The organism is Achromobacter sp. ESBL13, assembly GCF_036668755.1.
In the GTDB taxonomy this organism is placed as follows: Bacteria; Pseudomonadota; Gammaproteobacteria; order Burkholderiales; family Burkholderiaceae_B; genus Achromobacter.
The window spans coordinates 512,488-567,190 of sequence record NZ_JAZEVT010000001.1 but is presented as its reverse complement, the minus strand read 5'-3'; the positions used below and the strand labels follow the sequence as shown (position 1 = coordinate 567,190).

The 54,703-nt window shown below is 62.7% G+C and carries 55 protein-coding genes and 2 pseudogenes (2 of these 57 running past the window's edge); 33 read left to right on the top strand and 24 right to left on the bottom strand.

Going from position 1 to position 54,703, the window contains the following annotated elements:
* Positions 1-271, bottom strand: partial view of a TetR/AcrR family transcriptional regulator gene (locus tag V6F88_RS02635; RefSeq protein ID WP_332607787.1) — the 5' portion only. The gene continues 347 nt to the left of window position 1, outside the view; 271 of the gene's 618 nt are visible here — the first part of the coding sequence; its start codon is at positions 269-271; its stop codon lies beyond the left edge, outside the window.
* A gap of 236 nt (positions 272-507) precedes the next feature.
* On the opposite strand from V6F88_RS02635, the gene V6F88_RS02630 reads away from it, so the two are divergent.
* Positions 508-1,536 carry an MBL fold metallo-hydrolase gene (locus V6F88_RS02630; protein ID WP_332608924.1) on the top strand — a complete coding sequence of 343 codons (1,029 nt, stop codon included), beginning with the start codon at positions 508-510 and terminating at the stop codon, positions 1,534-1,536.
* A gap of 19 nt (positions 1,537-1,555) precedes the next feature.
* On the opposite strand, the gene V6F88_RS02625 is transcribed toward V6F88_RS02630, so the two are convergent.
* Positions 1,556-4,771 (bottom strand): DEAD/DEAH box helicase, encoded by a 3,216-nt coding sequence (locus V6F88_RS02625; RefSeq protein ID WP_332607786.1) that lies wholly within the window; start codon positions 4,769-4,771, stop codon positions 1,556-1,558.
* A gap of 242 nt (positions 4,772-5,013) precedes the next feature.
* On the opposite strand from V6F88_RS02625, the gene V6F88_RS02620 reads away from it, so the two are divergent.
* Complete coding sequence (locus V6F88_RS02620; RefSeq protein WP_332607785.1) at positions 5,014-6,627, top strand: NAD(P)/FAD-dependent oxidoreductase; 1,614 nt, start codon at positions 5,014-5,016, stop codon at positions 6,625-6,627.
* A 275-nt stretch (positions 6,628-6,902) separates the two neighbouring features.
* On the opposite strand, the gene V6F88_RS02615 is transcribed toward V6F88_RS02620, so the two are convergent.
* Entirely contained in the window at positions 6,903-7,139 is a 237-nt protein-coding gene (locus tag V6F88_RS02615; protein WP_332607784.1) for a tautomerase family protein, read from the bottom strand.
* 98 nt (positions 7,140-7,237) lie between these two features.
* On the bottom strand, positions 7,238-7,972 hold the full coding sequence (locus tag V6F88_RS02610) for an SDR family NAD(P)-dependent oxidoreductase (protein ID WP_332607783.1): 735 nt from the start codon (positions 7,970-7,972) through the stop codon (positions 7,238-7,240).
* 81 nt (positions 7,973-8,053) lie between these two features.
* Between V6F88_RS02610 and V6F88_RS02605 the strand changes: the two genes are divergently transcribed.
* The 4 genes from V6F88_RS02605 to V6F88_RS02590 all read left to right on the top strand — a co-directional run bounded on the left by V6F88_RS02605 (position 8,054) and on the right by V6F88_RS02590 (position 10,378).
* On the top strand, positions 8,054-8,941 hold the full coding sequence (locus V6F88_RS02605) for a LysR family transcriptional regulator (RefSeq protein ID WP_332607782.1): 888 nt from the start codon (positions 8,054-8,056) through the stop codon (positions 8,939-8,941).
* Positions 8,942-9,156: 215 nt separating this feature from the next.
* Positions 9,157-9,597 carry an Hsp20/alpha crystallin family protein gene (locus V6F88_RS02600; RefSeq protein WP_332607781.1) on the top strand — a complete coding sequence of 147 codons (441 nt, stop codon included), beginning with the start codon at positions 9,157-9,159 and terminating at the stop codon, positions 9,595-9,597.
* 29 nt (positions 9,598-9,626) lie between these two features.
* Positions 9,627-10,031 carry an Hsp20/alpha crystallin family protein gene (locus tag V6F88_RS02595; protein ID WP_332607780.1) on the top strand — a complete coding sequence of 135 codons (405 nt, stop codon included), beginning with the start codon at positions 9,627-9,629 and terminating at the stop codon, positions 10,029-10,031.
* 74 nt (positions 10,032-10,105) lie between these two features.
* Positions 10,106-10,378 (top strand): hypothetical protein, encoded by a 273-nt coding sequence (locus tag V6F88_RS02590; protein ID WP_332607779.1) that lies wholly within the window; start codon positions 10,106-10,108, stop codon positions 10,376-10,378.
* Positions 10,379-10,466: 88 nt separating this feature from the next.
* Here V6F88_RS02590 and V6F88_RS02585 read toward each other — a convergent pair whose 3' ends face one another.
* On the bottom strand, positions 10,467-11,249 hold the full coding sequence (locus tag V6F88_RS02585; RefSeq protein ID WP_332607778.1) for an SDR family NAD(P)-dependent oxidoreductase: 783 nt from the start codon (positions 11,247-11,249) through the stop codon (positions 10,467-10,469).
* A 61-nt stretch (positions 11,250-11,310) separates the two neighbouring features.
* A complete protein-coding gene (locus V6F88_RS02580) occupies positions 11,311-12,399 on the bottom strand; it encodes an alkene reductase (RefSeq protein WP_332607777.1) in 1,089 nt (362 codons plus the stop codon).
* A gap of 286 nt (positions 12,400-12,685) precedes the next feature.
* Between V6F88_RS02580 and V6F88_RS02575 the strand changes: the two genes are divergently transcribed.
* On the top strand, positions 12,686-13,363 hold the full coding sequence (locus tag V6F88_RS02575; protein ID WP_332607776.1) for a TetR family transcriptional regulator: 678 nt from the start codon (positions 12,686-12,688) through the stop codon (positions 13,361-13,363).
* Positions 13,364-13,410: 47 nt separating this feature from the next.
* Positions 13,411-13,863, top strand: coding sequence for a MaoC family dehydratase (locus tag V6F88_RS02570; RefSeq protein ID WP_046805872.1), 453 nt, complete (start codon positions 13,411-13,413; stop codon positions 13,861-13,863).
* A 45-nt stretch (positions 13,864-13,908) separates the two neighbouring features.
* Here V6F88_RS02570 and V6F88_RS02565 read toward each other — a convergent pair whose 3' ends face one another.
* Positions 13,909-14,901, bottom strand: coding sequence for a PAS domain-containing protein (locus V6F88_RS02565; protein ID WP_332607775.1), 993 nt, complete (start codon positions 14,899-14,901; stop codon positions 13,909-13,911).
* A gap of 208 nt (positions 14,902-15,109) precedes the next feature.
* Between V6F88_RS02565 and V6F88_RS02560 the strand changes: the two genes are divergently transcribed.
* The 3 genes from V6F88_RS02560 (at position 15,110) to V6F88_RS02550 (ending at position 18,959) form a co-directional block, all read left to right on the top strand.
* A complete protein-coding gene (locus tag V6F88_RS02560) occupies positions 15,110-16,678 on the top strand; it encodes a BCCT family transporter (RefSeq protein WP_332607774.1) in 1,569 nt (522 codons plus the stop codon).
* Complete coding sequence (locus tag V6F88_RS02555; protein WP_332607773.1) at positions 16,675-17,847, top strand: aromatic ring-hydroxylating oxygenase subunit alpha; 1,173 nt, start codon at positions 16,675-16,677, stop codon at positions 17,845-17,847. Before V6F88_RS02560 ends, V6F88_RS02555 begins: the two co-directional genes overlap by 4 nt.
* A 173-nt stretch (positions 17,848-18,020) precedes the next feature.
* Positions 18,021-18,959, top strand: coding sequence for a PDR/VanB family oxidoreductase (locus V6F88_RS02550; RefSeq protein ID WP_332607772.1), 939 nt, complete (start codon positions 18,021-18,023; stop codon positions 18,957-18,959).
* Between the two features lie 81 nt (positions 18,960-19,040).
* On the opposite strand, the gene V6F88_RS02545 is transcribed toward V6F88_RS02550, so the two are convergent.
* The gene (locus V6F88_RS02545; RefSeq protein WP_332607770.1) at positions 19,041-20,045 is read right to left on the bottom strand and encodes a GlxA family transcriptional regulator; all 1,005 of its coding nucleotides are present in this window, start codon (positions 20,043-20,045) and stop codon (positions 19,041-19,043) included.
* A 106-nt stretch (positions 20,046-20,151) separates the two neighbouring features.
* Between V6F88_RS02545 and V6F88_RS02540 the strand changes: the two genes are divergently transcribed.
* Positions 20,152-20,790 carry an HD domain-containing protein gene (locus V6F88_RS02540; protein ID WP_332607769.1) on the top strand — a complete coding sequence of 213 codons (639 nt, stop codon included), beginning with the start codon at positions 20,152-20,154 and terminating at the stop codon, positions 20,788-20,790.
* 27 nt (positions 20,791-20,817) lie between these two features.
* Here V6F88_RS02540 and V6F88_RS02535 read toward each other — a convergent pair whose 3' ends face one another.
* The 4 genes from V6F88_RS02535 to V6F88_RS02520 form a co-directional block, all read right to left on the bottom strand.
* The gene (locus V6F88_RS02535; protein WP_332607768.1) at positions 20,818-21,417 is read right to left on the bottom strand and encodes a TetR/AcrR family transcriptional regulator; all 600 of its coding nucleotides are present in this window, start codon (positions 21,415-21,417) and stop codon (positions 20,818-20,820) included.
* An 89-nt stretch (positions 21,418-21,506) separates the two neighbouring features.
* The gene (locus V6F88_RS02530; protein WP_332607767.1) at positions 21,507-22,214 is read right to left on the bottom strand and encodes a glutathione S-transferase family protein; all 708 of its coding nucleotides are present in this window, start codon (positions 22,212-22,214) and stop codon (positions 21,507-21,509) included.
* Positions 22,211-23,263: a DMT family transporter gene (locus V6F88_RS02525; protein ID WP_332607766.1), complete on the bottom strand. Its 1,053-nt coding sequence runs from the start codon at positions 23,261-23,263 to the stop codon at positions 22,211-22,213. Before V6F88_RS02525 ends, V6F88_RS02530 begins: the two co-directional genes overlap by 4 nt.
* Positions 23,264-23,333: 70 nt before the next feature.
* The gene (locus tag V6F88_RS02520; RefSeq protein WP_332608923.1) at positions 23,334-24,239 is read right to left on the bottom strand and encodes an alpha/beta fold hydrolase; all 906 of its coding nucleotides are present in this window, start codon (positions 24,237-24,239) and stop codon (positions 23,334-23,336) included.
* Between the two features lie 87 nt (positions 24,240-24,326).
* On the opposite strand from V6F88_RS02520, the gene V6F88_RS02515 reads away from it, so the two are divergent.
* From V6F88_RS02515 to V6F88_RS02505, 3 genes are all read left to right on the top strand, one after another.
* A complete protein-coding gene (locus tag V6F88_RS02515) occupies positions 24,327-24,698 on the top strand; it encodes a MerR family transcriptional regulator (protein WP_332607765.1) in 372 nt (123 codons plus the stop codon).
* A gap of 91 nt (positions 24,699-24,789) precedes the next feature.
* Complete coding sequence (locus tag V6F88_RS02510) at positions 24,790-25,257, top strand: helix-turn-helix domain-containing protein (protein ID WP_332607764.1); 468 nt, start codon at positions 24,790-24,792, stop codon at positions 25,255-25,257.
* Positions 25,254-25,643 (top strand): hypothetical protein, encoded by a 390-nt coding sequence (locus tag V6F88_RS02505; RefSeq protein ID WP_332607763.1) that lies wholly within the window; start codon positions 25,254-25,256, stop codon positions 25,641-25,643. Before V6F88_RS02510 ends, V6F88_RS02505 begins: the two co-directional genes overlap by 4 nt.
* A 181-nt stretch (positions 25,644-25,824) precedes the next feature.
* On the opposite strand, the gene V6F88_RS02500 is transcribed toward V6F88_RS02505, so the two are convergent.
* Positions 25,825-26,748 carry a LysR family transcriptional regulator gene (locus V6F88_RS02500; RefSeq protein WP_332607761.1) on the bottom strand — a complete coding sequence of 308 codons (924 nt, stop codon included), beginning with the start codon at positions 26,746-26,748 and terminating at the stop codon, positions 25,825-25,827.
* A 143-nt stretch (positions 26,749-26,891) separates the two neighbouring features.
* Here V6F88_RS02500 and msuE point away from each other — a divergent pair, with 143 nt between their 5' ends.
* The 3 genes from msuE (at position 26,892) to V6F88_RS02485 (ending at position 29,620) form a co-directional block, all read left to right on the top strand.
* A complete protein-coding gene (gene msuE / locus V6F88_RS02495) occupies positions 26,892-27,473 on the top strand; it encodes an FMN reductase (protein WP_332607760.1) in 582 nt (193 codons plus the stop codon).
* Positions 27,474-27,576: 103 nt separating this feature from the next.
* Positions 27,577-28,560: a DUF1852 domain-containing protein gene (locus V6F88_RS02490; protein ID WP_332607759.1), complete on the top strand. Its 984-nt coding sequence runs from the start codon at positions 27,577-27,579 to the stop codon at positions 28,558-28,560.
* Positions 28,561-28,591: 31 nt separating this feature from the next.
* Positions 28,592-29,620, top strand: a complete 1,029-nt coding sequence (locus V6F88_RS02485; protein WP_046805863.1) for a methionine synthase — start codon at positions 28,592-28,594, stop codon at positions 29,618-29,620.
* Positions 29,621-29,814: 194 nt separating this feature from the next.
* Here V6F88_RS02485 and V6F88_RS02480 read toward each other — a convergent pair whose 3' ends face one another.
* The 3 genes and pseudogenes from V6F88_RS02480 to V6F88_RS27875 all read right to left on the bottom strand — a co-directional run.
* On the bottom strand, positions 29,815-30,798 hold the full coding sequence (locus V6F88_RS02480; protein WP_332607758.1) for a Bug family tripartite tricarboxylate transporter substrate binding protein: 984 nt from the start codon (positions 30,796-30,798) through the stop codon (positions 29,815-29,817).
* Positions 30,799-31,615: 817 nt separating this feature from the next.
* Positions 31,616-32,734 carry a protein adenylyltransferase Fic gene (fic, locus tag V6F88_RS02475; protein ID WP_332607757.1) on the bottom strand — a complete coding sequence of 373 codons (1,119 nt, stop codon included), beginning with the start codon at positions 32,732-32,734 and terminating at the stop codon, positions 31,616-31,618.
* 169 nt (positions 32,735-32,903) lie between these two features.
* A pseudogene (locus V6F88_RS27875) lies at positions 32,904-33,035 on the bottom strand (tyrosine-type recombinase/integrase); the annotation flags it as partial.
* Between V6F88_RS27875 and V6F88_RS02470 the strand changes: the two are divergent.
* A pseudogene (locus V6F88_RS02470) lies at positions 33,022-33,520 on the top strand (DUF932 domain-containing protein); the annotation flags it as partial. The pseudogenes V6F88_RS27875 and V6F88_RS02470 sit on opposite strands and share 14 nt — an antisense overlap.
* A 407-nt stretch (positions 33,521-33,927) precedes the next feature.
* On the opposite strand, the gene guaA reads toward V6F88_RS02470, so the two are convergent.
* Both guaA and guaB read right to left on the bottom strand, forming a co-directional pair.
* Complete coding sequence (gene guaA / locus V6F88_RS02465) at positions 33,928-35,520, bottom strand: glutamine-hydrolyzing GMP synthase (RefSeq protein ID WP_120155167.1); 1,593 nt, start codon at positions 35,518-35,520, stop codon at positions 33,928-33,930.
* 97 nt (positions 35,521-35,617) lie between these two features.
* The gene (gene guaB, locus V6F88_RS02460; RefSeq protein ID WP_046805860.1) at positions 35,618-37,078 is read right to left on the bottom strand and encodes an IMP dehydrogenase; all 1,461 of its coding nucleotides are present in this window, start codon (positions 37,076-37,078) and stop codon (positions 35,618-35,620) included.
* 296 nt (positions 37,079-37,374) lie between these two features.
* Here guaB and V6F88_RS02455 point away from each other — a divergent pair, with 296 nt between their 5' ends.
* The 3 genes from V6F88_RS02455 to V6F88_RS02445 all read left to right on the top strand — a co-directional run bounded on the left by V6F88_RS02455 (position 37,375) and on the right by V6F88_RS02445 (position 40,022).
* Entirely contained in the window at positions 37,375-38,040 is a 666-nt protein-coding gene (locus V6F88_RS02455; RefSeq protein ID WP_332607756.1) for a DUF2239 family protein, read from the top strand.
* Positions 38,041-38,136: 96 nt separating this feature from the next.
* Positions 38,137-39,558: an HdeD family acid-resistance protein gene (locus V6F88_RS02450; protein WP_332607755.1), complete on the top strand. Its 1,422-nt coding sequence runs from the start codon at positions 38,137-38,139 to the stop codon at positions 39,556-39,558.
* Positions 39,559-39,641: 83 nt separating this feature from the next.
* Entirely contained in the window at positions 39,642-40,022 is a 381-nt protein-coding gene (locus tag V6F88_RS02445) for a DCC1-like thiol-disulfide oxidoreductase family protein (RefSeq protein ID WP_332607754.1), read from the top strand.
* 10 nt (positions 40,023-40,032) lie between these two features.
* On the opposite strand, the gene V6F88_RS02440 is transcribed toward V6F88_RS02445, so the two are convergent.
* Positions 40,033-40,941: a LysR family transcriptional regulator gene (locus V6F88_RS02440; RefSeq protein ID WP_332607753.1), complete on the bottom strand. Its 909-nt coding sequence runs from the start codon at positions 40,939-40,941 to the stop codon at positions 40,033-40,035.
* Positions 40,942-41,118: 177 nt separating this feature from the next.
* Between V6F88_RS02440 and V6F88_RS02435 the strand changes: the two genes are divergently transcribed.
* Both V6F88_RS02435 and V6F88_RS02430 read left to right on the top strand, forming a co-directional pair.
* On the top strand, positions 41,119-42,114 hold the full coding sequence (locus V6F88_RS02435; RefSeq protein WP_332607752.1) for a Bug family tripartite tricarboxylate transporter substrate binding protein: 996 nt from the start codon (positions 41,119-41,121) through the stop codon (positions 42,112-42,114).
* A 211-nt stretch (positions 42,115-42,325) separates the two neighbouring features.
* Entirely contained in the window at positions 42,326-43,291 is a 966-nt protein-coding gene (locus V6F88_RS02430) for a 2-hydroxyacid dehydrogenase (protein WP_332607751.1), read from the top strand.
* 8 nt (positions 43,292-43,299) lie between these two features.
* Here the strand turns inward: V6F88_RS02430 and V6F88_RS02425 are convergent, their stop codons facing one another.
* Complete coding sequence (locus V6F88_RS02425; RefSeq protein ID WP_332607750.1) at positions 43,300-43,701, bottom strand: Imm1 family immunity protein; 402 nt, start codon at positions 43,699-43,701, stop codon at positions 43,300-43,302.
* A gap of 151 nt (positions 43,702-43,852) precedes the next feature.
* On the opposite strand from V6F88_RS02425, the gene V6F88_RS02420 reads away from it, so the two are divergent.
* Positions 43,853-44,386: a hypothetical protein gene (locus tag V6F88_RS02420; protein ID WP_332607749.1), complete on the top strand. Its 534-nt coding sequence runs from the start codon at positions 43,853-43,855 to the stop codon at positions 44,384-44,386.
* A gap of 107 nt (positions 44,387-44,493) precedes the next feature.
* Here V6F88_RS02420 and V6F88_RS02415 read toward each other — a convergent pair whose 3' ends face one another.
* Both V6F88_RS02415 and fdx read right to left on the bottom strand, forming a co-directional pair.
* Positions 44,494-44,700 carry a hypothetical protein gene (locus tag V6F88_RS02415; RefSeq protein ID WP_046805853.1) on the bottom strand — a complete coding sequence of 69 codons (207 nt, stop codon included), beginning with the start codon at positions 44,698-44,700 and terminating at the stop codon, positions 44,494-44,496.
* Between the two features lie 222 nt (positions 44,701-44,922).
* Complete coding sequence (gene fdx, locus V6F88_RS02410) at positions 44,923-45,261, bottom strand: ISC system 2Fe-2S type ferredoxin (protein ID WP_332607748.1); 339 nt, start codon at positions 45,259-45,261, stop codon at positions 44,923-44,925.
* 198 nt (positions 45,262-45,459) lie between these two features.
* On the opposite strand from fdx, the gene V6F88_RS02405 reads away from it, so the two are divergent.
* On the top strand, positions 45,460-46,185 hold the full coding sequence (locus V6F88_RS02405) for a carbonic anhydrase (RefSeq protein ID WP_332607747.1): 726 nt from the start codon (positions 45,460-45,462) through the stop codon (positions 46,183-46,185).
* Positions 46,186-46,349: 164 nt separating this feature from the next.
* Here V6F88_RS02405 and V6F88_RS02400 read toward each other — a convergent pair whose 3' ends face one another.
* Positions 46,350-47,525, bottom strand: a complete 1,176-nt coding sequence (locus tag V6F88_RS02400) for an extracellular catalytic domain type 1 short-chain-length polyhydroxyalkanoate depolymerase (protein ID WP_332607746.1) — start codon at positions 47,523-47,525, stop codon at positions 46,350-46,352.
* Positions 47,526-47,554: 29 nt separating this feature from the next.
* Positions 47,555-47,977, bottom strand: coding sequence for a CopG family transcriptional regulator (locus V6F88_RS02395; protein WP_332607745.1), 423 nt, complete (start codon positions 47,975-47,977; stop codon positions 47,555-47,557).
* A gap of 227 nt (positions 47,978-48,204) precedes the next feature.
* Here V6F88_RS02395 and V6F88_RS02390 point away from each other — a divergent pair, with 227 nt between their 5' ends.
* The 7 genes from V6F88_RS02390 to V6F88_RS02360 form a co-directional block, all read left to right on the top strand.
* A complete protein-coding gene (locus V6F88_RS02390) occupies positions 48,205-49,194 on the top strand; it encodes a LysR family transcriptional regulator (RefSeq protein WP_332607744.1) in 990 nt (329 codons plus the stop codon).
* On the top strand, positions 49,191-50,678 hold the full coding sequence (locus V6F88_RS02385; protein WP_332607743.1) for an NAD(P)/FAD-dependent oxidoreductase: 1,488 nt from the start codon (positions 49,191-49,193) through the stop codon (positions 50,676-50,678). The genes V6F88_RS02390 and V6F88_RS02385 overlap by 4 nt, the downstream gene beginning before the upstream one ends.
* A complete protein-coding gene (locus tag V6F88_RS02380; protein WP_120155148.1) occupies positions 50,675-51,649 on the top strand; it encodes an ABC transporter permease in 975 nt (324 codons plus the stop codon). Before V6F88_RS02385 ends, V6F88_RS02380 begins: the two co-directional genes overlap by 4 nt.
* Positions 51,646-52,563 carry an ABC transporter permease gene (locus V6F88_RS02375; protein WP_050449686.1) on the top strand — a complete coding sequence of 306 codons (918 nt, stop codon included), beginning with the start codon at positions 51,646-51,648 and terminating at the stop codon, positions 52,561-52,563. Before V6F88_RS02380 ends, V6F88_RS02375 begins: the two co-directional genes overlap by 4 nt.
* A complete protein-coding gene (locus V6F88_RS02370) occupies positions 52,560-53,573 on the top strand; it encodes an ABC transporter ATP-binding protein (protein ID WP_332607742.1) in 1,014 nt (337 codons plus the stop codon). Before V6F88_RS02375 ends, V6F88_RS02370 begins: the two co-directional genes overlap by 4 nt.
* Entirely contained in the window at positions 53,570-54,586 is a 1,017-nt protein-coding gene (locus V6F88_RS02365) for an ABC transporter ATP-binding protein (protein ID WP_332607741.1), read from the top strand. The genes V6F88_RS02370 and V6F88_RS02365 overlap by 4 nt, the downstream gene beginning before the upstream one ends.
* 110 nt (positions 54,587-54,696) lie before the next feature.
* Positions 54,697-54,703, top strand: the start of a protein-coding gene (locus V6F88_RS02360) for an ABC transporter substrate-binding protein (RefSeq protein WP_332607740.1). Its footprint extends 1,577 nt past the window's final position; only the first 7 of its 1,584 coding nucleotides appear in the window; its start codon is at positions 54,697-54,699; its stop codon lies beyond the right edge, outside the window.

Sequence of the window (54,703 nt, the reverse complement as noted above, 5' to 3'; positions counted from 1 at the left end):
ACTGCCGCAACTGCTGGTCCAGCGCCTCGTCGGCCCGATACGCCAGCGCAACACTGGCCGCGCTGCTGGCCCATAGCTCTTCAAGAATCAACGAGAACAGCGTTTCCTTGCTGGGGAAATGGTTGTAGACCGTCCGCTTGGAGACCCCCGCCGCGGCGGCGATGCGGTCCATGCTAGTGGCATCAAATCCGGCTGACCGAAACTCTTCCACCGCCGCGCGCACGATGGCCTGGCGTTTGCGGTCGGTCAGGCGGAGCGGGGGATTGGGCATGAAGCGGGCTCGTTGTCAGGTGGGTGGCGCACGCGGGCGAGCGGTGCGCGTCGATGTGCGCGGCTGAAGTATGTGGCCGAAATACGCCCCATTGGCGACGCGAAATTTTACACCGCCCAGTGTACTTTTCAGAAAATTAAAACTACACTGCGCAGTGTAATTTTTGCGCGGTGCATGTTGTATCAGCCGCAACGCCCTTGCCCCTTCCCCTGCCTGGAACTCTAGCCGTGACCGCCATCACCTCCTGCCCGTCCGCCCAGCCCAGCTATCCGCAGTCGCCCCAACACCATGCAGGCCGTTTCCACAATCCACTGCCGCGCCCCTCGCTGGGCTTCTGGCAAGGCGTGAAACTGATGTGGACGTTCTTCTTCGCCAAGCCCCGTGGCACGGTCCCCGAGCAAACGATTCCCGTGCGCACCCTCACCCTGGCCGACCTGCAAGCCGCGCCCGACCGCAGCCTGTATCGCCTGGGTCACTCCACCATCCTCTTGAAACTGCGCGGCCGCTTCTGGCTGACCGACCCGGTATTTTCCAAGCGCGCCTCGCCCGTGCAATGGGCCGGCCCCGCGCGCTTTCACGCCCCGCCCATTTCCATCGAAGACCTGCCGCCCATTGCCGGCGTGATCCTGTCGCACAACCACTACGACCACCTGGACCGCGCCGCCATCGCCAAGCTGGCCGCCAAGACCGCCCGTTTCATCACACCCTTGGGCGTCGGCGACCAGCTCATCGCCTGGGGCGTGGACCCCGCTCGCGTCGAGCAACTGGACTGGTGGCAATCCACCGAGGTCGACGGCCTTCGGCTAACCGCCACACCGGCCCAACACTTTTCGGGACGCGGCCTGACCGACTCCGACCGCAGCCTGTGGGCCTCGTGGGTCATCCAGGACGCCGACCTGCGCGTCTTCTTCAGCGGCGACAGCGGCTACTTCGACGGCTTCAAAACCATCGGCGACACCTACGGCCCCTTCGACCTGACGCTGATGGAAACCGGCGCCTATGACAAGCGCTGGGCCTTCGTACACATGCAGCCCGAAGAAACCCTGCAAGCCCACCTGGACCTGCGCGGCCGCTGGTTGCTGCCGATCCACAACGGCACATTCGACCTGGCGCTGCACGCATGGGAAGACCCGTTTGAACGCATTGCCGCGCTGGCAGCGGCCAAAGGCGTCGCGCTGACAACGCCGGTCATGGGGGAACGGGTGGCGATAGAGACCCCGGAGGTGGGGACAATGTGGTGGCGCGGTGGCAGCGCCACCGCTTGATGGCCGCACGTCGCTCCCGCTATTGAGCGAGCGCCGGAACAGGGAGTTGCTGGGCCGGCAACAAGTCCATGACATCGCAAAATAGCTTCCGATGTTTCCAGTCATTGATATCACCGATCACATAGAACCGGCGCTTGGCCCGGGTGGCGGCAACATTCAAAAGATTGGGTTCCGAGACCGCCCAATTGCGCGCACCGGGGCTAGCCGAATTGCCACCCAGCACCATGATGACGACGGGGGCCTCCTTCCCCTGCATCGTGTGTATCGTGCCGCGCACCATGCCGCTTGGTAATAATTGCCCCAACTGCTGACGCACTGCCTGAAATGGTGTGATCACTGCGATATCGGTGGCGGCTACACCGTCCGCCGCAAGGGCGGCCAGCAGCTCAAGCAGTGCCCGGCCTTCGGCGGGCACCCAGTTGCCAGAGGACGGCCCCTCGGCGTGAAGCCACCCGGTCGCCAGGCTGGCCTTGGTTTCCTTGGCTGGCACCGGCGCCAGCGTTCCATACACCATGACGCCGCCGTAGGCGATTCGATTCGCCAGCGTATACATCGGCCTATCGCATCGGCGGTGCACGACCAACGGCAAACCCACCCACTTTTTAGCGTCGCTGGGTCCGATCATTCGTCCCCATCGTGTCGCCTGATCGGCAAGCGCCTGGGCCGAACGCCGTGTCGGCATCCAATAGTCATCAACCTGGTAACGCGTCCTCATGTGTTCGAGCACGGCGTCGGACACGGTGATGATGGGCTTGAGCTGTAGGGGATCACCCACCAGAACGGCTCGACGAGCACGCCAAAGTGCGCCCACGGCAGCCTGGGGAGGAGCCTGCCCGGCCTCATCCACGAAAAGCCAGCCGATCTCTCCCACGCCCAAGGATCCGAACGAGCGCGCGAAGGACGCAAAGGTGCTGCTCAACACCGGTACCACCATGAATAGCGATGCCCAGGCCGACCGTATGGCATGGCGCGAGACGGCGCGAAACCGGTTGCCTGTCAGCATGCTGTTGACAAAGAACAGATTCGAGCGCACTCGCTTGGCTTCGAGTTCGAAGAAACAGCGATGCAGTTTGAGCGCTTCGATAAATACCGCAGCGCGTGCCTCGCGCAGGCCTTCGATTGCCCATGGTTCGGCCAGCTCGATGGCATCGCCACGGCCGATCGCCCCCGTCTTCAGCCAGTCCAGCAAGTGTTGGGCTTTGCCGGCTTGCGCTACCGCCCTGATCTGCGTTTCGTGCGCCCGGGCCTTCTCTTGCAACTGCTGCAACTCGCGCAATCGGGCAAGCCGCTGTTTCTCCAGGTCCTTGCGCTCAGCCTCCAATCGCTCGACGGTGCGCCTGAGACGTTCGAATTCGGCATGCGACAACGCGTGGCGTTCAGCCAGCAGCGCGCCGCCAGCATTCCATTTGCGCTGAGCGCCCCAAAGGCTGATCAGGTTTTCCCACAAGCCGGGTTTGGCCTCAGTGTGTTTGCGCAACGCGTCCAGCGAGATTGACAGTGCCTGGTGCGCGGATTTCAGATCGCCGGCATCCAAACGCGAGGACTCTGCAATGACGGTGGCAATGCGCTCTTCGGCGCTGGACAACGCCTGGGATTCCGCCAGCGCCGCGCCACGGACCGTCGTAAGCGCCTTGATGCGCTCCTGAATACCGGCTGATGCGGCGGTAAGGTCGGCCACCCGGCGCTTTGCCGCCAGGTATGCCGAAACAGCTTGCGTCCAGATTTCGCGACGTTGCTCGGTAGTTCGCGATACGTCCGCATACGTTCCCAGCCAGTCCAGAAAACCCTGGGGCACTTCTTGCCCCTGCGCACCCGCGCCGTCATCGGTATCGACCATGTCTGCGGCGACGTCGGATTCGCTGGACTCGTCGGACTCGTCCTTGGGCTGAGATTTAGTGTTCTTACGAGCTGGGGCCACGCCATAGAAATATCTATCGACAAATACCTTGCGCCTGGTCTTGCTTCCCAGCGCGGCGGAAATCAAGCCCCATGCGGGTTTGCCGCTAACCAATCCTCCGAGCTCGCCAAAGTAGTCGGCTTCGGGTAACCAGCTCTCGTCGATCTTGTCGCGCTGCGGCAACTCAAGTGTCACGTTTTCGACCGCGCCGTTATTGGACGACGCAATCACGATCTCGAAACCGTATAGCACGGGCCTGAGCGGATGGCAGTGTTGGGATTTTGCACCGTCGCTTGCCGATTCCCTGCCATTCTTAACAAAGGCGTCAGAGGCGCGCGGCAGCGTCGCCAGGACATCGGCGCGTTGGGTGACGATTGCCGCGATCAAGTCGCGCAGCAGCGTAGTCTTGCCGGTGCCGGGCGGGCCGTTGACCCCCAGCAGTCCCTCGCCATCCTCCAACGTATTCAGAATGGTATTGACGGCCAACTGCTGGGAATGGACCAACCCCAGATGCTTCTCGGCAGGCCAGCAGCCACTGGCAAAGTTGTTCGGCGCCAAGCGCTCGATAAGAGACAGGGACGCTGTGTCGTCGTCCACGTGCAGGCGCTGCGCGGGATCATGGCGACGCAGATACTGGTGCAGGGGTTCGCTTGTGACGCCGGATTGCAGGCTGTCTGCAACGTCAGCTAGATCAGACAGAAAAAAACTATTCAGCGGGTCGTCTTCTTGCTCCGCTTTATCCGCTTTGATTGGCGCGCACCGAAAACGCAGGCGTCGATGGCCCGCATCTCCAAAGAACTCCTCGACCCCTAGAAAACGCCGCACTTCGTGGGTCAATTCACGGAGCACGTCCGCACTGATTTGCCCTCCCATCCGCGCCTTGATTTGTTCACGCAGGAAGTCCTGATCGCGCTCAAAACCCCGTGTCCAGTCCTGCCCGGACAGCGCACGCCCCAGGAACCAAGCCTCGCTGGAAAGCACAAGGCTGTCCGGCACCATCATTCCATCGGCCGTGAACTTCATTGCAAAAAGGGCAGACTCGCGGCGCCTCTGCTCGTCTCGATATCCTTGGTCAGCCCCATAAAGCTGCTTAAGCTTCTCGGCGACATCTTGGCTGTCGTAAAGATGTGCGTAGAGGGTATGGCTCCACACCCGCTTTGCCGGAATCGACTGTTTTTTAAGCTGGCTATCGTCCGCCCAGGGCGGGACAAGCGTTTCCATCTCGGTGTCGTAGAGGAATTGATGGTAGGGACTATCGCGCTTTTCAAGCTTTGGCGCTGCCTGGGGTTGCAGCAGTTCTACCGCGTGCCAGTATCGGACCGTGCTTTCCTGAGTCATCAAACCTGGATTCCTTGTGCCGGTCATCGGACCTGTCGTTATTCGTTCTAATAATCATCACGCAGCCCACATGTTACAAGACGTGTGGATTTCTTGATGTTCGGACCCGACGTCATCCGATCCTGAAGCGACGCAGCAGCCGTCTCGATGCACGCTTTTCTGGTGCCGTTCCGCCTGCTCCGCGCTCCAGTACAATCCCGCGTTTGGCGACGTTGTGATCGCCCACCTTCTGGACCCGAAGCATGTTGCGACTGACCGAAATCAAGCTGCCGTTGAACCACACGCCCGAGGAATTGCCCGCCGCGATTCTCAAGAAACTGGGCATACCGGCCAGCGACCTGCACGGCTTCACCATTTTTTTGCGCAGCTACGACGCGCGCAAAAAGCACAATATCCTGCTGACCTACACGCTGGATATCGACGTGGAAAACGAGGCCGCGCTGCTTGCGCGCTTTCATGACGACCGCCACGTCAAGCCCACGCCCGACACCGAATACAAATTCGTCGCCCAGGCGCCCGCCACGCTGACCAAGCGCCCCATCGTGATCGGCACCGGCCCCTGTGGCCTGTTCGCCGGTCTGGTGCTGGCGCAGATGGGGTTCAAGCCCATCATCCTGGAACGCGGCAAGGCGGTGCGGGAACGCACCAAGGACACCTGGGGCCTGTGGCGCAAGCGCATCTTGAACCCCGAGTCCAACGTGCAGTTTGGCGAAGGCGGCGCGGGCACGTTTTCGGACGGCAAGCTGTACAGCCAGATCAAGGACCCCAAGCACTACGGCGAAAAAGTCCTGAAGGAATTCGTGCTGGCCGGCGCACCGGAAGAAATCCTGTACGTCAGCAAGCCGCACATCGGCACGTTCCGGTTGGTGGGCATGGTGGAAGTCATGCGCGACACCATCACCAAGCTCGGTGGCGAAGTGCGCTTTTCCAGCAAGGTGGAAACGCTGCATCGCGAAAACGGCCAGGTCACCGGCGTCACGCTGGCCAGTGGCGAGCACATCGAAGCCGACCACGTGGTGCTGGCCATCGGCCACAGCGCGCGCGACACGTTCCAGATGCTGCACGAGCAAGGCGTGTTCATGGAAGCCAAGCCGTTTTCGATCGGCTTCCGTATCGAACACCCGCAGTCGCTGATCGACAAGGCGCGCTTTGGCCCCAGCGCCGGCCACCCTATCCTGGGCGCGGCCGACTACAAGCTGGTGCATCACGCCAGCAATGGGCGGTCGGTCTATAGCTTTTGCATGTGCCCGGGCGGCACGGTGGTGGCCGCCACGTCGGAGCCGAACCGCGTCGTCACCAACGGCATGAGCCAGTATTCGCGCAACGAACGCAATGCCAACGCCGGCATCGTGGTCGGGATTTCGCCCGAAGAAGACTACCCGGAACACGTGCTGGCCGGCGTGGACTTCCAGCGCAAGTGGGAATCGCAGGCCTTTGTGCTGGGCGGCGAAACGTACAGCGCGCCCGGCCAGTTGGTGGGCGACTTCATCGCGGGCAAGGCGTCCACGGAATTCGGGTCCGTGCTGCCGTCGTACACGCCCGGCGTGCACCTGACCGACCTGGCCACGGCGCTGCCCGACTTTGCCATCACGGCCATTCGCGAAGCGCTGCCCGCGTTCGACAAGACCATCAAGGGCTTCGGCATGCACGACGCCGTGCTGACCGGCGTGGAAACGCGCACGTCGTCGCCCGTGCGCATCAAGCGCGACAACGACACGCTGCAAAGCCTGAATACCCGGGGATTGTTCCCGGCCGGCGAAGGCGCCGGTTATGCGGGCGGAATCTTGTCGGCGGGCGTGGACGGCATCAAGATTGCCGAAGCCGTAGCGCTGAGCATCATGGGCCGCCAAGGCTGAGAACGAATAGCCAAGGCTGAGGCCAAATAGCCAAGGCTGAGGCCGGATAGATAAGCCCCCCCCCGGGACAAAGGCCCCGCACGACAAAAGCCCCGCATGACCAGGGCCCCCACGACAAAGGGCGCCGGACGGCAAGTTTGACCTTGCTGCCCGGCGCCCTGTCGGCCGGAACATCCAGCGCCGATATCCCTTGCGCGGCCATTTCCATCAGCGCCGAAAAACGGGTTGAAAAGCGGGTTCAAAAACGGCTTGGACACCGGATATATCAACGCCGCCTACGTGTCGGCCTTGGCTTGCTGCGCGCGGTACTCCGGCACGGTGACGCCCCCGACGCCCCAGTTCTCCATGTCGACTTCGTCTATCACCACGAAGGTTGACGCGTGCGGCTTGCCCAGCACGTCAAACAGCAGATCGCTGACGCCTTTGATCAGCGCGCGCTTCTGTTCAGGCGTTGTGGCCGTTGCGCCGGGCGCGGTGCCTTCGCGGGTGACCTTGATATTTACGTACGGCATGTTGTTCTCCTTCGAACGGGTTTTGCCCGGGGTCGTTGTGACGGGTTTTTGCACACGCCAACGCCACTTTCCGCGTGGTGGAATGGCGGCGTTGACGGTCAGGCGCCGGCCACCTGGCCGCCGTCGACATGCAGGATTTCACCGGTCACGAAGCTGGCGTCTTCCAGATACAGTACCGCCTGCGCCACATCGGCAATGTCGCCCAGGCGCTTCATGGGATGCAATCCGGCCAATGCCTGATGCGTTTCGGGCGCATGCATGGGCGTCTTGATGATGCCGGGCGACACGGCGTTGACGCGGATATTCCGGGTGGCGTATTCGATAGCCAGACTGCGGGTAGCGGCGGCCAGCCCGCCCTTGGTCAACGACGCCAGCACGGACGGCACATTGGAATTGGCGTGGTCCACCAGCGTCGTGGTGATCTGCACGATGTGGCCGCCGCCCTGCTTAAGCATGGCGTCAACGGCGTGCTGCGTCGTATAGAAAAAGCCCGCCAGGTTGGTGGACAGCATGTCGCGGTATTGCTGTTCGGTATAGGCGGTGAAGGCGTTGGCGATAAAAATTCCGGCGTTGTTCACCAGCGTGTCCACGCGCCCGAAGCGGTCCAGCGCCTGTTCCACGACCGCCTTGCCCGTGGCGGGGTCGCCGATGTCCCCGGCAACGATCAGGTAGTTGGGATCGTCCGACGGCTTGATGGACCGCGACGTTCCCACGACGCGATAACCCCGGTCCAAGAATGCGCGGGCGATGCCCTCGCCCAGCCCTTGCGATGCGCCCGTGACGATGGCGACTTTGCGTTCGTTGTTCAGCGCGTTGTTCAGCCCGTTGTTCATGATGTTTCCTTCTCAAAGTGGTTGGCGTGAGAGGAACATTAGGCGTATCGGCGCTGTTCGAAAATCCGCTATTCTTGCTCAATGGCTGATAAAAAACGCACAGACCCCGACTGGCAGGACATCCGCGTGTTCCTGGCGCTGGGACGCTACGGCAGCCTGTCCGCCGCCGCGCGGGCGTTATCCACCAACCATTCGACGATCTCGCGGCGACTGCGCTCGCTAGAGGCCACCCTGGGCGAAACGCTGGTTGAACGTCGGCCCGAAGGCTACGTCCTGACCCCGGCCGGCACGCATGCGCTGGCCGCCGCCAGCGATATGGAAGCGGCCGTCCACACCCTGGGCAGAGGCGGCTCGGACGGTGCGCTGCGGGGGCTGGTGCGGATCAACGCGCCACCGGCCCTGTCGCAGGGCTTTCTTGTCGGCCGGCTTGCCCGGCTGCCGTTGCGGCACCCCGGCATCGATATCGACCTGGCCACGGATTTGCGATCCGTCAGCCTTGAGCGCCACGTCACCGACATCGCGGTACGGTTGGGCCGCCCTCAGGACGGCGACTTCATCGCCAAAACCCTGGGGCACATGGCCTTTGGCTTTTATGCCGACGCCGCGCTTTGCCAGCGCATTGCAGGGGGGGCCGAACCGGTCTTCGTGGGCTTTGACGAAGCCAACGCGTATCTGCCCGAAGCCGCGTGGCTGGCCCGGCGCTTTCCGCGTGCGCGCATGATTTTTCGCGCCAACAACCAAGTGGCGCAGGCCGTGGCGGCGCAATCGGGCGTGGGCGTCGCGCTGCTGCCGCATTACATCGGCCGCACCACACCCGGGCTGCAACCCTGCACGCTGGAAGCCCCGCCGCCCCCGCGCGAAATCGTGCTGCTTACGCGTCGCCAAGACCGCAAGGATGCGCCGATCCAGACCGTGGTGGACTATCTGATGCACGTGTTCAGCGAAGACAAGGCGCTGTTCGAAGGCTGAGCTTCAGGGATCATTTTCTGGGCGGCGCTGCCCGACATCCCCCGTTAAAAATCCGCAATTTTTTCCACGGCCTTGATTGAAGAAATCAATCAAACCATCTCTTGAAACCAGCAAACCCGATGCCACATTTGCGCTATGGCGGGGCAGCGCAACCTAGAAACCTTATGCCGCTTAGCCCTACGCCCGTCTGAACCAGACCTTATCGGGAGACGAACATGGCAACTTATCCATTTTTCGATAGCGGCATCAGTTCCGCCCTGGACACCCTGCAACAGCTGGACAAAATCCTGCGATCCTCGACCGCGCCTTCCAACTTGCGGTCCACGGCACGCGGTGACTTTCCACCCGTGAACGTAGGCGCGTGCGCCGACTCGATTGAAGTCGTGGCGTTTGTGCCCGGCGTAGACCCGGACGCGCTTGAAGTCACCATGGAAAAAGGCCTGCTGACCATTTCGGGGGAACGCCGCGAAGAAGAACCTTCCGGGCAAACCACCCTGTATGCACGCGAACGCGCGCGCGGCCGATTCAGCCGTGTGGTGGAACTGCCTTCCGACGCCGATCCAGAGAACATCCAGGCGCGCTACACCGACGGCTGCCTTTGCATTTCGATCGGCAAACGCGAGTCCGCCAAGCCGCGTTTGATTTCCATCCAATGAACACTGGCCGACGACACAGGAGGATCATCATGGAAGAACGCAACCAACTGGCCGCCACGAGCAGCACGGAATCCATGGCCAAGGTCTCGAACGACACCAACCGCCCCGCCACCCTGCCCGCCGTGGACATCTACGAAAACGCCACCGGCATTACGCTCTTGGCCGACCTGCCCGGCGTATCCAAGGACAGGCTGTCGATCAAGGTGCAGTCGAACGAATTGCTGATCGAAGGCGAAGCCGCGGTGCAGGTGCCGGCCGAGGTGCGGCTGGTGCATAACGAACTGCGCGAACCGCTGTTCCGCCGCAGCTTCACACTGGGCCACGATCTGGACAAGGACAACATCACCGCCAACTTGAAGCACGGCGTGCTGACCTTGCAGATTCCGCGACTGCGCGAGGCGCAGCCCCGCAAAATCTCTGTCACCGTGACTTGATCGGCAGGCTTGAAACGTTGCGCCCGGTGTATGCCGGGCGCATTGACGTTTGAGCCGCCATGGGGAGAGGCGTTATGGAGCATTCTGTCATCACGCAGTATCGGGGCTACGTTCTAAGCGTGCGGGCCATCCCAATGCGCGCACTGGACAAGCCGGGCTCATTGCCGGCGGGCTTCATTTCGCTGGTGCAGGTGGTGCGATGCACCGACATCCTGGTTGATTGGTGCATGCCGTGCCCGCACACGCCCTGGGAAACCCCAGCCGAGGCGTTGCGCGAAGGCACGCAGTATCTGCAACGGCTGATCAATAAGGGCGCGATCGGACTGGACGCACCGATGCTTCAATAGACGTGGCTTGGCACCAAGACGTAGCTTAGGCACCCACGACCGCAAAGATGGGCGGGCATGTCGGCACCGACGCCCGCCCATCGTGACCTCACGCTGCCCGATAGCGCGCGGCCGCGCTGGCCATCTTGATATCGCCCAGCAGCGCCTGGCGCGCCCCGTCCAGGGCATCCCAGCGCGACGCCTCGTGCAGCGGCGGGATCGTCACCGTCTCGCGGCGGTCGAATCCGACCAACGCCGCATCCACCAATTCACCCACGTCCATCACTTCCGGCAGCGCATTGATATCGATACCCGCGCGTTGCCAGATCTCGGTGCGCGTGGCGGCGGGCAGCACCGCCTGCACATAGACGCCGGCGGGCGCCAGCTCTTCATGCAAGGCCTGCGACAAGAACAACATATAGGCTTTGGTGGCGCCATACACCGCCATGCCGAACTGCGGCATGAAGCCCACCACCGACCCCACATTCACGATGGCGCCGGTGCCGGCCTGCACCAGGCGCGGCGCGATGGCGCTGGCCAGCCGCGTGGGCGCAGTCGTGTTCAGCGCCACCAATTGGCCGGCCGCCTGGGGCGTCTGCGCCACAAAGTTGCCCGTCTGCGCAGCGCCCGCGTTGTTGATCAGGATCTGGATGCGGGCATCATCGCGCAGCCTGGCCTCGACGGCTTCAATGTCGTCATTGCGCGTCAGGTCGGCCGCCAGCACGTCAACCGCCACGCCATGGTCCTGCCGCAAGCGCGCAGCCAGCGTCTCCAGCCGGGTCAGGTCGCGCGCCACCAGCACCAGATCGTGGCCGCGCCGCGCAAAGCGCTCGGCATAGGTTGCGCCTATGCCCGACGACGCGCCGGTAATCAAAACAGTAGAGGAATTCATTTTGCAGTTCTCGTTGTAAGTCCGCAGAAGACACGCCGCGAAAACGGCGATAGCCCGCCAATCAGCGCGCGTCGGCCAGCGCCGGGTAGTCGATATAGCCTTGTGCGCCGCCGCCATACAGCGTGGCGGGGTCCAGCTGCGCCAGCGCAGCGCCCGTCTTCAGGCGCTGCACCAGATCGGGGTTGGCGATGAACGGACGGCCGAATGCAAACAGGTCGGCATGGCCCTGGGCAAGCTGAGTGGCGGCCAGGTCCAGCGAATAGCCGTTGTTGGCGATATAGGTGTTCGTAAAGCGCCTGCGCAGCGAACCGTAGTCGAACGGCGCCACATCACGCGGCCCGCCCGTCGCGCCCTCCACCACGTGCAGGTAGACCACGCCCAACGCATTGAGCTGGTCAGCGATGTAGTCGTACTGCGCCTGCGGGTCGCTGCAAGTAATACCGTTGGCCGGCGACACCGGCGAAATGCGCACGCCGGTACGGTCGGCGCCCACCTCGTTGGCCACCGCCTGCGTCACCTCCAGCAACAGCCGCGCACGGTTCTGCACCGAACCGCCGTACGCGTCGTCGCGATGGTTCGCGCCATCCTTGGCGAATTGCTCAAGCAGATAACCGTTGGCGCCGTGAATTTCCACGCCATCGAAACCCGCCGCGATTGCATTGGCGGCGGCCTGACGAAAGTCCTCGACGATGCCGGGCAGCTCGTCCAGCGCCAAGGCGCGCGGCATCGACACCGGCTCAAAGCCATTGTTGACAAACGTCTTGGTCTCGGCGCGGATGGCGGACGGCGCAACCGGTGCGGCGCCGTTCTCTTGCAGGTCCACGTGCGACACGCGGCCCACATGCCACAGCTGAAGGAAAATCTTGCCGCCCTTGGCATGCACGGCCTGCGTCACTTGCTGCCAGCCTTCGACCTGCGCGGCCGTGTAGATCCCCGGCGTATCCTGATACCCCTGCCCTTGCTGCGAGATCTGCGTCGCCTCGGCAATCAACAAACCCGCCGAGGCGCGCTGGCTGTAGTACGTCGCGGCATGGCGGCTGGGCACAAAGCCCGCTTCGGCGCGGTTGCGCGTCAGCGGCGCCATCACGATGTGGTTGGAAAGCGTCAAGGATCCCAGGGTATAGGGTTCGAACAAAGCGTTGTCGGTCATGGTCGGGCTTCCAAAATTGGGGTTGGTTGCGGCGCCGCAGGCGGTGGCCTTGGGCGTGTCGTGGCGGGGCCGGGCCGGGGGTCTGGGTTCCGGGTTCCGGGGTCCGGGGTTCCGGGGTCCAGGGTCTGGGCGGCCAACGGCGTTAATGATGATGACCAACATCTAAATCGTCAAGCACTTTGATGATGATCGACATCAATGTATATTTGTCACCTGTACACGGCATTTACCGAAAGACGCGCGAGAGGCGCGTCGTCAATTGAGAGTCACCAATGAGGGGCACAAGATGAGGGTCACCAAGGCGCAGGCGCAGGCAAACCGGGCGCACATTGTCGAGACCGCATCGACCCTTTTCCGCGAGCGCGGGTACGACGGCGTGGGCGTGGCCGAGCTGATGGCCGCCGCCGGCTTTACCCACGGCGGGTTCTACAAGCACTTCCGCTCCAAGGCCGACCTGATGGCCGAAACCGCCGCGTCGGGGCTGTCGCAATCCCTGGCGATGACCGGCGACATGGACACCGCCAAATTCGTCAACGTCTACTTATCCCGCGCCCATCGCGACGGCCGCAGCGCGGGCTGCACCATGGCTGCCCTGTGCGGCGACGCCGCGCGCCAGTCCGACGACGTCAAGACCAGCTTCGCCGCCGGCATCGAAAACATGCTGGCGGCGTTGGCCAAGGACGACGTTGCGCCGCAAGATTCGAACCTGGACGCGAAGGCGGGGCCTGGCGGGAGCGCGGGCCTGGAAGCTACCCAAGACGTAGTCCGGAATGCAGACCAGAATGCAGACCCGGATTCAAACGCCAGGCGCGCCCGCGCCAAGCGCATCGATTTGCTGGCCCATGTGATCGGCGCCGTCGCGCTGTCGCGGGCCTGCCCTGATGATTCGCCGCTGGCCGACGAAATCCTCGAAGCCTGTCGCAGCGAATTGCTGGCGTCCCTGGCTTCAAAATCCCCCCGCTGATCTTTCCTTATTCACGCCTGCCACGCCCACCGACGGAGCAAACCAACATGGCCGTGCACTACCTGGAAGACCTGACCCCCGGACAACGCTTCATCGGCACCGCCCGCGTGCGCGTCACGCGCGAACGCATCAAGGCCTTCGCCAAGGAATTCGATCCGCAGCCGTTCCATCTGGATGAAGACGCGGCCAACGTCACGCTGTTCAAAGGCCTGGCCGCCAGCGGCTGGCACACCGCCGCGCTGACCATGCAACTACTGGTCGCCAGCGACTTCAAACCCGCCGGCGGCATCATCGGTGCGGGCGTGGAAGAAATGCGCTGGCCGCTGCCGGTGCGTCCGGACGACGAGTTGCGGATAGAAAGCGAGGTGCTGGAAGTGCGGCCGTCGAAAACCCGGCCGGAACAGGGCCTGGTCAAGGCGCGCACCACCACCTTGAATCAGAAGGACGAAGTGGTGCAGGTATTTGTGAGCAATTTGGTGGTGAAGAGCCGCGGCGGGTGATGATCGGCGTTTGCGCGGGGCGGGCTGACAGCGCCTTCCCCGCGCTCACCCTTCGTCGACCGCCAACGCAAAGTACGCCGCGGCCCCCGCATCCGTGCCGCGCGTCAACACAGCCCGCACTTGCACTGCAAGCCAGCTTCCGTCCTTACCGCGCATCTTTGCGCCGAACGCGGCGGTGGGCCTGCCGCGCAGCATCTTCTTCAGACGCGCGCCGCCATCGGCCAGCAGCCCGACCAGGCCATCGCCCAGCAGCGCTTTCGGATCGGCCCCCAGCATCCGCGCCAGCGCGCCATTGACGGATTCGCAACGCAAGTCGGCGTCCAGCAGCGCCATGCCTTGCGACGTCAGCTCAAACACCGCTTCGAAACGCGCCTGCTGGTCGCGCAGGGATTGCTCGGCCAACTTGCGCGCGGTGTTGTCCATGCTGATGCCGACCACCTTGACGATGCGCCCGTCAAAGTCGCGCAGCGGCGTGGCGCGTGAGGAAATCCAGCGTAGCGCGCCATCCGGTTGGATCACGCGAAAGTCGAATTCGTGCGCGTCGCCGGTACGCAGCGATTCGTCGTAGACGGCGTGCATCATGGCCACGTCGTCGGCGTGCACGTGCATCCAGAAATTGTCGTTGCTGACGATGCGCCAGCCGTATACGGCTTCGACGTTAGGCGAGTAACTGACGTCGTCCGTAATCAGGTTCCATTCCCACGTGACGATGCGCGCGCCCTCTTGCGCCAGCTTCATGCGCGCTTCGCTTTCCATGATGTCGGCCATATAGCGGCGGCGCGTATCCGTCATGGGAATGTCCACGGCGCTTGATGCGCCCGCCTCTGCCAGCGCTTGCTCTCCATAGCGCAGCCAGATCCAGTTCACGTCCAGAAACGCCGCCAGCTTGCGCAGCTTTTCGTAGTCGATCTCGCCGCCCTTCGTCCATTTGTGGACGGCGGGGCGCGAGACGTTCAGCGCGCCGGCCACGGCTTGCAGGGACAGTTGCTTGTGTTCAAGCAGCTCTTTCAAGCGGAACGCAAAGCTGTCTTCTTTCATGACGACCGCGTCCGGCCGACACAGCGAAAACAAAAACCACCCGTTACAAACGCGCCGTTTTCCGATTGAAGCTTGTGCATGGGCAAAGTTCTTCCTACAGTCCCGGTCAGTCTTTGGTTAATTACTGGTTAATGTAAACCAACGGTTAACACACGCCAAGACACAGACGACCAGATACCGTGCGCCACGGCGCACGGAAGGAGACAACGTGAAAACAGCCGCGCCACGCCGCGACGGATTCCTGACGCTTTGCACGCTTACCGCCGTGCTGCTCACCGTCGTGGCCATGGTCCTCTGGCCGACGCAAGCCGCCGCCACCGCCGCCGACCTGTTCGACTGGACCACGCGTTCATTCGGGTCACTGATCCAGGTGTTCGTCTTCGGCTGCGTCATCGCCTGCATCGGGCTGGCGTTCAGCAAGTACGGCAACGTGCGGCTGGGTGACAGCAAACCCGAGTATTCGACGCTGTCATGGATCTTCATGTTCATCTGCGCCGGCATGGGCTCGTCCACGTTGTATTGGGGCGTAATGGAGTGGGCCTACTACTACCAAACGCCCGGGCTCAACGTCGCGTCCGGCACGCGCGAGGCCCTGGAAACCAGCATCAGCTATTCCTTTTTCCACTGGGGGTTAAGCGCGTGGGCGGTGTACGCCCTGCCCTCGCTGGCCATGGCCTATCACTTTCACGTGCGCAAGAAGGCGGGGTTGAACCTGGCATCTATCCTCCAGGCGATCACCGGCTTGCGCGCCACGGGTCCCGTCGGCCGCCTGGCGGACCTCATCTTCCTGCTGACAATGTTCGGCGCGCTGACGGTATCCATTGCGCTCACAGCCTCCACCTTCACACGCGGCCTGGCCAGCCTGGCCGGCACGCCCGACACGTTCGCCATGCAAGTAATCGTGATCGTCGGCGTGTCCGCGCTGTTCTCGGCCAGCGCCTATATCGGCATTGCCAGCGGCATGAAGCGCCTTAGCCATCTGGTCTGTTGGGGCGCGCTGCTGCTGGCCGCCGTCGTGCTTGTCGTGGGCCCCACGCAGTTTTCCGGCAACAACATCGTCAATGGCCTGGGCCTGATGCTGCAAAACTACGTCCGCATGAGCCTCTTCACCGACCCCGCGGGCGACGGCGCCTTCAACCGCGGCTGGACGGTGTTCTATTGGCTGTGGTGGGTGTCGTATTCGCCGGGCGTGGCCATGTTCGTGGCGCGCGTGTCCAAAGGCCGCAAGATCAAGGAAGTGATCTACGCGCTGTTGCTGGGCGGCAGCGCCGGATGCTGGTTCTTCTTCGGCGCGCTGGAAAGCTATTCCATGCACCAGTTCATGACGGGCGCCATCGACGTGCCCCGTGTCTTGCAGGAACAAGGCGGCGAAACAGCGGTGGAAATGCTGCTAAGCGCGCTGCCGGCCGGCAAGCTGTTCCTGGCGCTGTACCTGGCAACCATGCTGGTCTTTCTGGCCGCCCACGTAGACGCCGTGGCCTACGCCGTGGCCGCCACCACCACGCGCAACCTGTCCGAAGGCGAAGACCCCACGCCCGCCAGCCGCGTCTTCTGGTGCGTTGCCTTGACGCTGGTCCCGCTGGCGATGCTGTTCACCAAGGCGTCGCTGGAAACGATGAAGACGGCCGTGGTGCTGACCGCCATTCCCTTCGTCTTCATTCTGGGGATCAAGCTGTTCGGCCTGTTCCGCTGGTTGATGCAGGACTACGGCGATGTCCCGGCGCATCACATTGAATCGCCCACCCCATCGGCTCTTGTTCCCCGGAGATCATCATGAACCGCATCCCCAAGCTACCCGCCGACTTCAACGCCGACGAGGAAAACGCGTGGACGCTGCCCGCCTCGTACTACACCCAGGACGCCGTCTTCCAGTACGAGCAGGAAAAGATCTTTGCCCACAGCTGGATCTGCGTGGCCCACCGCAGCGAACTGGCCGCGCCCAACGACTACGTGACCCGCGACATCATCGGTGAAAGCATCATCGTGCTGCGCGACCGCGACGGCATCCTGCGTGCGTACTACAACGTGTGCCCGCATCGCGGCCACCAACTATTGCAAGGCAGCGGCAAAGCCAAAAACGTCATCACCTGTCCGTACCACGCCTGGACGTTCAAGCTGGATGGCGAGCTGGCTTTTGCCCGCAACTGCGACAACGTGCCCAATTTTGACCGGGACAAGGCCACGCTGGTCCCGATCAAGGTTGAAGAAGCCGCGGGCTTTGTCTTCATCAACCTGAACCCGCACGCGGGGTCGGTAGAAGACCAACTCCCTGGCTTTGAAGCCCGCCTGCGTGCCGCCTGCCCCGTGGTGGACACCCTGCACCTGGCTGCGCGCTTCGTTACCGAAACCCCGGCCAATTGGAAGTCCATCGTCGACAACTACCTGGAGTGCTACCACTGCGGCCCGGTGCACCCCAGCTTCGCGGACTCTGTCCAGGTCGACAAATACACCCACACGATGCACGGCAATTGGACGTTGCAATTCGGCCTGGCGAAGTCGTCTGAAAAATCCTTCAAGGTCGATGCCTCGGTGAAGGACCCCAGCTTTGCGGGCTTCTGGGCCTGGCCATGCACCATGTTCAACGTGCCGCCGGGCGCCGACTTCATGACCGTCATCTACGAATTCCCCGCCAGCGCGGGCGTGACGTTGCAGCACTACGAGATTTACTTTCTGAATAAGGAATTGACCGAGGAACAGCAGAAGCTGGTCGAGTGGTATCGCGATGTTTTTCGGCCAGAAGACCTGCGACTGGTAGAAAGCGTGCAGAAGGGATTGAAGTCGCGCGGCTATCGCGGGCAAGGCCGCATCATGGTCGACCGCCGGCGCAGTGGAATCAGCGAGCACGGCATCGTGCATTTTCATCGCAAGCTGGCCGCGGAATACAAGGACGCCTCGGTTGCCGACACTTCACCGCCCGCATTGCGCCGCGCCACGGCCCAAGCATGAGCGCCAGAAGCACGATGAGCACCCCGAGCACCGCGAGCACCCCGAGCACCGCGAGCCCCCTAAGCACCGCGAGCCCCCTAAGCACCGCGAGCCCCCTAAGCACCGCGAGCCCCCTAAGCACCGCGAGCCCCCTAAGCACCGCGAGCAGCCCGAGCACCGGGCCGACCCTGCTCGTGCGCGTCACGCGCATCGAGCGCGTCACGCCGCAGGTCAAGCGCTACACCCTGGAAGCCATGGACGGTGGCGCGTTGCCGCCCTTCACGGGGGGCAGCCACATCATCGTGCAACTGCGCGACGGCACTCGCCATTACCACAACGCCTACTCGCTGATGAGTTCGCCCAACGCGTTGGGCAGCTACCAGATCGGCGTGCGGCGCGAAACGCCGTCCAAAGGCGGGTCTGCCTTTATGCACGACAAGGTGGCCGAAGGTGACGCATTCCACATCACCGCGCCGAACAACTTGTTCGCCCTGGACAAGGCTGCCCGCCACCACGTCCTGATCGCGGGCGGCATCGGCATCACCCCATTCATGTCGCAGTTGCATGACCTGCACCGGTGCGCGGGTTCGTACGAACTGCACTACGCCTTTCGCGCTGACGAACACGGTGCATTTCGGGACGAGCTGGCCCGGCTTTGCGGGAATGGCGTCCGGTTCTATGTCGACAGCAAAGGCCAGCGCCTGGACCTGGCGGGCCTGCTGGGGGGCATGGAATCCGGCGCGCACGCCTACGTATGCGGTCCCGGCCCACTGATCGATGCCGTGCGCGGCGCCGCGCAGGCGGTCGGGATCGAGTCGGCGCGCGTGCACGTCGAACAATTCGCCGCGCCCAAGCAAACCGGCGGCGCGTTCACCGTGGTGCTGGCCAAGTCCGGCAAGACGGTGGAGGTCGCCGCCGGCGAGTCCATCCTGAACGCCATCGAGCGCGACGGCTCCGTGCCGGTGGAATGCCTGTGCCGCGAAGGCGTGTGCGGCACCTGCGAGACCCACATTCTGGAAGGTGAAGCCGAACACGCCGACCAATATCTCAGCAACGCGGAAAAGGCCGCGCAAAAGACCATGCTGATCTGCGTGTCCAGCGCCAAGGGCAGCAGGCTTGTGCTGGATTTATAAGGCAGCGCCGCCCGGCTCGCAAGCAATCAGACGATAGCGCCGCCTCTGCTATGGACGCGTCGGCGACGAGCACTCCGATTCCTACGCCGCGGCGTCCGCTTGTTGCGGGGGCAGAAGCGCCGCGAACCGCTTGCGGTATTCCGCCGGCGTCACGCCTACGTGCCTTGCAAACGCACGGCGCAACACATCCGCATCGGCAAACCCGCAACGCGCCGCGACCTGCTTTGGCGCGGTTTGCCCTTGCTCCAGAAGCCGACGCGCCACGTTCACCCTTGCCTCTTCAACCCAGCTTGCGGGCGTGATGCCGATCTCGCTACGGAAGAGCCGCGCAAAGTGACGTGGACTGAGGTTCATGCGCTCGGCCAGGCTTGCCACGCTGTGGTTTAACTGGGGATTGGCGGCGACCCAGCGCTGAAGTTCCTGCAACGCCGCCCTGCCCGCAGGCGCGGCTTCGCTTTTACGGCTGAATTGCAGTTGTCCGCCGGGCCGCTTGAAGAACATGACGAGCTGGCTTGCGACTTTCAGGGCAATTTCACGCCCAAGGTCCTCTTCCACCAGGGAAATGGCCAAGTCCAGGCCGGCCGTCACGCCGGCGGCGGTACGCAGCGGCCCGTCACTGACGTGGATCGCGTCCTGGTCCACCATCACGTCCGGGAATTGTTGGGCCAGGCGTTCGGCAACCGCCCAGTGGGTCGTGACGCGCTTGCCATCCAGCAACCCCGCCGCCGCCAGAAAGAACGCCCCGCTGCACACCGATCCAAAGCGCCTTGCCTGGTGCGCGCGCCGCCTGAGCCAGTCAACCACCACGCCGCGCGGCGGTACTTCGGCCGCGTTCGGGCAGCCGGCAACCAGCAGCGTATCCACCGGTTCGTCCATGTCGCGTCCGATGGTTCGGTCGGCCATCAAGCGGGCGCCGGAAGAGCTACGGATCGGCCCCGGCCCGCCCGCCACGACAAGCAGCCGGTACACCTCGCGCCCGGCCTGCGCGTTGGCTTCGGCGAAGACGTCCAGCGGGCCGGATACATCAAGCAGTTGCACCCCTGGCAACGCCAGCACCATGATTGTTTTGACCTTATCGCGCGCCATGGCCGCCCTGATCTTTAAATGTCTGAAATCGACGTGTTCCGCCTATTGGCGCCATGCTAGCACGGCCCTATCCTTGATAGAACCTGCTCATCCAAGGAAGAACCTGATGTCCATCACGCAAGAAGCCGCCATTCCCGATTCGACATTGGCGCGCGCCATCACCGAGTTCATTCGCGACACCGAGACGCCACTGCTCTTTAACCATTCAAGCCGCGTCTATCACTTTGGCGCCTTGGCCGGCGTGAAGCGCGGCCTGAAATTCGACCGCGAACTGCTCTATGCCGGCGCCATGTTCCATGACATTGGCCTGATGCCAAGCCACAGCAGCAAGGACGAGCGCTTCGAGGTGGACGGCGCGCACGCCGCCCGCTCGTTCCTGAAGAGCCATGGCATCTCGGAAGCGGACGCATACACGGTGTGGACCGCCATCGCGCTCCACACCACGCCCGGCGTGCCGCGGCACATGCATCCGGTCGTCGCGCTGGTGACCGCCGGCGTCGAAATGGACGTGCTTGGCCTTACCTACGCCCAATACTCGGACGCCGAACGCCAGGCCGTCGTCCGCGCCTTTCCGCGCACGCCCGGGTTCAAGGAAGACATCATCCAGGCGTTCTACGACGGCATCAAACACAAGCCCGACACGACCTTTGGCAACGTCAAGGCCGACGTCATCGCCGACAAAGAGCCGCACTTCCATCGCGGTAACTTTTGCAGCGTGATCCGTTGCTCGCACTGGCACGACTGAACGGATTTACGCTGGCTTTCCGCCCAATCAATGGACCGGACTGGCGTCATCAAGCAAAGCCAGCGCTGGCCGAACCAGGCCACGCAGCAACTCCGGTTCCGGCCGCGAACGCGCCAGCACGCGCAAGCCCATCAGCAGGCCGAGCAGCATGCGCGCAAGGTCATCCGCCGGCTGCGTGGCGTTGATGGCGCCGGCCGCTTGGCCCGCCTGCACGCAGCGCAGGAAGAAGGCCTCCATATCCCGCAGCACAAGCGCCAGCGCCTTCTGAAACTCGGCATCGTGCGGAGACAGCTCCAGCGCGGAATTCACGATCATGCAGCCCTTGCGCTGCTCGTCAGCCAACGACAGTTCGATGATCTCGTCAAAGAATGCGCCGATGGCCTCGCGAGGCGTCATCTGCGATTCAAAACGCCTGACCCGTTCGCAAAAGGCGCGCTCGACGTAATGCGCAAGCGCCCGCTGGTACAGGCGGCGCTTGTCGCCAAACGTGTTGTACAGGCTGGGGCCCACGATGCCCATGGCAGCGGCCAGATCGCGCACCGACGTGGCTTCATAGCCGCGCGACCAGAAGCACTCGATGGCGGCGTCAAGCGCCGCCCCTTCGTCAAACTCTCTGGGGCGCGCCATGTGCAACCCTACGCAGCTGTGTCGTGCAATAAACGGACGAAGATGACCTCACCCTATTGCGCTCGTTCTTGGTCTTCATTTCAAACCGCTTATGACGACGCAGGCGCGAAATTGGAGGGGAACAAGGCCCGCTTGGTCTCGTCGTCGTTGACGGTTTTCCATTGGTGGCTTTTGCTGAGCGCCCGGGCGCGCGCCACGGCCGGGCGTGCATCCACGCCGGCGAACCAGCGCTTCAGTTCCGGAAACGGTGCCAGCGGGTCTTCTGCGCCCTTGCGCACGCGGGAGGCGCGATCAAGCCAGCCCCACGCCGAAATATCCGCGATGGTGTAGCGGTTGCCCACGATGAACTCGCGCCCCTTCAGATGCTCGTCCAGTACCTGATAGTGCCGGTCGGCTTCGCGGCGGTAACGGTTGACGGCGTAGTCCAGGCCATCCGGCGCGGCAAACTGAAAGTGCACCGCCTGACCCGAGAACGGACCCAGGCCGGACGCAATGAACAGCAACCACGACAGCAGCTCAGGCCGGTCTTCGGGCGTGCCCGTAAGCTTGCCGGTCTTGTCGGCCAGATAGATCAGGATGGCCGTCGAGTCGAACACGCGCGCTTCCTTGCCGCCAGGGCCATCGGTGTCAACAATGGCGGGCACCTTGCCGTTCGGGTTGATGGCGCGAAACGCCGGCGTGTGCTGCTCGCCTTTGCTGGTGTCGACCGGCACGGCTTCGTACTCCAGCCCGGTCTCTTCCAGAAAGAGCGCGATCTTGGCGGGGTTAGGCGTCGGATGAAAGTAAAAACGGATCATGGCTGTTGTCTCGCTGTCGTGGTGGTCGATGGGACTGCTACCTTGCGCTTGGGGCGGGCTGCCAGAAGCACGCCGCCGACGACGGCAAGAAGCGCAACGCCCTCTTCCCATGACGGCAACTCACCCAGGACGGGAATGGCGGTCAGCGCGGCAACCGCCGGAATCAAGGCAATGATGGCCGTGGCGGCGGACGGCCCCAGCAGCGCAACGGATCTGTTGAAGGACACGATGGCCACGCCGCTCATCAAGACGCCCTGATAGAACGCCTGCAAACCGATTTCGCCGGGCGACGCCAAGGCAAGGCGGCTGAGCCCGGCAGACAGGTAGACCGGCAGGAACAGCACGGCCGACCAGAAGCAGATCAGCGCCGCGGCCTGCACCGGCGTCAACGCGCTGCGTCGAAACAGCAGCGTATAGACGGCCCACATCGCCGCGGCAGTGATCAGGGCCAGGATGCCCACCGGGTTCGCCACACCGTGCGCAGAGGCGCCGCCCGCGATCATGCAGATCAGCCCGATAACGATGGCCAGATAGCCGAGCGACCGCGCCCTGCCTGGTTTTTCTTTCAGGAAGACCCACGCAAACAGGCCAACGAAAACCGGCATCAATGTCGGCGCCACTGCCGCTGCCCGCCCGGCGGACGTTAGCTGTAAACCCAAAGCCACCGCCAGCACGAAGGGCATGCCCCACAGACAGGCATACAGCAGCCCTTCGCCCCATTGTTTGGCGGACATGCGCCTTGCGCCTCGCAGCAATACGGGAAAGAGAATGAGGGCGCCGATACCGAATCGCAGCGCGGTGACATCCCACAAGCGCAGTTCGCGCGTCACGCTAAAGCGCGTCACGACAAACCAGCCGGCGAAGATCAGGACGCTAAGGGCGGCCCAGCAGAGACCTTGGAGGGCTTTGCGGGACGGTCGCGGAAGATGGGATACGGGAGCGGGTCCGATGGCGGCGTCTTGGACAGGGTCGGCAAGTTGCGTCATGCGGTGGCCTCCCCCTGAGGCAAGCTGGTTGACGAAGGCACTTGCGTTGCAGGTGCCGTGCAATGTCTGGGGATTTTATATCGACTGCTATAAAACATGCCAGCATTGATTTTCCCTGCGCGCCGATGAACGGCTAATGCGATGCTGCCGCATCAACAAAAGCAGACAGATCTCGATTGAAGCGCTGCGTCTCTTCGATAAAGGGCGAGTGCCCCGCTTCCGGGTAGAACTTGCCGATGGCATCGGCGTTCAAAGCCTTGGCCCGATTGAAGGACGGTTCAGCCTGAACCAACGCATCACGCGCACCGTAAATCAACAACAGCGGCTTGTGCATGGCCCCCAAGCCCTTCGGCGCATTCAGCGACATGCCATGCACGGCGTTCTGCATGTTCTGTGAGGCCATGGCCGCATTCGCCAGCAGACGCTGGAACGTCCGCGCGTCCGGCTGGGTGGCAAAGCACAGCGCCACGAACTCACGCTCGGCATCAAGATGCGTCTTGAGATCCGGCGATGCCATTCCGTTGTAAACCTGCGGATGCGACACGATTTGTTCGGGTTTCAGCTCAATGACACCGCCCACGTACACAGCGCCTGCGATTTTCTCGTCACCATAGGCGGCCAAGTAATTAGTGGCCACAGCAGCGCCCAGCGACCATCCCACCAAGACAGGCTGCCGGGCTCCTGACCCAGCAATCACCGCTGCCAGATCATCCGCCCAACGCCCGCCATCACGGTAGGCATCGGCGCGCTCCGGTTGACCGGACCTACCATGCCCGCGCATATCAAAGGTAATCAGCCGATAGCGCTGCAACTCAGGGCTGTTGATCTGCTTGTCCCAGCTCAGGTGGCTGCCAAGCAAGCCGTGAATGAAGATGATGGGCTGCCCGTTCGGGTCACCGGCTTCTTGCACCGCGATGCGCACCCCATCAGGCGCCGTCACGGTGTACGGTTCCACGGCAGCCTGCGCCAGCGCGGATGCAGCCATCAAGGCCACGGCGGCCAAGCCCTTGCGCCATGTGCTGAAGAGGTTGAAAGACATCATGTTGAAGCTCCTTCGAATGGAAAGAGGCCAGGCTAAAGCCTGACATTAGTGTCACAGTCAAGTGCGGATGATAAGGTTCGATCCATGAATAAGACTGACTCCACCACCCTGCTGAAGATTGGCGCGTTGGCGCAAGCAACCAGCGCCAGCGTACGCTCGATTCGTCACTACGATCAGCACGGTTTGCTGGCATCAACACGTGCCCACAATGGCTACCGCGCCTTCGAGGCAGTGGCCGTCACGCAGGTCAAGCAGATCCAGCGATTGATCGCCACCGGCTTTAGCCTGGAAGAAATCCGCAGCTTTCCGGATTGCATGTTGCTGATTGAAGGGGCGAAGGCATGCGCGGATATGACGGATGCGAAGCGTAAGCGGCTGGCGATATTGGAGAAGCAGATTGAGGCGTTGGAAAGACAACGCCAACGCTTGCGAGCCATGCTGATCGAGGGTTGTTGACCCCTACGCGCCCCGACGTTTCGTTTATTGCGAGTTTCGTTTGTTTCGAATAAGCTCACCCCTTAAAGTGCTTTTAACTTAGGAGTTAGCTATGACCGCGCTTGCCGAAACCAAGATGACGTTACCCGCCGCACGGGAGGTGGAGGCCGCTGTTCAAGGCCAGCGCGCGTTGGCCGCGTACCTGGCAACGCGCGTTGAAACGCAACACATTCAGATCTTCGATGAACGGAACCAAGCCCACCAAGTAGAGTTGCCCACCTCTGCGCTGCGTCTGCTAGTCGACATCCTTGCCGAATTGGCCGACGGCAATGCCGTAAAAGTCGTACCCGTTCATGCAGAACTGACGACCCAGGAAGCGGCAGACATGCTCAACGTCTCCCGCCCTCACTTGGTCAAGCTACTGGAGGATGGTGTGCTGCCATTCCATCGAACCGGCAAACATCGCAGAGTGCGGCTCGCGGACTTGACGCAGTACAAGGAGGCACGCGACCGTGCTAGCCAAGAAGCCATGGCGGAGCTCGCCCGGCAGGCTCAGGAATCAAGCATGGGGTACGAATGAGGCACTCCCCTTTCTCTGCCATCTTCGATGCCTGCGTACTCTACCCCGCGCCGCTGCGTGACTTTGGAGTGATTCTTCCCGACCTCAACGACCGCCACGTCTTGGCCGCCGCCATCCACTGTGGCGCTACCGTGATCGTGACCTTCAACCAGCGCGATTTTCCGGCGGACGTGCTTGCTTCGTACGGAGTGGAGTCCCAGCATCCGGATGAATTTGTTGAAAATCTCTTGGATCTTGATGCTCCGGCGGTAGTAGCCGCTGCGCAGCGCCAGCGGGCACAACTCAAGAACCCGCCTATTGACGTCGATCGCTATCTGGAGATCCTGTTTCGGCAGGGATTAGTTCAGACCACCAAGGCTTTGACGACCTATCGTTCCCTTATCTAGCTTCGCTGCCGAACGCTGCTCGATCAGCAGCGGCCCGCGCCGCAATGTCGCTTGCGCTGACTTCCAGCGAATAGGCGTCGATGATTTTGCTGGCTGGCATGGTCGTATGGGAGAAAATAAAGAACACCGCCACAAGGCACGCCAAACCGCTTGGCAAGCGGTTCCCGTACCACGGTAAGGTTCACTCACTGGCGTCTTGCGCCATGGCGGTCGGGGCGTCGGTGGCCGAATGGCGGGCCAGTTCGATGAAGGCCCGCACGTAGTCAATGGCGCTGTCCGCCTCGCGCGCCCCAAGAAAAATCTGCTTGGCGATGCCGCGCGCGCCCAACCGCACCGGCACCACATCCATCCGGGCCGCGTATTCCTCGACCAGCCAGCGCGGCAGAGCGGCCACGCCGCGTCCGCTGGCCACCATTTGCACCATGATGTCGGTGGTTTCGATGGCTTTATGGCGCTTGGGCGTAACGCCGGCCGGCAGCAGGAACTGGTTGTAGATGTCCAGCCGCTCGATGTCCACGGGGTAGCTGATCAACACTTCCTGCGTCAGCTGCTGCGGCTTCACGTACGCAGCCGTTGCCAGGCGGTGGCCCTTGGGCACGACCAGCACTTGCTCGTAGTCGAACACGGGCTCGAACTTCAGGCCCGGCTTGAACAGCGGGTCGGGCGTCACCAGCAGGTCGATCTCGTAGCCGAACAGCGCGCCGATCCCGCCAAACTGGAACTTCTGCTTGACGTCCACATCCACGTCGGGCCAGGCCGCCAGATACGGTGAAACCACCTTCAGCAACCATTGATAGCAAGGGTGGCATTCCATGCCGATACGCAGCGCGCCGCGTTCGCCCTGCGCGAACTGGCCCAGGCGCTCTTCGGCCAGGTCCAGTTGCGGCAGCACGCGGTTTGCCACCGCCAACAGGTATTGGCCGGCCTGCGTCAGGCGCAGGCTTCGCCCTTCACGCAGCCAGACGTCGGTGCCCAGCTGCACTTCCAGCTTCTTCATGCTGTGGCTCAGTGCCGACTGGGTCAGGTTCAACACGCCCGCAGCGGCCGTCAAGGACCCTTGCTTTTCGACCTGCTGGACGATGCTGAGGTGGATGCGCTCAAGCATTCAGATGATTCCTGCTCATGGATAGGTGAAATAAAACCATTTTACTTCATCGTTGCCCTCCTCTAGCATGCGGTTCCAGCTTGATGCTGCAACTGCACAAACACAGCTGCCGCGCCGGGCAGCTCTATTCATGTGAAGCAAAGATGACACGTCCACTCCGTCTAGTCGCAGTTTCCGGCGGACTGCAACGCCCCTCCAAGTCAGCGGCCCTGGCAGAACACCTGCTGGATTTGATCGCCGACGATATTCCGTGCGAACCGCACCTGGTCGAACTGGGTGAGCTCGCTCCCCATCTGGCCGGCGCCGTCTGGCGCTCGCAATTGCCCGACACGGTGGAGCGCGAACTTGGCGTGGTCGAACAAGCGGACATCCTGGTGGTGACAACCCCGGTGTACCGAGGCTCGTACACGGGGCTGTTCAAGCACTTCTTCGACTTCATTCATCAGGACGCCCTGATCGACAAGCCCGTCTTGTTGGCGGCCACCGGCGGCAGCGAACGCCATGCCCTGATCATCGATCACCAGTTGCGGCCGCTGTTCAGCTTCTTCCAGGCACGCACCTTGCCGCTGGGCGTCTACGCCACCGACAAGGATTTTGCCGACTACCGCGTGCAGGACATGGCCCTGATCGAACGGGCCCGACTGGCGGTCCAGCGCGCGTTGCCCTTAATCGAATTGATGCGACATCCAGGCACCGCCGCCGTAGAAGAAGCGGTAGCAGCCTGACGCAAAACCAATTCAAGCGCCGCCCGCAGCGGCGATAACGTCCGTCGCCAAGCAGCAGCCGGACTCCGTAATTCTTTCGCCAAAATCAGCACACGCCAACACCATGAGCAACGCCTTCACATTCAACATCAAGAGCATTCCTTTTGATGAGAATTATCAGCCCTCCGACAGCACGCGCATCACGACCAACTTCGCCAATCTGGCCAGGGGCGCGAGTCGCCAGCAGAATCTGCGCAACACGCTGAAGATGATCGACCGGCGCTTCAATAGCCTGGCGCATTGGGACAACCCCAGGGGGGATCGCTACACGGTCGAACTGGACATCATCTCGGTTGAAATGAACATCGCCGCCAACGGCGGCAGTGATGCGTTTCCGCTGATTGAAATCTTGAAGACCAATATCGTTGACCGCCACAACAACGAACGCATCGAAGGGATCGTCGGGAACAACTTCTCTTCGTACGTGCGCGACTACGACTTCAGCGTGCTTTTGCAAGAGCACAACAACAACAAATCCACCTTCAGCGCGCCAGACGGTTTCGGCGATTTGCACGGCAAGTTGTTCAAGCACTTTGTCGCTTCCAGCGCTTACCAAGAGCAGTTCAGCAAGCCGCCGGTCATCTGCATCAGCGCCTCAAGCAGCAAGACGTACCTGCGCACGGAAAATCAGCACCCCATCCTGGGCGTTGAATATCAGCAAAACGAATTTTCGCCGACGGACCAGTACTTCGAAAAAATGGGCTTGCAGGTCCGCTACTTCATGCCCCCGGGCAGCGCCGCACCGTTGGCCTTTTACTTTCAGGGCGACCTGCTTGGCCACTACACAAACCTTGAGCTGATCAGCATCATCAGCACGATGGAAACGTTCCAGAAAATCTACCGCCCCGAGATCTACAACGCCAATTCCGCCGCGGGGAAGGTCTATCAACCGAGCCTGAAGAATCAGGATTACTCGTTGACGCAGATCGTCTATGACCGCGATGAGCGCAGCCAGCTCGCCGTGAAGCAGGGAAAGTTCACGGAAGAGCACTTCATCAAGCCCTACAAGCACGTGCTGGAAAGCTGGGCCGCCAACTACGCGCATTAATCACTCAGAAAACACACGAGAACACCTGACCATGAAAAAACTACTGCCCACCTCCACCGCCGGCAGCCTGCCCAAGCCTTCGTGGCTTGCACAGCCTGAAAAACTTTGGTCGCCTTGGAAACTGCAAGACGAAGAGCTGGTCGAGGGCAAACAAGACGCCTTGCGCCTGGCGCTGCAAGAACAACAGCACGCGGGCATTGATATCGTCAGCGACGGCGAGCAAACCCGTCAGCACTTTGTCACGACGTTCATTGAGCATCTCGACGGCGTCGATTTCGAAAAGCGCGAAACCGTTCGCATCCGTGATCGCTATGACGCGAGCGTGCCGACCGTGGTGGGCGCCGTCAGCCGTCAAAAGCCGGTGTTTGTTGAAGACGCCAAGTTCCTGCGCCAGCAAACCAAGCAACCTATCAAATGGGCGCTGCCGGGCCCCATGACGATGATCGACACGCTGTACGACGCCCACTACAAAAGCCGCGAAAAACTAGCCTGGGAATTCGCCAAGATCCTGAACCAGGAAGCCCGCGAACTGGAAGCCGCAGGCGTGGACATCATCCAATTCGATGAGCCGGCATTCAACGTGTTCTTCGACGAAGTGAACGACTGGGGCATTGCCACCCTGGAACGCGCCATCGAAGGCCTGAAGTGCGAAACCGCCGTGCATATCTGCTACGGCTACGGCATCAAGGCCAATACCGACTGGAAGAAGACGCTGGGCTCGGAGTGGCGTCAGTATGAGGAATCGTTCCCCAAGCTGCAAAAATCCAATATCGACATCATCTCGCTGGAATGCCACAACTCGCACGTGCCGATCGATCTGCTTGAACTGGTTCGCGGCAAGAAGGTGATGGTCGGCGCCATCGACGTGGCCAGCGATAAGGTTGAAACGCCCGAAGAAGTGGCCAATACGCTGAGAAAGGCGCTGAAGTTTGTGGATGCCGACAAGCTGTACCCGTGCACGAACTGCGGCATGGCGCCGTTGTCGCGGGCTATTGCGAAGGGCAAGCTGCTGGCTTTGAGCGAAGGCGCGGAAATCGTTCGCAAGGAACTGTTGGGCTGATGCTGAGCTGAAGCGGTAAGGGGTGCGAAAGGCTTAAAGCGATAAGAAGCCATCTACGGTTTCACGCATCGCAGTCTTCCCCCCTCACCCATGAAAAAAGGCGCCAAGGCGCCTTTTTTTACCTATGCGACGAAACCGGAGCCGGCAACGGGCGCGGCAGCTGCGCCCAGGCAGAGGTTTTATCGTTGTTCTATCTACTGTTCCTTCAGCCCCAACGACTTGATCAATGGGGCGAACAGTTTCTTCTCGTCCTGCACACGCGCGGTGTAGTCGGCCACGCTTAGCGGTAGCGCCTCGGCGCCGGCGTCCAGGAACCGCGCCTTGATCTCCGGCCGTGCCAGCACCTTGTTGATTTCGCCGTTCATGCGATTGACCACATCATCGCGAGTGCCGGCGGCGGCATACACGCCGAACAAGCTGTCCGCGAAAACGCCGTCAATGCCGGCCTCAGAAAAGGTTCGGATGTCGGGCGCCACGGCAGCCCGTTGCCGGCTCGCCACCGCCAGCACCTTCAGCTTGCCCGCTTGCACCATGGGAAAAACGGTGGCCGGTCCAAACGCAAAGTCGATCTGACCCGCGGCCAGGTCTTGTATCGCCGGCGCCACGCCGCGGTATGGCGCATGGGTGGCCTGCATGCCGGTAGCCTGCTTGAGCAGCTCGCCAGCCAGATGCGGCGTCGTCCCGTTGCCGGCCGACCCGTAGTTAAGCGGATTGGGCTGCTTGCGCGCATATTCGACGAACGCTTCAAGCGTGTCGACGCCCAGCGAGGACCGGACAAACAGGAACAACTGGCTGTTGGCCAACAAGGCGACCGGCCGCAGGTCACGCTGCGGATCGAAGGGCATGCTGGTGAACATGAGGGGGTTGACCGATTCGGTGGTCGAAGGATTGAGCAAGAAGGTATGGTTGTCTCCGCCGTTACGCACGACCTCGGCGCCCGCAAGGTTGCCGCCCGCGCCGCCCCGATTCTCCACGATAACGGTCTGCTTCAAGGCATCGGCCAGATGCGGCTGTACCGTGCGCGCCAGCACGTCGACCAGCCCGCCCGGGGCCAGCCCCACAACCAGGCGCACCGGCTTGGTGGGCCAGGCCTGAGACGGCGTTTGCGCCTGGCTGCCCGTCGCCCAGCCAGTCAGCGCCAGCAGCATCACGGCCAGGCAATGTCTACGCAACAGCATCCGATTCTCCTTCTGGGCCGCCACCGCGCGATCCTGCGTACGGTGCGTCAGGTGCCGCACCCCGGTGAACCACCTTGATGCCTCATCGCGGCGGAGCCCTGCATCTGGCGCTTATTCTTCACAAAAGTTTAAGCATAAAGAATCCCGGATAACCCTAGTTTGCATGACAGCGCTGCCGGCACGGGGCATAGCCCGAGAGCCTGACGGCGTTATGCGCCGACACGCCCTACGATTGGCGCTCGAACTGCCTGGCCCAGGCTCATGCCGTTCCCATCCATCCGCTTATCGGTTCTTCCCAGCCTCGATCAGAAGGTCATCGACCGACCACTGGTCATAGATATGTTCCCGACGGGTTGGCTGTACTCTCCATGCGAACAACGGCGCGGAACTCGGCGTCGGAGCCATGTCTTTGTATCGCTATGTCAAGGATCGCGAGGCGCTGGAACGATTGGTGGTCGATCAGGTACTTGCGACCGTCGATACCAAATCGACACCTCATGCACCGTGGGATCAGTGGCGCGCTCCAGGCCCAGCATCTCGGCCCACTTGATGGGCCGAGCACCGACGCAATGGCCGAATTGCCGCTGGATGAATACCCATTGCTGGCCGCAACGGCGCATGTGGCACGGCGTATAGGGCCAGACGCGGAGTTTCGCGGCGGACTTGCCATCGTATTGCAGGGACTGGCACACATGCAGGGGCATGACTGAGTCAGATACGGTGCCGCCCGTGTGTTCTTGTTGTTGACGTCAGTTCTACCGCCAACCTGTTTTGTTGGCCGGCGATAGCCTGAAGGACGTCAATTCACCTCGGCACTTCACGCGTAAGGCTGGAAGTGGTTGTTGTCCCGGCTGATCAGTTGCATCAGCTTGGGGTGTATGAAGAGCTTTTCCTTGCCGAACGGCATTTCGCGCAACACCCCCACGCCCGCCAAGTCGTGCAGATAGCGCGAGGCGGCTTGGCGTTGGGCAATCCCTTTGTCCACCAGGTTGCCGATGCGGCAATAGGGCTGTTCAAAGATGACATCCACCAATTCTCGGGTGTAGATCTTGGGCAGGCGTGTGCGCACGTACTCGGTGGTGTGTTCGGCCAGCCCGCGAATGGCCGCGATCTTCCCTGTCGTCCATTTGGACGTGTCGGCGACGGCCTGCAGCATGAACAGCAGCCAGGGTTCCCAGGCGCCATCTCGCGTCACACTGAGCAGCAGGTGGTAGTAGTCGGCCTTGTGCGCAATCACATGGCGACTGAGATACAGGATCGGCAGATTCAGCAGTTCTTCCTGGATAAGGTAGAGGATGTTGAGCACGCGGCCGGTACGGCCGTTGCCGTCGGTGAACGGGTGGATAGCCTCAAACTGGTAGTGACCCACGGCCATGCGGATCAGCGGATCCAGGTCGACCTGGTTGTGCAGGAAGCGCTCCCAGTTCGCCAGCATGTCACGCAAGCGGGCCTCGCCTTCGGGCGGGGTGTAGACCACCTCTCCCGTGCGATCGTTGGCGAGTTGAGTGCCTGGGGTGCGGCGGATGTCCATGTCCACCCCTTTGAGGGTGCGACAGACATCCACGGCGGTGGCGATACACAACGGCCGCGTCTTGAGCGACTGAAAACCTTGGTGCAGCGCGGTGCGGTAACGCAGCGCCTCCTTGGTGGCAGGATCAGCGTTATCGTGGCCTTGCGCGTACTGGAACAGTTGGTCGGTGGTGGTGACGATGTTCTCGATTTCCGAGCTGTCCTTGGCCTCCAGCAACGGAATGGTGTTGATCAGCATCGCCTGGTTGGGAATCAACTCGGCCGCCTGCTTGAGTCCGGCCAACGCGGCACGGGCCTCGATACAGGCCTTGAGCACGGGCCGGGTCTCCAACTCATGCGCTGGGGGTAACGCTGGCAACTGGTTGTGAGGCTGCTCTGGATGCCAGGCAAGTGCAATATCATTCATGATGAAAAAATGCCATTCTGACGACACGTTCTCAGCTTATGTCGCTGGGGGCGACACGTCAACGAATCATGTTCTTACTTCATTGAAATAGCGACATGAGGGATACTCATGTCGTTCTTGACGGCATAAGCCCCTCAACATGTCCCCAAAACACAGCTTAAAAACATCAGAGCTGGGTCACGCGGTTGATCGTTGCATGCGACATGCACCTGTCGGGGTCATAACGCGACGGCGAAACAAATCGCGAGCCTGCCGCGCAGGTGTGCAGTGCCACGAAGATGTCCTGTCGCGACAGGTACATACCAACCGCCACCGTGCTGCAAGAACTGCGCGGGGAAGGCTTCGAGCCTTTCATGGTGTGCCAGACCCACGTGCGCAACGACGACCGCCGCGACTACACCAAACACATGATCCGCCTGCGCCATGCTAGCCAGATCAACGGCCGTGACGCCAACGAAATCATCCTGCTGAACTCGCATGACGGCACCAGAAGCTATCAGATGCTCGCCGGAATGTTCCCGCTTCGTGTGCCAAAACGGCGTGGTCTGCGGCGACACCGTGGCAGACGTGCGCATACCCCACAAGGGCGACGTGGTCACGCATGTCATCGAAGGCGCTTACGAAGTCCTGCACGGCTTCGACCGGGCGCAGGAATCCCGTGACGCCATGCAGGCCATCGCACTCGACACCGGTGAATCGGAAGTGTTCGCCCGCGCTGCGCTGGCGTTGAAGTACGACGACAAGCCCGCGCCCATCACGGAAAGCCAAATCCTAATGCCGCGCCGCGAACGGTCGCCGCCAAGCCACCCGACAGGCCCAGGATCACTTCGTCGTCGCCCACTTGCTTGCGTCTCTATTGGCAAGTTGCATGGTTGATCCAATACTGTCAAAAATCGTTCACTTGATCGATTTCTTCTATGCAAACGCGAGAGGCAGCCGGTTTGCCGAAAAAGTAGAGCCGCGCCTTCTTCTTGACGATCTTAATGAAGTCGAGTGCTCTCTTGCACAGTTGCACTGTTGAAATTGGGCCGTCCTATGTGCCCGAGCTCATCAGATTACCTAGACACAGAGCCTCTGCTCGTCGTCTTGCTCCAGAACCGACTTAGGCACAAAAAAAACCGGGGCACCATCCGCATCTCGCGGTGGTCTCCCCGGCATTTTCATTCGCACGTTAATTACCTAAAACGCTCAACTCACTCCCACTCAATCGTCGCCGGCGGTTTACTCGACACGTCATAAACCACGCGATTAATCCCGCGCACTTCATTAATGATCCGCGAAGAAACGCGAGCCAGCAGCGGGTGTGGCAGCGGCGCCCAGTCGGCCGTCATGAAGTCAAACGTCTGGACCGCACGCAGCGCCACAACGTACTCATACGTCCGGCCATCGCCCATCACGCCCACCGACTTCACCGGCAGGAACACGGCAAACGCTTGCGACGTCAGCTCGTACCAAGTCAAGCCACTGGCTTCATCCTTGGTGTTCCGCAATTCTTCAATGAAGATCGCATCGGCGCGGCGCAGCAGTTCAGCATATTCATGCTTCACTTCGCCCAGAATCCGAACACCCAAACCCGGACCCGGGAACGGATGGCGGTACACCATTTGCGGCGGCAAACCCAACGCAACGCCCAGTTCGCGGACTTCGTCCTTGAACAGTTCGCGCAGGGGTTCCAGCAGTTGCAGGTTCAGCGTGTCCGGCAGTCCGCCCACGTTGTGGTGCGACTTGATGGACGTGGCCTTGCCCGTCTTGGCGCCGGCGGATTCGATGACGTCGGGGTAGATCGTGCCCTGGGCCAGCCATTTGGCGCTTTGCTGCTTGCCGGCTTGTTCCTGGAACACTTCGACGAATTCGCGGCCGATGATCTTGCGCTTGGCTTCGGGGTCAGCCACGCCGGACAGCTTGCCCATGAATTGGGCGGTGGCGTCGACGTGAATGATCTTCACGCCCATGTTTTCGGCGAAGGTCTGCATGACCTGTTTGCCTTCGTCCAGGCGCAACAGGCCGTGGTCGACGAACACGCAGGTGAGCTGGTCGCCGATGGCCTTGTGGATCAGGGCAGCAGCCACCGAGGAATCCACGCCGCCGGACAGACCCAGGATGACTTCGTCGGTGCCGACTTGCTCGCGGATGCGGGCGACGGCTTCGGCGACGTAGTCGGGCATGTTCCAGTCGCCCTGGCATTCGCAGATCTCGTTCACGAAGCGGGCCAGCATGGCCTTGCCTTGGACGGTGTGCGTGACTTCGGGGTGAAACTGAACGGCGTAGAAGCGCCGTTCTTCGTCGGCCATGCCGGCGATGGGGCACGACGGCGTGGAGGCCATCAGCTTGAAGCCCGGGGGCAGCTCGGTGACCTTGTCGCCGTGGCTCATCCAGACCTTCAGCATGCCGTGGCCTTCGGGCGTGGTGAAGTCGTCCAGGCCTTCCAGCAGCTTGGTGTGGCCGTGCGCGCGCACTTCGGCGTAGCCGAATTCGCGGTGGTCCGAGAAGCTGACCACGCCGCCCAGTTGCTGCGCCATGGATTGCATGCCGTAGCAGATGCCCAGCACCGGCACGCCCAGTTCGAAGACGGCGTGCGGCACGCGCATCGAGCCTTCTTCGTAGGCCGATGCGTGGCTGCCGGACAGGATGATGCCCTTCAGGCCTTGCGCCATTTGGTCGCGCACGAAGGCGTCGTCGACGTCGCCCGGGTGCACTTCGGAATAGACGCCGGCTTCGCGGACGCGGCGGGCAATCAGTTGGGTGACTTGCGAGCCGTAATCAAGAATGAGGATGCGCTGGTGCATTGAGCTCTACCGATTAAATAAAACCGCACCGGCAAAACCGCATTGTTATGCGATTCTGCCGGTGCGTGATGCATGACATTGTAGTTGACTGTACGGATCAGTCGGCGCGGTAGTTAGGCGCTTCCTTGGTGATCTGCACGTCGTGTACGTGGGACTCGCGCACGCCGGCGGAGGTGATCTCCACGAATTCGGCCTTGGTGCGCATGTCGTCAATGGTGGCGGCGCCGCAGTAGCCCATCGAGGCGCGGATGCCGCCGACCAATTGGTAAATGATGGCCAGCACGCTGCCCTTGTAGGGCACGCGGCCTTCGATGCCTTCGGGGACGAGCTTGTCGGCGTTGTTGGCCGGGTCCTGGAAGTAGCGGTCGGCCGAGCCGTCCGTCATGGCGCCCAGGCTGCCCATGCCGCGGTACGACTTGTACGAGCGGCCTTGGAACAACACGACTTCGCCCGGGGCTTCTTCCGTGCCGGCGAACATGCCGCCCATCATGCACGAGAACGCGCCGGCGGCCAGCGCCTTGGCGACGTCGCCCGAGTAGCGGATGCCGCCGTCGGCGATCAGCGGAACGCCCGTGCCTTCCAGCGCCTTGGCAACTTCGGAAATGGCATGGATCTGCGGCACGCCGACACCGGCGACGATACGCGTGGTGCAGATGGAGCCGGGGCCGATACCGACCTTGACGCCGTCGGCGCCATATTCGACCAGCGCGCGCGCGGCGGCGGCGGTGGCGATGTTGCCGCCAATGACTTCAACCTTGGGGTAGTTTTGCTTGACCCAGCGCACGCCTTCCAGCACGCCCTTGGAGTGGCCGTGCGCGGTATCGACGATCAGGACGTCAACGCCGGCGGCAACCAGCTTTTCCACGCGCTCTTCGGTGCCCGCGCCCACGCCCACGGCCGCGCCGACGCGCAACTGGCCTTGGCCGTCTTTGCTGGCCATCGGGTGTTCGGTGTTCTTGACGATGTCTTTGACGGTGGCCAGGCCACGCAGCTCAAAGCCGTCGTTCACGATCAGCACGCGTTCCAGACGGTGCTTGTGCATCAGCGCCTGGGCCTCGTCCAGCGTGGCGCCTTCCTTCATGGTGACCAGGCGTTCCTGCGGCGTCATGATGTTGCGCAGGGGTTGATCCAGGTTTTCTTCAAAACGCAGATCGCGATTGGTCACGATGCCGACCAGCTTGCGGCCTTCAACGACCGGCAGGCCCGAAATGCCATGCTGGCGCTGCAACGCGATGGCGTCGCGCACTTTCATTTGGGGGGTGACGGTGACCGGATCGATCACGATGCCGAATTCGTGGCGCTTGACGCGAGCCACTTCACGGGCTTGCTGATCGGCGGTCAAATTCTTGTGAATGATGCCGATGCCACCTTCTTGGGCCATGGCGATAGCCAGGCGCGACTCGGTGACGGTGTCCATGGCGGCGGACACAAGCGGAATATTCAGGCTGATATTGCGGGTCAGGCGGGTGGCCAGGGAGGTGTCGCGCGGCAACACCTCGGAATACGCAGGCACCAACAACACATCGTCGAAGGTAAGCGCTTTTTGAACGAGACGCATGGGTAACTCCGGGCGCAAAGCAAGATTATACGCCGCCCGCTGATTTTTTCTAGGTGTCTACCCTAGGTTTATGCAGGGTTTTTTACAGGGTACGGCGCAGCCAGGCCGGCACGCATGGGCGCCGGAATCAGTGCCTGGGTTATAGCCCCGACACATGAATCCCACAACTATTTTTACCCGGGTATTATTGACAATCTATTTTTACCCGGGTCATAATTGCGCTACGTTTCCGCCTCCGTTTCACAAAAGGCGTTGGACGCATCCAACCCGATATTGGCCACCGGAACCCATACGCCATGACTACCCTTGTTCACTCGCCCGCGCCCACCTACACCGCCTTCGAAGGCCACCGAATACTTGCCGCCGGGCCGCTGGCCGACGTGGCGGTTGCTGTCAAGCGCGCCATGGACGCCGATGGGGCGCAGGCACTGCTTGTCTATCAGGACGGCAGCGGCACGCAGACCGACCTGAACCTGTCCGGGTCCGACGCGCAGGTTGCCGACCGCTACCGTTCGCCCGTCGGTGCGGCGCCCGTCGGCGCGGCGCCCGTCGGCGCGCCCCCCGAATCGAATGAGATGTCCGACAGCGCCGCCCTGCCGCCGCGCGGGCGCGGCCGGCCCAAGCTGGGCGTGGTGGCGCGCGAAGTCACGCTGTTGCCCAGGCATTGGGATTGGCTGGGCGCGCAGCCGGGCGGTGCGTCGGTGGCGTTGCGCAAGCTGGTGGAACAGGCTCGCCGCGACAACGACGCGCAAGGTCAGCGACGTCAGCGCCAGGAAGCGGCGTACCGGTTCATGTCCGCCATGGCCGGCAACCTGCCCGGCTTTGAAGAAGCCACCCGCGCGCTGTATGCCGATGATCGCGACCGCTACGTGCAGTGTGTCGCCGCGTGGCCGAAAGACGTGCGCGGCTATGCGATGCGCTTGGCATGGGATGCGCAGACGACGCCCCAGCCGCAGCCCTAGCCGCCGGCGCAGCGCCGGCCATAAAGATAAAAAAGCCATCAAGTTTCTGTACGATTCGGTTTTCGCCCTTCGCCCTTCTTGAACCGGAACACAGGCATGCCACAACTTGTATTGCTGCTATTGGGAGTCCCGTATCTGCGCAAGCGCTGGAAGGGCCTGTTCGCGGCCGGGTTGTTCTTTCTAATCGCGGGCGTTTTCGTCTTCATCGACGCGCTGGACAACGCGCTGTACTTTCCGCTGAACGCCTTCGCCATCCTCTTCATCATCGAAGGGCTGGCCACGCTGATGATCGCGTCCAGCGGCGTGGGCGGGCAGCGTGTGCTGCGCTATGCGAAAGGGCTGTTCGTGCTGCTGGCCGGCAGCTTGATCCTGGCCGGCCACCACCACGGGCACTTTGCCTTGTCGATGATTTTTGGCGCCTTGTTCCTGACCGACGGCGTGTTGCAGTGCCTGGCCGCGTATGTGGTGCGCTACGAGCGTTGGCGCTACGCCTTTGCGGGCGGCATTGCAGAAATCCTGCTGGCCATTTTCTTCTTCCAGCCCTACCCCACCAACTATGTCGGCACCGTGCCGTATTGCCTGGGACTGTTCCTGGGCATCGCGGGCGTGAAGCTGCTGTGGCTGGCGCGGCGGGTCAGGCACCTGGCGTCGAACCCCGCATTCGCATCCAACGCGTCGCCGGACTTCATGCCGTCGGAGCCCGCTTCTACCTTGGCTTCGCAGGCAGGGTCGGGGGTGTCGGCCCGCCCCCTTGGCCCCACCATGTGGGACGGCCCGCCCGCCGACTCCGAGCCCGCGTTGACGGTGCACGTGTGGACGCCGTCCGGCTCGGCCAAGGCGCAAACGCGCAACCTTCCGCTGGTGGATCGCTACATTGCCGCCGTGGACGTCAACGGCGTGATCTCGACCGGGCATGCCGCGCTGGAATCGCCAGAAGGCATCTACATCAGCCTGTACCCGCGCGACGAAATCGACCGCTCGCCCGACGAATTCGGCAACCTGCTGCGCGCCACCGCGGAAAACGACATCCCTGGCGTCTATCAACCCGACTACCCCACAGAATCCAAAGCCTGGTGCCCATCGACCGTGCGTGTGCGTTTTCGCAATTACGACGCGCAGAAATTGGCCGATTTCTGGCATGAGTATCGCCAGGACAGCACCTACAACCTGACTCACCGCAACTGCTCAAGCTCGGTCGCCCGGGCGCTGGATGCCGCGCTGGATGGCGTGGTGGGGCGGCTGCATGGCAGCCAGGCCGGCTGGCGCGTATTGCTGCGCCTGCTGTTGACGCCGGAATTGTGGGTGGCCTCGCAGGTTCGTAAACGCGCCCTGACGATGGCCTGGACGCCTGGGCTGACGCTGGACTACGCGCGCGCCATGAGCATGCTGGCCGACCCCCGGCCGTTCGGCTGGTGGAAAATGTCGCAAGCGGCGCTGCGCCAGATCGGACAGCTGCGCACGCGCTGGCGCGACCAGGATCGGGACGCGGCCACGCGCCGCCCGCCCGCGCAAGGGTAAAGGCCGACGCCTGCCGAAACGCGCCGCGCACAGCGGCGCGCATTGCGCTTTAATGGACCTGTGTTTTCAACCCAAGGTGCATCATGTCCATCTCCAAGAACTTCCTGCTGTACGACGGAGACTGCCCCTTCTGCTCGAACTACGTGCGGATGCTGCAATTGCAGAAAGCGGTGGGCCCGATCGACCTGCTGAACATGCGCGACCATCCCGATCTGGCCGTGGCTTACAAGGCGCAAGGGTATGACCTGAACCAGGGCATGCTGCTGCATCTGGACGGGCAAGACTACTGGGGCGCGGATTGCATCAACCGGCTAGCCCTGATCAGCACGGGCAATGACTTGTTCAACAGCGTGAACGCCGCCGTGTTTCGCAACCCCTGCCTGTCCACGGCGCTGTACCCCTTCATGCGCACCGGCCGTAGTTTGGCATTGACGCTGCTAGGCAAGCGGAAGATGCAACTGTAGGCGCGGCGGACTACGGCGCGCCGCGCCGCTTTCCCTCCACGCCATCCACGCCCACTACCCGTTCCAGAAACGCGTCCAGCGCCGGATTATCGTGCTGGGCGTGCCACGCCAAGTACATATCCGCGTACAGGTCACGCTGGCCGATCGGACGAAACTCCACGCCTTCAAAGCGCAGTTCGCGCGCGGAATCCGGCACGATGCCCACGCCCAGCCCCGCCCGCACCAGCGCCAGCAATGTATGCGTTTGCCCGGCGCGCTGCACATAGTCCGGCTGCACATCCGCCAGCCCAAACGCGCCCACGATACGGTCATAGAAGTACTTGCCTTCACGCGGCGAATACAGCACGAAGGGCTGGCCTTGCAACAGGCGCAGCGGCACCGTCTCGTGTTCGCATAACGCCGACCCGGCCGGCAAGGCCAGCACCAGCGGTTCACGTTCGACCAACCGCGATTCAATGCCCGCCTGCTGCGGCACGCTGCGCGCCAGAATCGCGTCAAGCTCGCGTGCCACCAGCAGCCGCGCCAGGTCGGTGCTGACTGTTTCGCGCAGCTGGATTTCAACGCCTGCCAACAGCTTGCGCGCCTGCATGATCATCGACGGCATCAAGCGGTAGGACGCCACGGCGGTAAAGCCCAGGGTGATGTGCCCGGCCTCTCCGCCCGACGTGCGCCGTGCCGTGGCGGCGGCTCGCGCCGAGAACTCCAGCAAATGGCGCGCATCCCGAAGAAACCGGCGACCGGCCGCGCTTAGCAGCACCTGCCGGCTGTTGCGCTCGAACAGCGTCACCCCCAGGTCCTGCTCCAGCAATTGGATCTGGCGCGACAGCGGCGGCTGCGTCATGCACAGCCGTTCGGCCGCGCGGCCGAAGTGCAGTTCCTCGGCCACGGCAATGAAACACTCCAGCTGACGAAACTCCATCGATTCAATCCTTGAATTGATCAATGCTATTTATAGCTCGAACGGCTATCCATCGAAAGCCGTTTCTATACTCGCAAAAAATGGCCGTCCAACGGCCACAGGGATCAAAGGAGCATCACCGCAGCACGGTAATTTTTCCCGGCGCAAGCCGTTTCCCACCCCAAAAAGAGAAAAGACATGGAGACAACCCCCATCGCCCGCCCCCGCATCCGGCTCATTGCCGCGGCGCTGGCCCTGACCGCCACCGCCGCGTTGCCGTTCAGCGCGCAGGCCGCCGGGTACCCCGAGCGCCCAATCAACCTGATCGTGCCTTTTTCGCCGGGCGGCGGCACCGACATCTCGGCGCGCCTGTTGGCGGCGGCCTTGGGCGACAAGTTGGCGTCTTCCGTGGTGGTGGACAACCGCCCCGGCGCGGGCGGGCAGATCGCCGCCGATCTGGTGGCGCGTTCGCCCGCCGACGGCTACACGCTGCTGTTCGCCAATTCGGGCATGCTGGCGATCAACCCGTGGATCTACAAGCTGCATTCGGACCCCGCCACCGCCTTCGCCCCCGTGTCGCTCTTTTCAGACCTGCCCTTTGTGCTGGTCGTGCCGACCACCCTGCCCGCCAAGAACGTGGGCGAGTTAGTCAAGCTGGCCAAGGCCGAACCCGGCAAGCACACATTCGCCAGTTCGGGCACGGGCGGCGCGCCGCACCTGTCCGGCGAGATCTTTCAACAGGCCACGGGCGTGGACCTGATGCACGTGCCGTACAAAGGCGGCGGCCCCGCCATGACCGATCTGATGGCCGGCCGCGTCGACATGCTGTTTGCCTCCGTGCTGGAAACCATGCCGTACGTCACCGGCGGCAAGCTGCGCGCGCTGGCCGTTACGGGCGCGACGCGTTCGCCCGCCATGCCCGACGTGCCCACGATCGATGAAGCCGGCGTGACGAACGCGCAATCCGGCTCGTGGACCGCCGTGCTGGCGCCGGCCGGCACGCCGCCCGCCGTGATCGAAAAGCTGTCGCAAGCCATCCGCGATGTGGCCAACGACCCGGTCATGAAGACCAAGCTGGAATCGCAAGGCGCCGTCGCGCACGGTTCCACCCCGCAGCAGTTGCAAGAGCTGGCCGCAAGCGAACGCGCGCGCTATGGGCAGATCATCAAGACCCGTAATATTCAGACCAATTGATCGTTGACCGGCCCGATGTTCGGGCCGGTCGCTTTCATATAGCCGTCTTCATTTAGCCGTCTTTGTTTAGCCGTCTTCATTCAGCCGCTTTCTTCTCAGCCCTTTCCTTAAGCCGCTTTCTTTTCAGCCCTTCCATTCAGCCCTTTCATTCAGGCCCTTCGCGCCCTTTCATTCCGCCATTTTCTTTCAGCCTTTCCAATAAGCCGCATCCATGACAGATTCCAAGCCCTCCCTAGCCCCGCACCTGTTGATGGTCGGCCCATTGCTGCCCGATCTGGTCGCCGACCTGGAATCGCGCTATCACGTGCATCGCCTGTGGGAAGCCGCCGACGCCGATGCGCTGCTGCGCGAACACGGCGCCAACATACGCGGCATCGCCACCAGCGGACGCTTTGGCGCTACCGCCGACCTGATCAACGCGCTGCCCGCGCTGGAAGGCATTTTCAGTTTTGGCGTGGGTTACGACACGATTGACCTGGCGGCCGCCCGCGAACGCGGCGTGGTCGTCACCAACACCCCCGGCGTGCTGGATGCCTGCGTGGCCGACACGGCGCTGGCCTTGATGCTGGCCGCCCCGCGCCGCATCGCCCAAGCCGATCGCTTCGTGCGCGCCGGCCGCTGGCCCAACGAAGGCTTTCCGCTGGGCACCCGCATGAGCAGCAAGCGGTGCGGCATCGTGGGCCTGGGCAATATCGGCTTGCAGATCGCCCGCCGCGCCGCCGCCTTCGACATGCAAATTCTGTACACCAACCGCAAGCCGCGCGCGGATGCGCCGGCGGAATACCGCTACGTCCCGGACATCGAAACGCTGGCCGCGCAGTCCGACTTCCTGGTGCTGGCGGTGCCCGGTGGCGGCGCCACGCAGCACATGGTGAACGCGCGTGTCCTGGAAGCGCTGGGTCCCGATGGGTGGCTTATCAATATCGCGCGCGGCACGGTCGTGGACGAGGCCGCGCTGGTCAGCGCCCTGGAAGGCAAGCGGATTGCGGGCGCGGGGCTGGACGTGTTCGAACATGAACCCAAGACCCCGGCCGCCCTGCACGCAATGGACAACGTGGTGCTATTGCCCCACATCGCCAGCGGCACGCACGAAACCCGCCGCGCCATGGCCGAGTTGATGGTGGCGAATCTGGACGGATGGTTCCAGGAAGAGAAGGTGCTGACGCGCGTGGTGTGAAGCCTGCCCTACTCGCTAACCCATTGCAGGTCGGGTGACGGCGCGCCTTCCTGGTGGAAATGCAGCAGCGCCGCCCTCGCCATGTCACGGTCCACGCATTGGTATTGCTGGTAGCTGCCCGCCTGCCCACCCACCACCACTTCCTGGTCGTGGTCTTCGGACCGCGACGGGTCGATCAGCGTATAGATGCGCGCGTCGTCATCCAGCGTGATGGACACGACAAACGCGCCATCGCCGCCCCCGATCGCCATGACGGTGTCGTCCTCCGTCACGAAGGCGATGGAACTGTATTGCTCGCCGTCCAGCTGGTCCAGCGCGGCCAGCGTATCGGCGTGGGTCGGGTCGTCGCGTTCGCTGACGGCGACGCGTTCGCCCAGACGGCGTTCTTCAATCAGTTTTTTTATTTTCACAGCGTTGATGCCCCCTTGATATTGGGCGCCTGGCCACCCGCGTGGGCCGGCGCCGGTTCGTTGCCCCGTATCAATCCAGGACGCGAAAGGAAGCAGTCTACCGGCATTAGCACCTGCCGGCGCAAGCTGGGGTTTATGCCAGAATGGCGCCATGAAATTGATCATCACCGCCGCCATTTTGCTATTGGCCACCGTGGCATCCGTGGTTTATCGGGTGACCCGGCGCAGCCCGGACGACACCGGCCACCGCATACGCAGCGATATTTTCGCGGGCGGCCTGATGTTTGCGTTCATCGCGCCCGCCATTGGCGGCATCGCCGTTACGCTGGTTCTCAGCGTGCTGTCGCAAACGCCCCAAAACCTGATGATCATGGTCTTTGGCCTGCCCTGGTTTTATCTGTTTGGCGTCATTCCCGCGCTGCTGTGCGGCATCGTGGCCGGCGCGCTACGGCCGGTGCAATCCAACTGGAAAGCCTTGGGTAAAGTAGCGCTGGTCGGCCTGGTCTTTGGAATGGGCGCCTTTTTGCCGTTCTCCGGCCGAGACGCCGCCGTGCGCGACATGGTGTTTCCGTTATTTGTGGGCGGCCTGCCCGGGATGCTGGCCGGCTTTCTTTGTGCCTACTGGTATTACGGCAAACCCGGCAGTGTGCGTCCGGCTATCGCAGAGGCGTCGCAAACGGCGTGACGTAAAGGGACTGACCTAAACGGGGGCGACCTAAACGGGCTGACCTAAACGACGTCGCGCCCCCGGGTGCAATGACCCAGCGGGGCGCGACTGAACCTGGCCGCTGATCAACGGTCTTCCCGCTGTTCCTGCTCTTCCGCTGCCGCCACATCCTCCAGCTTGACCGTCTGCGTACAGCCGTTGGCTGCCGCGCATTGACCGGGCTGCTGCGAACTTTTCACGCATTCGGCAAATGCCAGCGCGGCGTCCACCGTGGCGAAATGGTACGAATGGCCGTCCGCGAAGGCCACCTTTCCTTCTACCGAGCAGTCCATGACGTCTCCAGTTGATTGGATTCGTCACCATAGCCGAAAGGCCAGCGACGCTTATTTGGTTCGGGTGTCGGCTTCTCGTTATTCATGATGGACTCCTAGTTACGAATATCGAAATCCTATCGTCCGAGTCGTAACACCGATGTAAGGGATCGAAAACAAGCCCTTCAACCGCAAGAATGCCGCCCAGCCGGCGAACTGGCGAAGGGCGGCCGAGCGTCGGGTTCAGTGATTTTCCTTCGCATGGTTGACCGTGTACTTCGGGATGTCGACCGTCACGTCCTGTTCTCCAACGATGGCCTGACAGCTTAAGCGCGACTGCGGCTCGACTCCCCAGGCGCGGTCCAGCAGGTCTTCTTCCCCCTCTTCCACTTCATTCAGCGCCTCAAAACCGCTGCGCACAATGCAGTGGCACGTCGTGCAGGCGCGGCTTTGTTCGCACGCGTGTTCAATCGCTATCCCGTGGTCCAGCAGCGCGTCGCAAAGCGACGTTCCCGCGGGAACGTCCAGTTCCGCGCCGGCGGGAGCAAGATCGGGATGGGGCAGAACGGTGATTTTTGGCATAGGGGCCCGCCTTATGGGGTGGTCTTGGAAGTTTCAAACCAGGACCCCCAAGCCTAAAGATGCCCACGCTGGCAAGGTCAAGCGCCGGCCAGCCAAAACAATTGTTAAGTCCACACGGGTTACCGCGTCAAAACACAGTTATCGCCGCACAATGATTGCGCACGAATTCTCTGGACATTTGTCCTTTGGGAGAAACCTATGTGCGACTGTGCTGATTGCCTGACTGCTTCCACGCTGCACAACCCCCGCCGCCGCCTGCTGTTGGGCGCGGCGGGTCTGGCGGCCTTTGGCGCGACGGGTTGGGCGGAAACCGCCTATGCCGAAGTCCCGTCCAATGATATTGGTGGCGAAGAGGCGTTGAAACGACTGCTGGCCGGCAACGCCCGGTATGCGGCCAACAAACCCAATATGCGGGACTTTTCAGCGGGCCGGGCGGCTCGCGTCAAAACGCAGAAACCGATTGCCGCGATACTCAGTTGCTCGGATTCCCGGGTGGCGCCCGAATTGGCCTTTGACCAGAACCCGGGCGATGTATTTATCGTTCGCGTGGCGGGAAACTTCGTCAATGACGATGGCTTGGCCAGTTTTGAATACGCCGCCAAGTTTTTGAACGTGCCGCTGATCGTGGTGCTGGGCCATAACAATTGCGGCGCGGTGGATGCCACGGTAAAGGTGCTGAAAGAAAAAGCCGAACTGCCCGGTCATCTGCCCGAGCTGGTCAACGCCATCAAACCCGCCGTGGAACGCGCCAGCAAGGGCGAACCGAAAAATTTGCTGGCCGCCGCCATCGCTGAAAACGTCCGCTTGGCCGTCCAGCGATTGCAGACCGCGCAGCCGGTGTTGAAAAGCATGGTCGAGCAAAAGAAGCTGATGGTGGCGGGCGGCGTGTATGACTTGGCCACGGGGAAGGTGACGCTGGTTTGATGGCGCGGGGCGGATTGTTCAGCTTTATCCGCGTGGGCATGGTGGCGGCCTTCCTTAGTTGGAAGGCCGCCACCAAAGAGAAGGGAATGACGAAGAAAAGGATGACGAAAAAACGAATGACGAGGAAAGGAATGACGACCCGCAGTGCCTGGGTCGTTATTCCCTTACTGCTTCGCCGCCAACGGATGCTCGAAGAAAAACCGCAGCATCTCTTGCGTGGCATCCGGGCCAGAAGCATCCGTATACGAGCCCTTGGGCGACCCGCCCGCCCAGGCATGGCCCGCGCCGTGCACCACCCAATATTCCGCCACCACCTTGCCCGACGCGTCTCTATATACGCGCTTGGTGCTGTCGCGCCCCCGGTTGGCGCCCGCCACGCGCTGGCTTTGGACCTGGGCATTGGCCCCGGCGCTGGCGGCCACGACCGCATCGCCGTTGCTGGGATGCACGGTGGCATCGCGGTCGCCGTGAAAAACAATCGTCGGCACCGGGGTACCGGACGCCGCGCCTGGGCGTACGCCGATACCCTTCATGGCGGACAAGGCGGACGGCAGATCCGTGGCCGCGCCCGCCGCCAGGCCAGAATGCACGCCTGCGGCTGCATACAGCTGCGGATAGGTGTTGGCCAAAATCGCGGCCATCGCGCCGCCTGCTGATAAGCCCGCCACGTATACACGACTCGGGTCGATGCCATATTCGGCGATGACGTGGCGCGTCATGTCGGCCAGGATCGATGGCTCGCCTTTGCCGGCCTGCTGGTGATTGTGCTTGAACCAATTCCAGCACTTTTGCGGATTGGTCTCGCGGGGCTGTACCGGATACAGCACGTAGAACTCTTGCTTGCGCGCGGCCTCGTTCATGGCGGTGCCGGCGGCAAAGTCGTCGGCGTCCTGCGTGCAGCCGTGCAACATCACAACCAGCGGCCGGGCTTGTCCGTTTGCGCCGGGCGGCACATACAACTTGTAGGCGCGCTGGCCTGCGCTATTGCGAAACGAGCCCGCCGTGAAGTAATCACCCTGCGTGGCCGAAGATTCGCCCGGCGTCCGGGGCGTGGCGGGGGTTTGGGGGGTTTGCCCTAAGGCGTCGTCCCGAGCCTGGGACGGCGCGGTGGCGGTGGCGGAGCCGGAGTCCGAGGACGCGGCAGCGCTTACCGTCGACGCGGGAACCTCGCGCGCCTCGACATCAATGACATCGGCCTCGTCATAGCGCGGCGCGGCGGATGCCGCCGTGGGCGACGCGCCCAGTAAGGCGGCCTGGATGGCGGCGGTGGCGGCTGCCAGGTTGCCAGACCGGGTAAGGCGCGTGGCCTGGCTCATCAACTGCTGAAAATCTGGATGCATGGGGTGACCTTTAAAGCGGCAATAACGTATCAGCGGATGCGCTGACGCAGGGCGGCCTTGACTGCGGGGCTGGCGTGCAACGCGCCCAGCACCGTCACGGATTCAATCGTGGCAAGCGCCAATTCGGGCGTGACGTCGGGCGCGATGGTCGCCAGCCCCAGGATTCGGATCTGCAACATCTGGCCCGCGGCCTGCACCGCCAGCAGGTCGTCAGACGTGTAGTGCTGAATGCCCAGCACCAAGGTCTTTCGGCTGACCGCCTGCCGCACCGCGTCGCCATGGGCGGCAAGCTGGTTGCGGATTGCGGTACGGATCAAGTCGGTACGGTTGGCGTAGAAGCCTTCCTGGACCAGAAGATCGATCTGGCCCAGGTCCACATAACCGAGATTGATCGTGATCTTTTCGTCCGAAGGCTTAGGGGCGGAAGCGAGGTTTGGAGGGCGAGGAGGCATGGACGGAATCTTAAAACCATCCAAGTGGATGGCCTATGGATGTTTCAATTTGACGGACTTTTTCGCCACAACCGCGCCCGGGCTCTGTCCCTAAGCCCTTGAAATAACGCGCAGTTATGAAAAAGCATAAGGAAATCCCCTATTAGGGAATTTGCTTATGCCTTTTAACTATTTGCTGCGCGCATACTTGCCGGGCAAGAATTCGCCCTGAGCATAAAGCAACACAGATGGAACTTCGCCAACTAGAGGCCTTCGCGGCCGTCATGTCCACAGGTAGCGTCACCGCTGCCGGGCGTCTGCTTGGGCGCTCGCAGCCGGCCATCAGCCGCCTGTTGCAAGAGCTGGAAGCTGAAATCGGCTATGCCCTGTTCAACCGCAGCGGGCCGCGCGTCACGCCTACCGAACAGGGCTTTCTGCTGTATGACGACGTAGAACGCGCGTTGGCCGGCTTGCAGCAGATTCGCAGCCGCGCCGAAGAAATCGCGCGAGGCCAAGCTAAACCGCTGCTGCTGGCGGCAACGTCGGCGCTGGCCGCCGGCCTGCTGCCCGACGCGCTCAAGCGCATCGAATCCCAAACCTGCGCCACGCGCGTGCAGGTGCGCAGCGCCTCGCCCGAACGCGTCGTGCACGCGGTGCTGACCGGCGCCGCGCAACTGGGCGCCACCAGCTTGCCGCTGGAACATCGCGGCTTGACGGTGCATTGGATTGCGCAAGCGCCCTGTGTGGTGGCATTGCGCGACGACGATCCGCTGACCGCGCACGACGTGGTGCCCGTTCATCTGCTGGCCGGCCGCCGCCTGATCACCATGGCCAATCCCTACCGCCTGCGCCGCCGCCTGGACGCCGCACTGGCGCCCGACGGCAATGCGCCCGGCACCATCGAAACCAATTCGTCCGTCAACGCCCTGGCCGCCGTGCGCGCCGGCCTGGGCGTGTCGGTGCTGGAACCAATCACCGCTTACGGCGTCCCCATGCCGGGCGTGGCGATCCGGCCTATCGACCTGGACATTCCTTTTTTCTTTGGGGTCATCACCCCGCAGCCCCAACCGCAACCGCAACCGTTGACGCCCGCCTGCCAGGCCATGGCCGACGCGCTGGCGGAGGCCGCCGCCGCGCTGCTGCCCGGTTTTGTGCTGCACGACGCCTGCGAACACGCAGCGCTGCTGCACTCTGTCTACGGTGATGACGCCCCTGTTTTGGACACCCCCACACTATGAATCTGCCCATTGCCACCCCGCCGCAAGGCCTGGATGCGCTGGAAGCGCGTCTGCGGCAAGACCTGTCCTGGCTGGAAATTCCCGCCAAGAACTGGGTCGCGCCCCGTCTGGTTGATGGACAACAGGTACTGGACGTTGTCGTCATCGGCGGCGGCATGGCCGGCTTGGCCGCGGCCGCGTCGTTGACGCACCTGGGCATCACCGCGCCCATCTTCGACCAAGCGCCCGAAGGCTACGAAGGCCCGTGGGCCACCACCGCCCGCATGGAAACGCTGCGTAGTCCCAAGCAGCTGACCGGCCCTGCCCTGGGCTTGCCCGCGCTGACCTTCCGCGCCTGGTTCGAGGCGCAGTTCGGCACCGCCGAATGGGACGCGCTGGACAAGATTCCCCGCCTGCAATGGATGGACTACCTGCGCTGGTATCGCCGCGTGCTGAATCTGGACGTGCGCAACAACCACCGCGTGTTGTCCGTGCAACCGCGTGCCGACCGCCTGGTGCAACTGGACATCGAATCGCCCGCCGGACACAGCACCGTGCTGGCCCGCCGCGTGGTGCTGGCCACCGGCCGCGACGGCCTGGGCGGCGCCTATGTACCTGACTTTGCCAAGAAGCTGCCGCGCGACCGCTGGGCGCATTCGTCCGATGTGATGGACTACGCCACACTGGCCGGCAAGCGCGTCGGCGTCGTGGGCGCGGGCGCCTCCGCCATGGACAGCGCCGGCACCGCGCTGGAAGCCGGCGCCGCCAGCGTCGACCTGCTGATCCGCCGCAACGACATCCCGCGCGTGAACAAAGGCAAAGGCGCGGGCAACCCCGGCCTGACCCATGGCCACCTGACGCTGCCCGACGAATGGAAGTGGAAGATCCGCCACTACATCAACGCCGCGCAAGTGCCGCCGCCGCGTGGCAGCACCTTGCGCGTGTCTCGCTTCCCCAACGCCCGCTTCAACCTGGGCTGTGGCGTGCAAGACCTGGCCTTGGTCGGCGACGACATCCACGTCACCACGCCCAAAGGCGTGTTCGTGCTGGACTTCCTGATCTTCTCGACGGGCTTTCGTATCGACTGGACCGTGCGCCCCGAATTCGCGCCGCTGGCGCCCCACGTGCGCAACTGGGGCGACCGGTTCACGCCGCCCCCCGGCGAAGAAGACCAGGAACTGCATGATTCGCCCGATCTGGGCGCCGTCTTCGAGCTGCAAGAAAAAGTCCCCGGCGCCTGCCCGGGCCTGGACCGCGTGCACTGCTTTTCCTACCCCGCCGCGCTGACGCAAGGCACGATCTCGGGCGACATCCCCGCCATCAGCGACGGCGCCAAGCGCCTGGCGCAAGGCATCGCCGGCCTGTTCTACCGCGAAGACGTCGAAACGTACTACGCAAATATGGAAGCGTTTTCCGAACCGGAAGTGTTCGGCGATGAATGGACGCCGGCCCCGCCGCCCGCGGCAATCGCCACCCCGGCCTCGCAAGCGGAGACCACGCAATGACCGGTTGGTTGATACGCCGTGTCGCGCAAGCGGCGGTAGTCGTGTTGCTGATGACGCTGATCGTCTTCGTGGGCCTGCACGCCATCGGCAACCCCGTGGACATCCTGATCGGCCAGGACGTGGACCAGGTGGACCGCGCCCGCATCATCGCGGAGCTAGGCCTGGACAAGCCGCTGTGGCAGCAATACCTGGGCTTTCTGAACGGGGCGCTGCATGGCAACCTGGGCAACAGCTTCGTCTACAACATCCCCGCGATTGAACTCGTCATCCAGCGCCTGCCCGCCACGTTGGAACTGGCCATCAGCGCCCTGCTGCTGGCCGTCATCATTGGCTTGCCGTTGGGCTTGATTGCCGGCCTGTACCCCGACAGCCGCTTTTCCAAAATGATCATGGCCGGCAGCATCGTCGGCTTCTCTTTGCCCACCTTCTGGGTGGCGCTGATGCTGATCATGACGTTCAGCGTGTCGCTGGGCTGGCTGCCCGCCAGCGGCCGTGGGCAGACGGTGGAATTTCTGGGCTTTCAGTGGTCGTGGTTGACCGCCGACGGCTGGCGCCATTTGATTCTGCCCGCGCTGAACCTGTCGCTGTTCAAGATTTCGCTCGTTATCCGCCTGACCCGCGCCGGCGTGCGCGACGTGATTCCGCTGGACTTCGTGAAGTTTGCGCGCGCCAAGGGCTTGTCGCCTTTCCGCGTGGTCTGTGTGCACGTGCTGCGCAACACGATGATCCCGCTCGTGACGGTGCTGGGCCTGGAACTGGGTTCGACCATTGCGTTCGCCGTCATCACGGAAAGCATTTTCTCGTGGCCGGGCGCCGGCAAGCTGATCCTGGACAGTCTGAACGCGCTGGACCGCCCCGTCATCGTCGCCTACCTGATCGTGGTCGTGTGCCTGTTCGTCACGCTGAACCTGATCGTGGACATTCTTTATAAAGTGCTGGACCCCCGGGTACGGCTGGAGGGCTCGGCATGAGCACCACTGCAACCCCCGAGAAGGTTCCGGCCCTGCGCCGCGAATCACCCTGGCGCCGCAACCTGACCGAATTCCTGTCGTCCAAGACGGCGGTGTTCGGCCTGGCCGTGGCCACCCTGTTGATCCTGGCCGCCATCTTCGCGCCGTGGATCTCGCCGCAGAACCCGTATGACCTGCTGCAAATCGACGTGCTGGATTCCCGCATGCCGCCCGGGTCCATGAACGGCCTGGACACCTTCCACTACTGGTTGGGCACCGACGGCCAGGGCCGCGATCTGCTGTCCGGCATTCTGTACGGCCTGCGCATCAGCTTGATGGTGGGCGTGGGCTCGGCCGTTATCGCCGGCATCGTCGGCACGCTGCTGGGCCTGCTGGCCGCCTACGCGGGCGGCAAGGTCGACGCCTTCATCATGCGTTTGGTCGACCTGATCCTGTCGTTCCCGTCCATCCTGGTTGCCATGATGATCCTGGCCTTTCTGGGCAAGGGCGTGGGCAACGTGGTGCTGACGCTGGTGATTCTGGAATGGGCCTATTACGCCCGCACCGCACGCGGCCAAGCCCTGGTGGAACGCCGCCGTGAATACGTGGAAGCCGCCCGCTGCCTGGACATTCCCAACTGGCGGATCATGTTGAAGCACATTCTGCCGAACTGCCTGCCGCCGCTGATCGTCATTGGCACCTTGCAGATTGCGCGCGCCATCACGCTGGAAGCCACGCTGAGCTTCCTGGGCCTGGGCGTGCCGGTGACCGAACCGTCGCTGGGCCTGCTGATTTCCAACGGCTTTCAATACATGCTGTCCGGCGAATACTGGATCAGCTTCTACCCCGGCATCGCGCTGCTGATCACCATCGTCGCCATCAACCTGGTGGGCGACCGCCTGCGCGACGTGCTGAACCCAAGGACTCACAAATGACCGACCGCACCGCTTTCGCTGGCGCGCCGGCCACGCTTGAAGTGCGCAACCTGCGCACGCACTTTCATACCCGCGCGGGCGTGCTGCCCGCCGTGGACGACGTGTCGTTCACGCTGGAGCGCGGCAAGATTCTGGGCCTGGTCGGTGAATCCGGCTCGGGCAAATCCGTGACGGGCTTTTCCATCATGGGTCTGGTCGACGCGCCGGGCCGCATCGTGGGCGGCGAAATCCTGTTCCAGGGCCGCGACCTGACCAAGCTGGCTCCGCGTGAATTGCGCAAGTTGCAAGGCAACCGCATCGCCATGATCTTCCAAGATCCGATGATGACGCTGAACCCGGTCCTGCGCGTGGACGTGCAGATGATCGAAACCGTGCGCGCGCATAACAAGATGAGCAAGCGCGAAGCCCGCACGCTGGCCCGCGACACGCTGGGCATGATGGGCATTCCCAGCCCCGAAGAACGGCTGCTGGCCTACCCGCACCAACTGTCTGGCGGCATGCGCCAGCGCGTGGCCATTGCCATCGCCATGCTGCACCGCCCTGACCTGATCATTGCCGACGAACCCACCACCGCGCTGGACGTCACCATCCAGGCGCAGATTCTGTCTGAAGTGCAAAAGCTGGCGCAGCAGCACGGCACCAGCCTGATCTGGATCACGCATGATCTGTCCGTGGTAGCGGGCCTGGCGGATGACGTGGCCGTGATGTACGCCGGCCGCATCGTCGAACACGGCAAGGTCGACGACGTGCTTGACCGCCCGCAACACCCCTACACCGTCGGCCTGATCGACAGCCTGCCCAGCAATAACCTGCGGGGCCAGCGCCTGCGCCAGATTCCCGGCATGACGCCCAACCTGCTGCACCTGCCGGCCGGCTGTGCGTTTTCCGCGCGCTGCTCGCGCGCCACCGCCGCCTGTGGTCAGCAACCCGGCATCACTCAAGCCCTGCCCGAACACGACGTGCGCTGCTTCCATCCGACTATCCAGATCCACAACGAGGTGACGGCATGACTGTATCCGCCGCCCCCACTCCGCTGATTGACCTTGCTCAAGTCAGCAAGCGCTTTGGTGAAAGAAAGGTCGGCGCAGCCGGCCGCGCCATGCAGCGCATGGGCTTGTCCAAGCCGCCCGCCATCACGCGCGCCGTCGACAACGTGGACCTGATCGTGAACCCCGGCGAAGTGGTCGGCCTGGTCGGTGAATCCGGCTGCGGCAAATCCACGCTGGGCCGCATCGCCGCGGGCTTGTTGACGCCATCGGGCGGTGAAGTCCGCATCAACGGCGTGCGCCCGTCGGACATGAATTCCGCCGCCGCCCACGCCGCGCGCCTGACCGTGCAGATGATCTTCCAGGACCCCTACGCCAGCCTTAACCCGCGCCTGCGTGTGGACGAGATCGTGGGCGAAGCCGCCCGCATCCATGGGCTGGTCGGAAATGGCGACTTTGACGACTACGTCAGCGCCCAGCTCGAACGCGCGGGGCTCGACCCTGCACTGCGCCAACGCTATCCGCACCAATTCAGCGGCGGCCAGCGCCAGCGCATCGGCATCGCCCGCGCGCTAGCCGTGCAGCCGTCCATGCTGGTGTGCGACGAAGCCGTGGCCGCGCTGGACGTATCCATTCAAGCGCAGATCCTGAACCTGTTCATGGACCTGCGTGAAGAACTGAACCTGACGTATCTGTTCATCAGCCATGACCTGGGCGTGGTGGAACACCTGTCTGACCGCGTCGTCATCATGTACCTGGGCCGCGTCGTGGAAACGGCCACCGTGGACGAAGTGTTCCAGCGCCCCAACCACCCGTACACGCAAGCGCTGCTGGCGGAAATTCCCAGCCTGAAGTCGCGCCACAAGATCTTTACCGCGATCAAAGGCGAGATTCCCAGCCCGCTGAACCCGCCCGGCGGCTGCCATTTTCATCCGCGATGTCCGCATGCGATGCCGCGCTGCAAGACCGAAGTTCCCACGTTGAAGGGAATCGCCATCAACCATTTAAGCGCCTGTCATTTGAACGACATGGCCTGAACCTAATTGGCGGCGTTGTCCTTAATGCCACTGAATTCCTTCATTGGCCTGAATGACAACGCAGCCTTCGGAACACTTAACTCGTTCCCCCCCTACCAAGGACCCCGAACATGAAAC

What these genes read in the sequence shown, in the direction of transcription:
- V6F88_RS02530 (WP_332607767.1), bottom strand. Translation starts at nt 22,214, where the DNA reads ATGATCCGTTTTTACTTTCATCCGACGCCTAACCCCGCCAAGATCGCG.
- V6F88_RS02610 (WP_332607783.1), bottom strand. Translation starts at nt 7,972, where the DNA reads ATGAACAACGGGCTGAACAACGCGCTGAACAACGAACGCAAAGTCGCC.
- V6F88_RS02620 (WP_332607785.1), top strand. Translation starts at nt 5,014, where the DNA reads ATGTTGCGACTGACCGAAATCAAGCTGCCGTTGAACCACACGCCCGAG.
- V6F88_RS02590 (WP_332607779.1), top strand. Translation starts at nt 10,106, where the DNA reads ATGGAGCATTCTGTCATCACGCAGTATCGGGGCTACGTTCTAAGCGTG.
- V6F88_RS02515 (WP_332607765.1), top strand. Translation starts at nt 24,327, where the DNA reads ATGAATAAGACTGACTCCACCACCCTGCTGAAGATTGGCGCGTTGGCG.
- V6F88_RS02430 (WP_332607751.1), top strand. Translation starts at nt 42,326, where the DNA reads ATGACAGATTCCAAGCCCTCCCTAGCCCCGCACCTGTTGATGGTCGGC.
- V6F88_RS02365 (WP_332607741.1), top strand. Translation starts at nt 53,570, where the DNA reads ATGACTGTATCCGCCGCCCCCACTCCGCTGATTGACCTTGCTCAAGTC.
- V6F88_RS02420 (WP_332607749.1), top strand. Translation starts at nt 43,853, where the DNA reads ATGAAATTGATCATCACCGCCGCCATTTTGCTATTGGCCACCGTGGCA.
- V6F88_RS02405 (WP_332607747.1), top strand. Translation starts at nt 45,460, where the DNA reads ATGTGCGACTGTGCTGATTGCCTGACTGCTTCCACGCTGCACAACCCC.
- V6F88_RS02595 (WP_332607780.1), top strand. Translation starts at nt 9,627, where the DNA reads ATGGAAGAACGCAACCAACTGGCCGCCACGAGCAGCACGGAATCCATG.
- V6F88_RS02400 (WP_332607746.1), bottom strand. Translation starts at nt 47,525, where the DNA reads ATGCATCCAGATTTTCAGCAGTTGATGAGCCAGGCCACGCGCCTTACC.
- V6F88_RS02575 (WP_332607776.1), top strand. Translation starts at nt 12,686, where the DNA reads ATGAGGGTCACCAAGGCGCAGGCGCAGGCAAACCGGGCGCACATTGTC.
- V6F88_RS02520 (WP_332608923.1), bottom strand. Translation starts at nt 24,239, where the DNA reads ATGTCTTTCAACCTCTTCAGCACATGGCGCAAGGGCTTGGCCGCCGTG.
- V6F88_RS02415 (WP_046805853.1), bottom strand. Translation starts at nt 44,700, where the DNA reads ATGGACTGCTCGGTAGAAGGAAAGGTGGCCTTCGCGGACGGCCATTCG.
- guaB (WP_046805860.1), bottom strand. Translation starts at nt 37,078, where the DNA reads ATGCGTCTCGTTCAAAAAGCGCTTACCTTCGACGATGTGTTGTTGGTG.
- V6F88_RS02510 (WP_332607764.1), top strand. Translation starts at nt 24,790, where the DNA reads ATGACCGCGCTTGCCGAAACCAAGATGACGTTACCCGCCGCACGGGAG.
- V6F88_RS02545 (WP_332607770.1), bottom strand. Translation starts at nt 20,045, where the DNA reads ATGGCGCGCGATAAGGTCAAAACAATCATGGTGCTGGCGTTGCCAGGG.
- V6F88_RS02440 (WP_332607753.1), bottom strand. Translation starts at nt 40,941, where the DNA reads ATGGAGTTTCGTCAGCTGGAGTGTTTCATTGCCGTGGCCGAGGAACTG.
- V6F88_RS02605 (WP_332607782.1), top strand. Translation starts at nt 8,054, where the DNA reads ATGGCTGATAAAAAACGCACAGACCCCGACTGGCAGGACATCCGCGTG.
- V6F88_RS02580 (WP_332607777.1), bottom strand. Translation starts at nt 12,399, where the DNA reads ATGACCGACAACGCTTTGTTCGAACCCTATACCCTGGGATCCTTGACG.
- fic (WP_332607757.1), bottom strand. Translation starts at nt 32,734, where the DNA reads ATGAATGATATTGCACTTGCCTGGCATCCAGAGCAGCCTCACAACCAG.
- V6F88_RS02445 (WP_332607754.1), top strand. Translation starts at nt 39,642, where the DNA reads ATGTCCATCTCCAAGAACTTCCTGCTGTACGACGGAGACTGCCCCTTC.
- fdx (WP_332607748.1), bottom strand. Translation starts at nt 45,261, where the DNA reads ATGCCAAAAATCACCGTTCTGCCCCATCCCGATCTTGCTCCCGCCGGC.
- V6F88_RS02540 (WP_332607769.1), top strand. Translation starts at nt 20,152, where the DNA reads ATGTCCATCACGCAAGAAGCCGCCATTCCCGATTCGACATTGGCGCGC.
- V6F88_RS02585 (WP_332607778.1), bottom strand. Translation starts at nt 11,249, where the DNA reads ATGAATTCCTCTACTGTTTTGATTACCGGCGCGTCGTCGGGCATAGGC.
- V6F88_RS02570 (WP_046805872.1), top strand. Translation starts at nt 13,411, where the DNA reads ATGGCCGTGCACTACCTGGAAGACCTGACCCCCGGACAACGCTTCATC.
- guaA (WP_120155167.1), bottom strand. Translation starts at nt 35,520, where the DNA reads ATGCACCAGCGCATCCTCATTCTTGATTACGGCTCGCAAGTCACCCAA.
- V6F88_RS02505 (WP_332607763.1), top strand. Translation starts at nt 25,254, where the DNA reads ATGAGGCACTCCCCTTTCTCTGCCATCTTCGATGCCTGCGTACTCTAC.
- V6F88_RS02435 (WP_332607752.1), top strand. Translation starts at nt 41,119, where the DNA reads ATGGAGACAACCCCCATCGCCCGCCCCCGCATCCGGCTCATTGCCGCG.
- V6F88_RS02375 (WP_050449686.1), top strand. Translation starts at nt 51,646, where the DNA reads ATGAGCACCACTGCAACCCCCGAGAAGGTTCCGGCCCTGCGCCGCGAA.
- V6F88_RS02625 (WP_332607786.1), bottom strand. Translation starts at nt 4,771, where the DNA reads ATGACTCAGGAAAGCACGGTCCGATACTGGCACGCGGTAGAACTGCTG.
- V6F88_RS02370 (WP_332607742.1), top strand. Translation starts at nt 52,560, where the DNA reads ATGACCGACCGCACCGCTTTCGCTGGCGCGCCGGCCACGCTTGAAGTG.
- V6F88_RS02565 (WP_332607775.1), bottom strand. Translation starts at nt 14,901, where the DNA reads ATGAAAGAAGACAGCTTTGCGTTCCGCTTGAAAGAGCTGCTTGAACAC.
- V6F88_RS02600 (WP_332607781.1), top strand. Translation starts at nt 9,157, where the DNA reads ATGGCAACTTATCCATTTTTCGATAGCGGCATCAGTTCCGCCCTGGAC.
- V6F88_RS02485 (WP_046805863.1), top strand. Translation starts at nt 28,592, where the DNA reads ATGAAAAAACTACTGCCCACCTCCACCGCCGGCAGCCTGCCCAAGCCT.
- V6F88_RS02480 (WP_332607758.1), bottom strand. Translation starts at nt 30,798, where the DNA reads ATGCTGTTGCGTAGACATTGCCTGGCCGTGATGCTGCTGGCGCTGACT.
- V6F88_RS02615 (WP_332607784.1), bottom strand. Translation starts at nt 7,139, where the DNA reads ATGCCGTACGTAAATATCAAGGTCACCCGCGAAGGCACCGCGCCCGGC.
- V6F88_RS02395 (WP_332607745.1), bottom strand. Translation starts at nt 47,977, where the DNA reads ATGCCTCCTCGCCCTCCAAACCTCGCTTCCGCCCCTAAGCCTTCGGAC.
- V6F88_RS02500 (WP_332607761.1), bottom strand. Translation starts at nt 26,748, where the DNA reads ATGCTTGAGCGCATCCACCTCAGCATCGTCCAGCAGGTCGAAAAGCAA.
- V6F88_RS02380 (WP_120155148.1), top strand. Translation starts at nt 50,675, where the DNA reads ATGACCGGTTGGTTGATACGCCGTGTCGCGCAAGCGGCGGTAGTCGTG.
- V6F88_RS02555 (WP_332607773.1), top strand. Translation starts at nt 16,675, where the DNA reads ATGAACCGCATCCCCAAGCTACCCGCCGACTTCAACGCCGACGAGGAA.
- V6F88_RS02535 (WP_332607768.1), bottom strand. Translation starts at nt 21,417, where the DNA reads ATGGCGCGCCCCAGAGAGTTTGACGAAGGGGCGGCGCTTGACGCCGCC.
- V6F88_RS02385 (WP_332607743.1), top strand. Translation starts at nt 49,191, where the DNA reads ATGAATCTGCCCATTGCCACCCCGCCGCAAGGCCTGGATGCGCTGGAA.
- V6F88_RS02450 (WP_332607755.1), top strand. Translation starts at nt 38,137, where the DNA reads ATGCCACAACTTGTATTGCTGCTATTGGGAGTCCCGTATCTGCGCAAG.
- V6F88_RS02390 (WP_332607744.1), top strand. Translation starts at nt 48,205, where the DNA reads ATGGAACTTCGCCAACTAGAGGCCTTCGCGGCCGTCATGTCCACAGGT.
- V6F88_RS02490 (WP_332607759.1), top strand. Translation starts at nt 27,577, where the DNA reads ATGAGCAACGCCTTCACATTCAACATCAAGAGCATTCCTTTTGATGAG.
- V6F88_RS02455 (WP_332607756.1), top strand. Translation starts at nt 37,375, where the DNA reads ATGACTACCCTTGTTCACTCGCCCGCGCCCACCTACACCGCCTTCGAA.
- msuE (WP_332607760.1), top strand. Translation starts at nt 26,892, where the DNA reads ATGACACGTCCACTCCGTCTAGTCGCAGTTTCCGGCGGACTGCAACGC.